Origin of the sequence: Streptococcus danieliae (genome assembly GCF_013415245.1) — a bacterium.
Taxonomy (GTDB): Bacteria; Bacillota; Bacilli; order Lactobacillales; family Streptococcaceae; genus Streptococcus; species Streptococcus danieliae_A.
Genome location: NZ_JACBXX010000181.1, coordinates 1 through 53,037 on the forward strand (window position 1 = coordinate 1; position 53,037 = coordinate 53,037).

56 protein-coding genes and 2 pseudogenes are annotated in these 53,037 nt (G+C 45.5%); 14 read left to right on the forward strand and 44 right to left on the reverse strand.

Annotated elements, in window-relative coordinates:
* Positions 1 to 242: 242 nt before the first annotated feature.
* Positions 243 to 926, reverse strand: a complete 684-nt coding sequence (locus tag HZY94_RS08490; RefSeq protein ID WP_179925791.1) for a Crp/Fnr family transcriptional regulator — start codon at positions 924 to 926, stop codon at positions 243 to 245.
* Between the two features lie 101 nt (positions 927 to 1,027).
* Here HZY94_RS08490 and HZY94_RS08495 point away from each other — a divergent pair, with 101 nt between their 5' ends.
* Complete coding sequence (locus HZY94_RS08495; protein WP_179925792.1) at positions 1,028 to 1,507, forward strand: arginine repressor; 480 nt, start codon at positions 1,028 to 1,030, stop codon at positions 1,505 to 1,507.
* Between the two features lie 127 nt (positions 1,508 to 1,634).
* On the opposite strand, the gene HZY94_RS08500 is transcribed toward HZY94_RS08495, so the two are convergent.
* From HZY94_RS08500 to HZY94_RS08515, 4 genes are all read right to left on the reverse strand, one after another.
* Positions 1,635 to 2,435, reverse strand: a complete 801-nt coding sequence (locus tag HZY94_RS08500; RefSeq protein ID WP_179925793.1) for an ABC transporter ATP-binding protein — start codon at positions 2,433 to 2,435, stop codon at positions 1,635 to 1,637.
* A 12-nt stretch (positions 2,436 to 2,447) separates the two neighbouring features.
* Complete coding sequence (locus tag HZY94_RS08505) at positions 2,448 to 3,344, reverse strand: ABC transporter permease (protein WP_179923845.1); 897 nt, start codon at positions 3,342 to 3,344, stop codon at positions 2,448 to 2,450.
* 63 nt (positions 3,345 to 3,407) lie between these two features.
* Positions 3,408 to 4,382, reverse strand: a complete 975-nt coding sequence (locus HZY94_RS08510; RefSeq protein WP_179925794.1) for an ABC transporter substrate-binding protein — start codon at positions 4,380 to 4,382, stop codon at positions 3,408 to 3,410.
* 11 nt (positions 4,383 to 4,393) lie between these two features.
* On the reverse strand, positions 4,394 to 5,353 hold the full coding sequence (locus tag HZY94_RS08515; RefSeq protein ID WP_179925795.1) for an ABC transporter substrate-binding protein: 960 nt from the start codon (positions 5,351 to 5,353) through the stop codon (positions 4,394 to 4,396).
* Between the two features lie 520 nt (positions 5,354 to 5,873).
* Between HZY94_RS08515 and HZY94_RS08520 the strand changes: the two genes are divergently transcribed.
* The 4 genes from HZY94_RS08520 to HZY94_RS08535 all read left to right on the forward strand — a co-directional run bounded on the left by HZY94_RS08520 (position 5,874) and on the right by HZY94_RS08535 (position 9,828).
* A complete protein-coding gene (locus HZY94_RS08520; protein WP_179925796.1) occupies positions 5,874 to 6,926 on the forward strand; it encodes an ATP-binding protein in 1,053 nt (350 codons plus the stop codon).
* Positions 6,927 to 7,052: 126 nt separating this feature from the next.
* Complete coding sequence (locus HZY94_RS08525; protein WP_179925797.1) at positions 7,053 to 7,694, forward strand: PepSY domain-containing protein; 642 nt, start codon at positions 7,053 to 7,055, stop codon at positions 7,692 to 7,694.
* Positions 7,695 to 7,805: 111 nt separating this feature from the next.
* Positions 7,806 to 8,474, forward strand: a complete 669-nt coding sequence (locus HZY94_RS08530; protein ID WP_179925798.1) for a response regulator transcription factor — start codon at positions 7,806 to 7,808, stop codon at positions 8,472 to 8,474.
* Positions 8,461 to 9,828 carry a sensor histidine kinase gene (locus HZY94_RS08535; RefSeq protein WP_179925799.1) on the forward strand — a complete coding sequence of 456 codons (1,368 nt, stop codon included), beginning with the start codon at positions 8,461 to 8,463 and terminating at the stop codon, positions 9,826 to 9,828. Before HZY94_RS08530 ends, HZY94_RS08535 begins: the two co-directional genes overlap by 14 nt.
* A 256-nt stretch (positions 9,829 to 10,084) precedes the next feature.
* On the opposite strand, the gene HZY94_RS08540 is transcribed toward HZY94_RS08535, so the two are convergent.
* The 15 genes from HZY94_RS08540 to dhaK all read right to left on the reverse strand — a co-directional run bounded on the left by HZY94_RS08540 (position 10,085) and on the right by dhaK (position 25,850).
* Entirely contained in the window at positions 10,085 to 11,461 is a 1,377-nt protein-coding gene (locus tag HZY94_RS08540) for a PTS sugar transporter subunit IIC (RefSeq protein WP_179925800.1), read from the reverse strand.
* Between the two features lie 12 nt (positions 11,462 to 11,473).
* Positions 11,474 to 11,911 carry a DUF3284 domain-containing protein gene (locus HZY94_RS08545; RefSeq protein WP_179925801.1) on the reverse strand — a complete coding sequence of 146 codons (438 nt, stop codon included), beginning with the start codon at positions 11,909 to 11,911 and terminating at the stop codon, positions 11,474 to 11,476.
* Between the two features lie 12 nt (positions 11,912 to 11,923).
* Positions 11,924 to 12,238 carry a PTS lactose/cellobiose transporter subunit IIA gene (locus tag HZY94_RS08550; protein WP_179925802.1) on the reverse strand — a complete coding sequence of 105 codons (315 nt, stop codon included), beginning with the start codon at positions 12,236 to 12,238 and terminating at the stop codon, positions 11,924 to 11,926.
* A gap of 1 nt (position 12,239) precedes the next feature.
* Positions 12,240 to 12,551 (reverse strand): PTS sugar transporter subunit IIB, encoded by a 312-nt coding sequence (locus HZY94_RS08555; protein ID WP_179925803.1) that lies wholly within the window; start codon positions 12,549 to 12,551, stop codon positions 12,240 to 12,242.
* 12 nt (positions 12,552 to 12,563) lie between these two features.
* Entirely contained in the window at positions 12,564 to 14,555 is a 1,992-nt protein-coding gene (locus HZY94_RS08560; protein ID WP_179925804.1) for a BglG family transcription antiterminator, read from the reverse strand.
* A 91-nt stretch (positions 14,556 to 14,646) separates the two neighbouring features.
* Positions 14,647 to 15,756, reverse strand: a complete 1,110-nt coding sequence (locus tag HZY94_RS08565) for a DUF871 domain-containing protein (protein WP_179925805.1) — start codon at positions 15,754 to 15,756, stop codon at positions 14,647 to 14,649.
* A gap of 1 nt (position 15,757) precedes the next feature.
* The gene (locus HZY94_RS08570) at positions 15,758 to 17,155 is read right to left on the reverse strand and encodes a glycoside hydrolase family 1 protein (protein ID WP_179925806.1); all 1,398 of its coding nucleotides are present in this window, start codon (positions 17,153 to 17,155) and stop codon (positions 15,758 to 15,760) included.
* A gap of 4 nt (positions 17,156 to 17,159) precedes the next feature.
* Positions 17,160 to 18,509 (reverse strand): 6-phospho-beta-glucosidase, encoded by a 1,350-nt coding sequence (locus HZY94_RS08575; RefSeq protein ID WP_179925807.1) that lies wholly within the window; start codon positions 18,507 to 18,509, stop codon positions 17,160 to 17,162.
* Between the two features lie 145 nt (positions 18,510 to 18,654).
* On the reverse strand, positions 18,655 to 19,698 hold the full coding sequence (locus HZY94_RS08580; RefSeq protein ID WP_179925808.1) for a glycerate kinase family protein: 1,044 nt from the start codon (positions 19,696 to 19,698) through the stop codon (positions 18,655 to 18,657).
* A 178-nt stretch (positions 19,699 to 19,876) separates the two neighbouring features.
* Entirely contained in the window at positions 19,877 to 20,167 is a 291-nt protein-coding gene (locus HZY94_RS08585) for a hypothetical protein (RefSeq protein ID WP_179925809.1), read from the reverse strand.
* A gap of 3 nt (positions 20,168 to 20,170) precedes the next feature.
* A complete protein-coding gene (locus tag HZY94_RS08590; RefSeq protein ID WP_179925810.1) occupies positions 20,171 to 21,646 on the reverse strand; it encodes an ATP-binding cassette domain-containing protein in 1,476 nt (491 codons plus the stop codon).
* Positions 21,643 to 23,433, reverse strand: a complete 1,791-nt coding sequence (locus HZY94_RS08595) for an ABC transporter ATP-binding protein (protein ID WP_218925745.1) — start codon at positions 23,431 to 23,433, stop codon at positions 21,643 to 21,645. The genes HZY94_RS08590 and HZY94_RS08595 overlap by 4 nt, the downstream gene beginning before the upstream one ends.
* A 467-nt stretch (positions 23,434 to 23,900) precedes the next feature.
* A complete protein-coding gene (dhaM, locus tag HZY94_RS08600; RefSeq protein WP_179925812.1) occupies positions 23,901 to 24,275 on the reverse strand; it encodes a dihydroxyacetone kinase phosphoryl donor subunit DhaM in 375 nt (124 codons plus the stop codon).
* Positions 24,263 to 24,850 carry a dihydroxyacetone kinase subunit DhaL gene (dhaL, locus tag HZY94_RS08605; protein WP_179925813.1) on the reverse strand — a complete coding sequence of 196 codons (588 nt, stop codon included), beginning with the start codon at positions 24,848 to 24,850 and terminating at the stop codon, positions 24,263 to 24,265. The genes dhaM and dhaL overlap by 13 nt, the downstream gene beginning before the upstream one ends.
* 10 nt (positions 24,851 to 24,860) lie before the next feature.
* Entirely contained in the window at positions 24,861 to 25,850 is a 990-nt protein-coding gene (dhaK, locus tag HZY94_RS08610; protein WP_179925814.1) for a dihydroxyacetone kinase subunit DhaK, read from the reverse strand.
* Between the two features lie 131 nt (positions 25,851 to 25,981).
* Here dhaK and dhaS point away from each other — a divergent pair, with 131 nt between their 5' ends.
* Both dhaS and dhaQ read left to right on the forward strand, forming a co-directional pair.
* Complete coding sequence (gene dhaS / locus HZY94_RS08615) at positions 25,982 to 26,527, forward strand: dihydroxyacetone kinase transcriptional activator DhaS (RefSeq protein ID WP_179925815.1); 546 nt, start codon at positions 25,982 to 25,984, stop codon at positions 26,525 to 26,527.
* A complete protein-coding gene (gene dhaQ, locus HZY94_RS08620) occupies positions 26,524 to 27,507 on the forward strand; it encodes a DhaKLM operon coactivator DhaQ (RefSeq protein ID WP_179925816.1) in 984 nt (327 codons plus the stop codon). The genes dhaS and dhaQ overlap by 4 nt, the downstream gene beginning before the upstream one ends.
* A gap of 278 nt (positions 27,508 to 27,785) precedes the next feature.
* On the opposite strand, the gene HZY94_RS08625 is transcribed toward dhaQ, so the two are convergent.
* Positions 27,786 to 27,989, reverse strand: coding sequence for a KTSC domain-containing protein (locus HZY94_RS08625; protein WP_179925817.1), 204 nt, complete (start codon positions 27,987 to 27,989; stop codon positions 27,786 to 27,788).
* A 14-nt stretch (positions 27,990 to 28,003) separates the two neighbouring features.
* On the reverse strand, positions 28,004 to 28,996 hold the full coding sequence (asnA, locus tag HZY94_RS08630) for an aspartate--ammonia ligase (protein ID WP_179925818.1): 993 nt from the start codon (positions 28,994 to 28,996) through the stop codon (positions 28,004 to 28,006).
* A gap of 86 nt (positions 28,997 to 29,082) precedes the next feature.
* Between asnA and HZY94_RS08635 the strand changes: the two genes are divergently transcribed.
* On the forward strand, positions 29,083 to 30,054 hold the full coding sequence (locus HZY94_RS08635) for an aromatic acid exporter family protein (protein WP_179925819.1): 972 nt from the start codon (positions 29,083 to 29,085) through the stop codon (positions 30,052 to 30,054).
* A gap of 184 nt (positions 30,055 to 30,238) precedes the next feature.
* On the opposite strand, the gene HZY94_RS08640 is transcribed toward HZY94_RS08635, so the two are convergent.
* From HZY94_RS08640 to HZY94_RS08670, 7 genes are all read right to left on the reverse strand, one after another.
* On the reverse strand, positions 30,239 to 30,724 hold the full coding sequence (locus HZY94_RS08640; protein WP_179925820.1) for a YkgJ family cysteine cluster protein: 486 nt from the start codon (positions 30,722 to 30,724) through the stop codon (positions 30,239 to 30,241).
* 33 nt (positions 30,725 to 30,757) lie between these two features.
* A complete protein-coding gene (locus HZY94_RS08645; RefSeq protein ID WP_179924253.1) occupies positions 30,758 to 31,978 on the reverse strand; it encodes an ATP-binding protein in 1,221 nt (406 codons plus the stop codon).
* Between the two features lie 86 nt (positions 31,979 to 32,064).
* Positions 32,065 to 32,529 carry a GNAT family N-acetyltransferase gene (locus tag HZY94_RS08650; protein ID WP_179925821.1) on the reverse strand — a complete coding sequence of 155 codons (465 nt, stop codon included), beginning with the start codon at positions 32,527 to 32,529 and terminating at the stop codon, positions 32,065 to 32,067.
* A gap of 288 nt (positions 32,530 to 32,817) precedes the next feature.
* Positions 32,818 to 32,934 (reverse strand): type II toxin-antitoxin system RelE/ParE family toxin, encoded by a 117-nt coding sequence (locus HZY94_RS10695; RefSeq protein ID WP_322783473.1) that lies wholly within the window; start codon positions 32,932 to 32,934, stop codon positions 32,818 to 32,820.
* A 145-nt stretch (positions 32,935 to 33,079) separates the two neighbouring features.
* Positions 33,080 to 33,385: a type II toxin-antitoxin system RelB/DinJ family antitoxin gene (locus tag HZY94_RS08660; protein ID WP_179925822.1), complete on the reverse strand. Its 306-nt coding sequence runs from the start codon at positions 33,383 to 33,385 to the stop codon at positions 33,080 to 33,082.
* A 124-nt stretch (positions 33,386 to 33,509) separates the two neighbouring features.
* Positions 33,510 to 34,256 carry an SDR family oxidoreductase gene (locus tag HZY94_RS08665; RefSeq protein ID WP_218925746.1) on the reverse strand — a complete coding sequence of 249 codons (747 nt, stop codon included), beginning with the start codon at positions 34,254 to 34,256 and terminating at the stop codon, positions 33,510 to 33,512.
* Positions 34,257 to 34,339: 83 nt separating this feature from the next.
* Entirely contained in the window at positions 34,340 to 34,777 is a 438-nt protein-coding gene (locus tag HZY94_RS08670; RefSeq protein ID WP_179924250.1) for a MerR family transcriptional regulator, read from the reverse strand.
* Between the two features lie 222 nt (positions 34,778 to 34,999).
* Between HZY94_RS08670 and HZY94_RS08675 the strand changes: the two genes are divergently transcribed.
* The 3 genes and pseudogenes from HZY94_RS08675 (at position 35,000) to HZY94_RS10700 (ending at position 36,401) form a co-directional block, all read left to right on the forward strand.
* Entirely contained in the window at positions 35,000 to 35,467 is a 468-nt protein-coding gene (locus HZY94_RS08675; RefSeq protein ID WP_179925824.1) for a DUF1643 domain-containing protein, read from the forward strand.
* A 309-nt stretch (positions 35,468 to 35,776) separates the two neighbouring features.
* Positions 35,777 to 35,998: an AbrB/MazE/SpoVT family DNA-binding domain-containing protein gene (locus HZY94_RS08680; protein ID WP_179924339.1), complete on the forward strand. Its 222-nt coding sequence runs from the start codon at positions 35,777 to 35,779 to the stop codon at positions 35,996 to 35,998.
* Positions 35,995 to 36,401: pseudogene (locus tag HZY94_RS10700) on the forward strand (type II toxin-antitoxin system death-on-curing family toxin). The gene HZY94_RS08680 and the pseudogene HZY94_RS10700 overlap by 4 nt, the downstream one beginning before the upstream one ends.
* A 106-nt stretch (positions 36,402 to 36,507) precedes the next feature.
* On the opposite strand, the gene rpsI reads toward HZY94_RS10700, so the two are convergent.
* From rpsI to pnp, 9 genes and pseudogenes are all read right to left on the reverse strand, one after another.
* The gene (gene rpsI / locus HZY94_RS08690; protein ID WP_179923724.1) at positions 36,508 to 36,900 is read right to left on the reverse strand and encodes a 30S ribosomal protein S9; all 393 of its coding nucleotides are present in this window, start codon (positions 36,898 to 36,900) and stop codon (positions 36,508 to 36,510) included.
* 20 nt (positions 36,901 to 36,920) lie between these two features.
* Entirely contained in the window at positions 36,921 to 37,367 is a 447-nt protein-coding gene (gene rplM, locus HZY94_RS08695) for a 50S ribosomal protein L13 (protein WP_135038122.1), read from the reverse strand.
* Between the two features lie 173 nt (positions 37,368 to 37,540).
* Positions 37,541 to 38,434: a DUF7916 family protein gene (locus HZY94_RS08700; RefSeq protein ID WP_179925825.1), complete on the reverse strand. Its 894-nt coding sequence runs from the start codon at positions 38,432 to 38,434 to the stop codon at positions 37,541 to 37,543.
* A gap of 2 nt (positions 38,435 to 38,436) precedes the next feature.
* Entirely contained in the window at positions 38,437 to 38,955 is a 519-nt protein-coding gene (locus HZY94_RS08705; protein WP_179925826.1) for an NYN domain-containing protein, read from the reverse strand.
* Positions 38,952 to 39,680 carry a 23S rRNA (guanosine(2251)-2'-O)-methyltransferase RlmB gene (gene rlmB, locus HZY94_RS08710; RefSeq protein WP_179925827.1) on the reverse strand — a complete coding sequence of 243 codons (729 nt, stop codon included), beginning with the start codon at positions 39,678 to 39,680 and terminating at the stop codon, positions 38,952 to 38,954. The genes HZY94_RS08705 and rlmB overlap by 4 nt, the downstream gene beginning before the upstream one ends.
* A gap of 50 nt (positions 39,681 to 39,730) precedes the next feature.
* On the reverse strand, positions 39,731 to 40,072 hold the full coding sequence (locus tag HZY94_RS08715) for a DUF6287 domain-containing protein (protein ID WP_179925828.1): 342 nt from the start codon (positions 40,070 to 40,072) through the stop codon (positions 39,731 to 39,733).
* Between the two features lie 13 nt (positions 40,073 to 40,085).
* Positions 40,086 to 40,478: a Mini-ribonuclease 3 gene (locus HZY94_RS08720; RefSeq protein ID WP_179925829.1), complete on the reverse strand. Its 393-nt coding sequence runs from the start codon at positions 40,476 to 40,478 to the stop codon at positions 40,086 to 40,088.
* Positions 40,471 to 41,814: a cysteine--tRNA ligase gene (cysS, locus tag HZY94_RS08725; RefSeq protein WP_179925830.1), complete on the reverse strand. Its 1,344-nt coding sequence runs from the start codon at positions 41,812 to 41,814 to the stop codon at positions 40,471 to 40,473. Before cysS ends, HZY94_RS08720 begins: the two co-directional genes overlap by 8 nt.
* Before the next feature lie 26 nt (positions 41,815 to 41,840).
* Positions 41,841 to 43,940: pseudogene (gene pnp, locus HZY94_RS08730) on the reverse strand (polyribonucleotide nucleotidyltransferase); the annotation flags it as partial.
* 154 nt (positions 43,941 to 44,094) lie between these two features.
* Here pnp and pepF point away from each other — a divergent pair.
* Positions 44,095 to 45,891, forward strand: coding sequence for an oligoendopeptidase F (gene pepF / locus HZY94_RS08735; RefSeq protein ID WP_179925832.1), 1,797 nt, complete (start codon positions 44,095 to 44,097; stop codon positions 45,889 to 45,891).
* Between the two features lie 71 nt (positions 45,892 to 45,962).
* Here pepF and rpsO read toward each other — a convergent pair whose 3' ends face one another.
* The 6 genes from rpsO to HZY94_RS08765 all read right to left on the reverse strand — a co-directional run bounded on the left by rpsO (position 45,963) and on the right by HZY94_RS08765 (position 51,850).
* Positions 45,963 to 46,232: a 30S ribosomal protein S15 gene (gene rpsO, locus HZY94_RS08740; RefSeq protein ID WP_135038137.1), complete on the reverse strand. Its 270-nt coding sequence runs from the start codon at positions 46,230 to 46,232 to the stop codon at positions 45,963 to 45,965.
* 132 nt (positions 46,233 to 46,364) lie between these two features.
* The gene (locus tag HZY94_RS08745; RefSeq protein WP_179925833.1) at positions 46,365 to 47,087 is read right to left on the reverse strand and encodes a pseudouridine synthase; all 723 of its coding nucleotides are present in this window, start codon (positions 47,085 to 47,087) and stop codon (positions 46,365 to 46,367) included.
* Between the two features lie 24 nt (positions 47,088 to 47,111).
* Positions 47,112 to 48,365, reverse strand: coding sequence for a hypothetical protein (locus tag HZY94_RS08750; protein WP_179925834.1), 1,254 nt, complete (start codon positions 48,363 to 48,365; stop codon positions 47,112 to 47,114).
* A gap of 2 nt (positions 48,366 to 48,367) precedes the next feature.
* On the reverse strand, positions 48,368 to 49,756 hold the full coding sequence (gene pelF, locus HZY94_RS08755; RefSeq protein ID WP_179925835.1) for a GT4 family glycosyltransferase PelF: 1,389 nt from the start codon (positions 49,754 to 49,756) through the stop codon (positions 48,368 to 48,370).
* Positions 49,744 to 51,552 carry a DUF2194 domain-containing protein gene (locus tag HZY94_RS08760; RefSeq protein ID WP_179925836.1) on the reverse strand — a complete coding sequence of 603 codons (1,809 nt, stop codon included), beginning with the start codon at positions 51,550 to 51,552 and terminating at the stop codon, positions 49,744 to 49,746. Before HZY94_RS08760 ends, pelF begins: the two co-directional genes overlap by 13 nt.
* Positions 51,503 to 51,850: a hypothetical protein gene (locus tag HZY94_RS08765; RefSeq protein ID WP_179925837.1), complete on the reverse strand. Its 348-nt coding sequence runs from the start codon at positions 51,848 to 51,850 to the stop codon at positions 51,503 to 51,505. Before HZY94_RS08765 ends, HZY94_RS08760 begins: the two co-directional genes overlap by 50 nt.
* 104 nt (positions 51,851 to 51,954) lie before the next feature.
* Between HZY94_RS08765 and HZY94_RS08770 the strand changes: the two genes are divergently transcribed.
* Positions 51,955 to 52,158 (forward strand): hypothetical protein, encoded by a 204-nt coding sequence (locus tag HZY94_RS08770; protein ID WP_179925838.1) that lies wholly within the window; start codon positions 51,955 to 51,957, stop codon positions 52,156 to 52,158.
* 59 nt (positions 52,159 to 52,217) lie between these two features.
* Positions 52,218 to 52,832, forward strand: coding sequence for a peptide deformylase (def, locus tag HZY94_RS08775; RefSeq protein WP_179925839.1), 615 nt, complete (start codon positions 52,218 to 52,220; stop codon positions 52,830 to 52,832).
* The last annotated feature ends 205 nt before the right edge of the window (positions 52,833 to 53,037 follow it).

The window sequence follows — 53,037 nt, forward strand, 5'->3', positions numbered from 1 at the left end:
GATGCGTCTATGATAAGTAGCGTAGTCTTTATTTCTAAGAGCTAATCTCAATTCAGTTTCTTGTTGTTTATCTAATTTCAATTTCATACAATCTATTATAATTCAAAATTCGATTTTTATTTAGTATAAAAAGTATATTCTTTCATCAGTGTCCAGAAAAGCTGTGTTTTTATACACTTAGGGCAAGGCAATGAATAGTTATAAATTCAGCCTATATTAAAAGGGGTGGCTCAGCCACCCCCTTATTTGGTATATTGGTAAAAATAGTCACGATCTAGAAAGGAAACATGTTTGCCTGAAATTTGAATCTTTTCTTCCTCCTTGAGTTCCTTCAGCACCCGACTAACTGTTTCCCGAGTCGTCCCACTCATATCTGCTAATTCATAGGTCGTCAACTTAAACGGTAGGGTACTCTCATCAGATTTCAACATCTCCCAGAAGAGAATTCCTAAAGATTGAATCACCCGATCTTTAGCATTGGAAGTAACCGTATTGCGAACCCGCAACTCATGCAGATTCAACAGACGCGAGACCTTACCAAACAGATGCTTCATCTGTTCTGGATTTTTCAGAGAATATTCCTCATAGAGTTGCACCGGTAGTTCATAATAAACCACATCGGTCATGGCCAGAGCAGAAAAATGATAGACGTCCTCTGTAAATAAATCACCATAAGGAAAAATTGTTCCATGTTGGATAAAATCCATGTAGTAAAAGGAACCGGACTGGTCTGCCATCTCAATTTTAAAATAGCCACTTTGGACCAAAAAGAGATTCTCACGCGCATCCCCAACAAAGAAAAGACGCTGCCCCTTCCCAGCTCGTCGTAATTTGGTTTTCCGAGCTAATTGGTCAAACTCATAGGCCGGAAAGAAACGGAAATCGTCTAAGGATCGTAAATAATCGTAATCATTCTTAGAAATCATAGGCCACCTCCTCAATAGTTATTATATCATAAAGGGTTTTCAGGAATTTGTTTCCGTTTTCAAATTTTTTGCTATACTTAGGGGGAAAGAAAGGAGATATGATGTACAAAAAATCACTGCGACAACACTTAATCCGGTCTCTCATCAGTCAAGAACGGATTCATACGCAAGATCAACTCCAAGACCGCCTCCGGGACAATGGCATCGAAGTCACCCAGGCTACTCTCTCCCGTGACATTAAAGATCTTAACCTGGTCAAGGTCAACAACAATGGGACGAGTTACTACCAAGCTGTCAGTCTACCCAATAACAATTTGGAACAGCGACTGCGCTTCTACATGGAGGACTCACTGCTGGCTATGCGCGTGGTTCAGAATCAAGTGATCCTCAAGAGCCTCCCTGGTCAAGCTCAAGCTTTTGGGGCTATCTTGGACAATATGGCCCTAAGCCAGATTGTGGCCACCATTTGCGGGGATGATGTCTGCCTCATCATCTGCGAAGATCAAAAGCAAGCTCAAACAACCTTTCAAATCCTCGGCCAATATACCCCACCCTTTTTCTTCGGTCAGGATAGCCCTTAAAAAGTTACAGCCGCTAGTGTGAATAACCGACTTCCTTCTCCCCTACACAGAAGGTTTTTTCCCGTGCTCATCTTCAATCCAAAAGCAAAGAAACCTGAATCGTCTAAGGGCGATTCAGGTTTCTGTCTTATAACATCATTTCATCGTCAACCAAGGCTTGGCCACTGTTTTTGTGGAAGAGGTCCAAGAGGTTTTGGACGGTAAGATTGGCTTTTTCTTCTCCTTTGACGTCCACCACAATGCGACCTTGATGGAGCATCACCAAGCGGTTTCCATACTCGATGGCATTTTCCATATTGTGGGTGATCATCAGAGCTGTTAGTTTGTCTTTTTCAACAATTTTTTTGGTCAAATCCATCACCATATCACTGGTTTTCGGATCCAAGGCAGCTGTGTGCTCATCTAGAAGCAGAACCTTTGGTTTTACCAAGGAAGCCATCAACAGCGTTAGCGCTTGGCGTTGGCCTCCGGATAGGAATTGGGTGTCCACTTTCATCCGGTTTTCCAAGCCCAAACCAAGTTCTTTCAAGGCTTCTTTGAAAATTTTCCGTTCAGAATCTTTAACTCCCCAACTGAGGCCCCGTTTTTGACCACGACGGTAGGCTACAGCCATATTTTCTTCAATTGTCAACCGCGAGGCTGTTCCCATTTTGGGATCTTGGAAAACACGACTGATGTCAACAGCCCGTTTCGCAGCAGGTACCGTCTTGATGGATTTCCCTTCTAGAAGGATGTCTCCTGAGTCAACCAACAAAGTTCCGGCTAGGGTATTCATCAACGTTGATTTTCCTGCCCCGTTCCCACCGATGATGGAGATGAAATCCCCTTCTTCAACCTCGAGGTTCATTCCCCGAAGCACATGGTTTTCATTGATGGTGCCAGCTTCGAAGGTTTTATGAATATCTTGAATGGATAAAATACTTGTCATCTTGCTTTCCTCCTATGCCGTTTTGTCTGTCACATTGATCTTACGCACACGCAACTTCTTTTGAATTTCTGGCACAAAAAGAACAACGGCCAAGAGAGTTGCTGAGAAGAGTTTCACAAGATCCGCATCCATACCTGGGATTTCCAAGATAGCCAAGATAATCAAGCGGTAGATCACTGATCCCAAGACAACTGAGAGCAGACGCCAACCAATACGCAAGTTGCGCAGAATAACTTCCGCAATAATCACAGAGGCCAAACCAATAACAATGGTCCCAGTCCCTGAGTTCAAATCCGCAAAGCCATTGTTCTGCGTTAGCAGAGCACCACTCAAGGCGATCAACCCATTGGACAACATGTAGCCATAAATTTTCATGCGGTTAACATTGATTCCATTAGCCTCACTCATCGGAATATTATCCCCCGTTGAGCGCAGCGCCAAACCAATTTGCGTATTCATCAACAAGGTTAACAAGAGAATCACAACAGCCACAAAGAGACTTCCGATAATGAGGACAGCTGTTGTTTTGCTCAAACCCAGACCCTGCAGTTGGGTAACCAGGGTCTCCTGACGAAGCAGGGCCACATTGGCCTTACCTAAAATCTTTAAGTTAATGGAATACAAACCAGTTAGGGTAACAATCCCTGTCAAAAGGGCTGGAATTTTCATCTTAGTATGAAGAAGTCCGGATACCAAACCTGCTCCCATCCCGGCTACAAAGGCCAATAAGGTTGCAAGTAGAGGATTCATCCCCCCAACAATTCCGGTAGCAGCTACAGCTGCACCGAGGGGATAAGCTCCCTCTGCTGTCAAATCGGCAATATCCAAAATACGATAGGTCACATAAACACCGATGGCCATAATCGACCACAAAAGCCCCTGTGACACACTTGATAAAATAAGATCCACGTTCTACTCCTTTTAGGAGATTAGAGAACAATGAGTCACTGTCTCTAATCCCAACAATTTCACCTAATCTTTTACAGTTAATTTACTTGTGTCAATTCCCAGTTTCTTAGCCATCTCTTCATTAACATGGAGGCTAACTGTTTCTGGGTATTCCACAGCCATCTCAGCTGGTTGTGCCCCTTCGAGGATTTTCAAAGCCATCTTGGCTGTCTGCCGTCCCAACGCTTCATAATTGGTTCCATAAGTTAGGAGACCACCCTCGTCCACCATGTCGGTAGAACCACCAATTACAGGAACCTTGTGGCTGACAGAAAGTTCACCAATCATGGTCATGGTTGAAGCAACCGTATTATCCGTTGGAATGAAGACAGCATCCACATCCTTCATCAAGCTGGTTACCGCATCTTGCACTCCATTGGTATTTGAAATTCCCTTCAAGACCACTTTATAGCCCGCTTTTTCAAGCAAGGGTTGAGCTGTTTCGACCTGGACTTCCGAATTTCGTTCACTCGTGTTGTAAAGAATTCCAACTGTTTTGGCATTCGGTACCGCTTGTCCCAACAATTGAACCTGTTTGTCAATCGGTGCCTGGTCACTGGTACCTGTCAAGAGACCGCCTGGCTTTTTGATGGACTCTACCAAATCAGCCGATAGGGGATCTGTAACTGCCGTGAAAAGAATCGGTGTATCTGTTGAAGCTGTTGCCAAACTTTGAGCCGCTGGAGTTGCAATCGCTAGAACCAAGTCATTGTTGCTAGCCAATTGCTCCGAAATCGTTTGGAGATTGGCTTGGTCTCCTTGGGCATTTTGGTAATCCAAGGTAAGCTTCTCACCCTCTTTATAACCATTGTCAGCTAACTCTGCTTTAAATCCTTCTCGAGCTGCTGTTAGGGAATCGTGCTCCATATACTGAAGAATCCCAACTTTGACACCGTTCGCATTTCCAGATTGGCTTTGAGTGCTCGAACAAGCCGCCAAACCAAGAGCTGCTAGACCGATTAATGAGGTTGTGAGTAAATATTTTCCGATTTTTTTCATAGTTTCTTCCTTTATTTCTCTAAGGCTTTAATGGTTTCTGGATCAATTTCCAGAACCTTAGCCATCTCTTCATTCACTGCAATACTTGCTTTTTCAGGTGCTTTAACTGCTAAATCAGCTGGTTTTTCTCCTTTAAGGATATCAACTGCCAATTCACCAGCCTGAACACCAATCGCATGGTAATCTACCCCGTAGGTAAAGAGTGCTGCGTCAATCACAGCGTTGTCTCCACCCATAGCAGGGACTTTCGCTTCTTTCAAAACATCACCGATAGTACCCGCTGTCGAAGCAACTGTTGTATCGATTGGGAAGTAGATTGCATCTACTTGTCCTGCCAATGACGTAACCGCTTGTTGAACATCATTGGTTGTTGTGACTGTTTTGATAACAACCTTGATTCCCTTGCCTTTCAAGATTTTCTCTGCTTCTTTGGCTTGGGACTCAGAGTTAACTTCACTGGAGTTGTAGAAGATCCCAACCGTTTTCGCATCCGGAACCACTTTCAACAACATGTCCAATTGTCCTTTGACATCCGCAGAATCCGTTGAACCTGTCATACTTCCACCAGGTTGTTCCAAAGAATCCACCAAACCAGCTGCAACAGGATCCGTAACAGCTGTAAAGACCGATGGTGTTTCAGCATCCACACTCAACAAAGACTGGGCTGCTGGTGTCGCAATGGCAAAGTTCACATCATTTTTGCCAGCCAACTGCTCGACCATGGTTTGAAGATTAGCCTGGTCCCCTTGAGCATTTTGAAGGTCAACCCTTAGATTCTCCCCTTCTTTGTATCCGGCTTTTTCAAGAGCTTCCATAAAGCCTTGACGCGTTGAAGTGAGGGCTTCATGCTCTGCGTATTGGATAATCCCAACCTTAGTCTCTCCATTCTGACCACTCGATGCTGAGCAGGCTGCTAAGGTTACAGCGGATAAAAAGGCTACCGAGCCTGTCAAAAACTTCTTAAATCGCATATTCATTTCTCCTCTTTGTCTTTTCCTTAAACGAGAACCTGGATACAAAAAATGGGACCGTTTCTGCTATCTAAACGGCCCCTTTTCAATTCAACTGTATGAAGAAACAGACTGATTTGACCTGCCACCTAGATATCCCATCTATGCAGGTACAGTCAAAACTACCACAGCTACATAGATACAAACGAAACGTTCTCGTGTTTGTATCCATGAAACCAGGCTACAAACACTATCTAAAAGTAGCTGTAGAAATATGTATGATTCACTGCTGTTGTTTGGCTAGTTCTCAACATACCGTAGTTTTTCCTTTCTCCATTTTTAAGGTTAAGGATATGGTAAACTATTTTGAAAAAGGTGTCAAGCCCTTTTCAGCTTTTTTTCCAAAAAATCTCTCCAGTAAGACAAATTATAAAAGAATATAAAAGATCGAATGAATTATAAAAGATTATAAAAATTGAACTTAATTATAAAAGATTATAAAATAGTTATAAACGATCAAAGAATAACTAAGGAGGTAAAAATGACAAATCCTTTTACACTTGGTTTTGGTAAAAAACCATTCACCTATATCGACCGCACCTCACAAACAACCATGATTTTAGAAGACATCACTTCTGTCAACCCTTCTTCACAAGCCTATATTCTAACAGGAGTCAGAGGAGTTGGTAAAACGGTTATGATGAATGAAATCGCTCGTCGCTTAAAAGAAAGACAAGACTGGATTACCATAAAACTAAACCCCAATCGCCCATTATTCGAAAGTTTAGCCGCAAAATTATACGAAGAGCCCGAGATCGGAATTCTCTTTCATCAGGCAAAGCTAAATCTGTCTCTTTTCGGTTTGGGAATCGACATCGAACAGGTCCCTCCTGTCGTAAACATCGAGACCGCACTGGAAAAAATGTTTTTGCAACTCCAGAAACATCAGAAAAAAGTTCTTATCGCTATTGATGAAGTTACAAAAACAGAGGACCTAAAAGCCTTTGTTTCTTCCTTTCAATTATGGATCAGTGATGACCTACCGGTATCTCTACTAATGACCGGTTTATACGAAAATATCTCTCTTCTTCAAAACGATTCAAGTTTGACATTTCTACACCGCTCTAAAAAAATCTATGTATCCCCTTTGAATTATCAATCCATTGCCAAATCCTACCAAGAGATTTTCCAGCTATCTGATATCGAAGCTGTGGAGATGAGCAAATTGACCAAAGGTTTCCCCTTCGCTTTCCAAGTACTAGGCTACCTCAAATGGACAGAACAAGAAAAAGAGCTTAGCCAGCTCTTAAATGCCTTCGATGACTACCTCCAAGAATATGTCTACAATAAAATTTGGTCAGAACTATCTGACCTTGACCGAGAAGTTCTAGAAGCCTTTCTAGACAGCCCCGACAAAGAGGTAGCCGTGAGCCAGCTCCGTGATACTATTGATTTCCCCGCCAATAAATTTTCTGTTTACCGAGAACGATTGATTCGAAAAGGCATTGTCCGAGCAAGCAAAAGAGGTTACTTGGCCTTAACACTCCCCAGATTTCATAATTTCTTGCAGCATATGGTCTTATACAATCGTTAGAACGAGCGGTTTCACCAATACGGTAAAAGATCACTACTTTTTTTAAAATCATTTCCTTTCTTCATTTTCCCTTCATTTTTCTCCTTTATACTAAAACCATACAAAATGAAAAGGGGAGATCTACTCATGAAATCAATTCTAAAACGTAAAGGACTTATTCTTATTTCTGTACTGGTACTAGGCGCTGCTGGTGTTGGATCTGCTGGTGTTTACGCCACTACTAATTCCTCATTCCAAGAAAGTCAGCAGGACTGGGATTGGGATGACCAGTTTGATTGGGACTGGGATGAGGAAGACGATTGGGATCAGAACCAAGCGCGAGACCAAATTATCAAACAGATCCGCGACGTAAACCCGCAACTTAATTTTGAAGCAGCGGCCAAGGCTGCCCTCAAGGAAGCAGGAGCCGCTACCATCACAGATATCAGCTTAGAACGCTACAACCAACAAGTCATTTATGATATCCAGCTTCAATCTAAGGATCGCGAAATCAAACTGGAACTCGATGCTACTAGCGGAAAAGTACTGCGTAAATCCGAAGAGCCTCTAGAAACGGATGACAAACTCAAGGCGCAACCGGAAAAATCAATCGCTGAAGTGGAAAAAGCATTGCTAAAGGAATATCCTACTGCAAAAATCTTGGACATTAGCCTGGAAAATACCAGCAAATCCGTCACCTATCAAGCAGAAATCTTAAACGGTGACAGCTTCCAAGAGATCCTCGTCAACGCAAAAGATCTTAGCCTGGCTGAAACCCCAAATTACTAATTCAAACAAATCCAAGTAACCCCCGAGCCTTCAAACTCGGGGGTTATCTCCTCACCCGCTCATTTTTAGGCTCGGATTTGCTATACTAAAGGAAGTAGAAAAGAGGTACAGATGAAACTGCTGATTGTGGAAGATGAATTAGATTTGAACCGTAGCCTGGTCAAACTGCTCAAGACCCAGGCCTATAGTGTTGATGCAGCCTTTGACGGAGAGGAGGCTTTGGATTATTTGGCAACGAGTGATTACGATGCCTTAATCGTGGATGTGATGATGCCGCGTATGGATGGCTTCACGCTGGTTCAGACCCTGCGGCAACAGAACCAGCAAACGCCGGTCCTCTTTTTAACCGCCAAGGATAGTCTGGAGGACAAGGTCCGGGGGCTAGATTTAGGGGCCGATGATTACCTGGTCAAGCCCTTTGAATTTCCAGAATTACTGGCCCGTCTGCGGGCCATTACCCGGCGGGAACAGCCTGCTGTTTCATCTTCGCAAATTCAGATTGGTGCCGTTCGTCTCGATTTGAGCAGTCAGCAGGTTTGGAAGGAGGAGCAGCTGATTCCGCTAACCACCAAAGAATATGAAATCCTAGCCTACCTAATGAGTCATCGGGGGCAGGTCCTGTCCCGCGACCAGATCCGGGAGCATGTCTGGGATTTCGACTACGATGGGGATTCCAATAATATTGAAGTGCTGATTAAGAATATCCGCCGTAAACTCCATGAATCCTCCAAAGATTCCTTAATTCAAACCAAAAGAGGACTCGGTTATGTCATTTTCTAAATTTCTGGGCAAAAGGGCCAATTCCTCTATTATTCGGCGGGTTAATGCCTGGTACTCCGGTTTTATTCTGCTGATTCTCCTGAGCTTTTTTGGAGTCGCCTTTCTCTTAAGCCATTCCCTAGCCAGTTCTGCCGATCAGACCTTCCTCCAAGAGGAAGCCATTGACACCGCCCAAGCCCTCGCTGAGGAGGAAGATGAGGAAGACCTAGAGGGCTTCGATGATGGGATCTATTATTCTATCTATGATGAAAACAACCAGGCCTTGCAACCCTTTTTCCCTAGCGATTTTAATACCCAGCTCCCCTTCTCCAAGGGACAAGTTCTAGAAACCTCTGGGAAAAATCAGGACTACTACTACGTTGACACCGCCATCCCTGGCAGCAAGCACTGGCTGCGGGCTGTTACCAGCCAAAACACCAGCAACCCAGAATTGCAATTCTTTATCCTCACCCTGGCCATGATCGCTCCCTTTTTGCTAGGAATTATCAGCTGGGGTGGCTATCGCATCTTAAAAACCGCCTTCCAGCCTGTTGAGGCCATTGGCCAAACAGCCGATCGCATTCGCCTCAGCCAGGATTTTTCCCAAAGAATTCCACAAGGAAATGAAAACAATGAGCTGACACAGTTGGCGGCAACCATCAACCACATGTTGGAAACGATTGAAAGCAGCTTCCAACGCGAACGCCAACTGACCAACGATGTCTCCCACGAGCTGCGCACACCACTTACCGTGATCCTCTCGGAAAGCCAATACGGACGTGACTACGCCCAGGAACTGGCAGAAGCCCAGGAATCCCATGGCATTATTCACCGCCAGGCCCAACAAATGAAGGCCCTGGTCGAGCAAATTCTAGAGCTGGCTCGTCTGGAGAAGGGGACTCCAACCGACCTCCAAATCCTCAACTTCTCCGAGCTGGTAACCGAAAAAGGCCTGGACTTCCGCAGATTACTGGAAACAGATGGCATTCAGGTTGACCTCGAAGTCCAAAAGGACATTCAAATATCCGGTCAGGCCCTCCAACTGCAACGCTTGCTAGACAACCTCCTGTCCAACGCCCGCAAATTCACCACGAACTGGATTCAGATCCAACTTGACATCCAGGCAGACCAAGCTATCCTAAGTATCTCAGACAACGGACCCGGCATTCCCACCGACCAAGTCGACCGTATCTGGGAAAAATTCTACCAGGTCGCCCAAGACCGCAACAAAAATCAGGGACAAGGAATCGGCCTCGGCCTCTCCCTCGTCCGCGAAATTGTCCACCAGCACCAGGGACAAATCCAGGTGCACTCCCAACCCAAACACGGCAGCAGCTTCATCGTAACCCTTCCCCTGGTAAAAAGCTCGACCTAACAGACATCAAAAAACCGCAATATTTGCGGTTTTTTGGCTTTTATTCACAATAACGACTAGAGTCTCCTCCACAGACAAAACACTTCCTTCATTTAGTGAGATGTTTTATTTTTGCCCCCTCTACTGAATATAAAACTCAGTAGAATAAGGACAAGTCCTGAGATAATCGTTAAATAAGGAGTCCCATTAAGGGGACTAATGGCAATCAGAAAAGTTCCGAGAGCCAGTAAAAAGGGATGGCGATTTTTAGATCCCATTACTGCTCACCTGCTTGAACCTTATTGGCTGCTATCACAAATGGAGTCCAGATTAGAAAGGCGACGAGTAGGTTAAAGAGGGAAACAACTGCTGCCATCACCGAACCTCCAGTTGCTAAATAAGCATAGAGACCTGGTTGTGTAATCCAAGGTACCGCCGCAAAGACTGGTGGAATCAGACCAGAAGCTGTTGCTAAGTAGGCAATCGCAGCACAGATTAGCGGTACGAGTAACCAAGGAATAATAAAGAGTGGATTCAAAACCATAGGAATTCCGAAAATCATCGGCTCATTGATATTGAAAACACCCATTGGGGCAGATAACTTGGCTACAACCTTGTATTCTTCCCGTTTCGAGAATAAGAAAATCGCAACAATTAGGGCTAGGGTCACGCCAGAGCCACCCATTTGCGCATAGGCATCAAAAGAACCGCGGGTCCAAAGCCAAGGTAGGTCAGCTGTACTTTGAGTCGCATTGTAGACTGCTGTATTTTCGTTCAAGGCAACACTGTAGATGCCTTCCATAACGGGTGCCAAGACATTGTGGCCATGTAGGCCAAAGAACCAGAAAAGTTGCACTAAGAAGGTTACCAAAATAACCGATCCCAGCCCTTGGGAAAGTCCAAGAAGAGGAATTTGAATATAAGTGGAAACCACATCACTCAAAGATTGACCTGTTAGAGCAAAAACTCCGTAAGCTAGAAGAGAAGAAACATAAATGGCAGCTGTCCCTGGAATGATGGCCGCAAAGGCCTTGTTCACCGCTGGTGGAACTGTATCCGGTAATTTAATCACAACATTGTGTTTAACCAGGGTCGCATAAATCCAAGTCGCTAGAAATCCAATCACCAAAGCGGAGAAGAGACCTGTAGCACCACCATATTTCAGAGCAATAGCTCCCCATTGACTGGTTTCAAGGCTGGTTAACCCGTCCGTAGTTGTTAGCGTTAGACCGATTTTTTCCAAACCAGCCAGCGCTGCCTTATCAATCCCTTCCAAAAGGGTGGAGATGCTGATGCTCTGTGGAATGGTCGCCACAAAAGAGGCAAAGGAAATCAGACCTCCGGCCAGAGGATTTACCTTATACATTTGTGATAAATGGTAACCAAAGCTAAAGGAGAAAATCAGAGCCATGATCCCAATGGTTCCAAAATAAACATAACCATTGATCTCAATGATGGGCTGAACGGCTTCGACAAAGCCTGTCCAGCCAAAATTGGTCGGTAGGTCGCGTAGGAAAACATTCAAAAGAACGGCTACGGCACCGGCCATGGTGATGGGCATGGTGGAAATAAAGAAATCCCGGATTGCAATCAGATGGCGTTGAGAACCTATCTTGCCGGCTATTTCCATGAACTTTTCTGTAAAGTTGGACATACAGTCAACCTCCTATTCTTCTTGTTCTTGGGCGTGGCGGATGAGGGCTTGGAGTTGGGCATCAAACTGTCGCTCTAAACTCTTGGTCAACAGTTTCGACATGAGGAAATGATTGGCCTTACCAAACCAATCTTTGGCGACAAAATCATAGGCATAGCTAACCTGAGTTTCCTCCTGGTTCAGAGCTTGGCATTCATAGGTGATAAATTCATCGCCACGATTGGATTGAAAGTGAACCCGGTACAAGCTCGGTTCCTGTAGTTCCAAGACCTTAACACCAACGCTATGCTGGTTCTTATCTCCAAACTGTTTGATATAGGTCAGGCCCGCTTGCAATTCTTGGAGCTCTAGTAGCTCCCCTGTATTTTCTTGGTAATCTGCCTGCAGGGATCTAAGAAGCGTCTCAAACAGACGAGCAATCGGTACTGTCCCAATTCTGGTCACCTTCATCTGCAACTCCTTCTACATCATGTGTTTATAAACATCCACAAATTCTTTAGCCAAATCAATAAAGACCAGGGCGGTCATCAAATGATCCTGCCCATGAACCATCAAAAGACTCACGTCCATTGGCTGTCCCCCTGCTTCTTTGGCCAAGAGGTCTGTTTGTGAATTATGGGCAATATTGAGTGATTTGGTTGCTTCAGCTAAAAGACGATCTGCTTCCTCAAAATGCTTCTGCTTGGCTGCTTGAATAGCTTGAACCGCGTACCCCTTGGCTTCTCCACCGTACATAATCAGCCCCATAATTGCCTGTAAGTCTTGATTCCGATCCATCCTAGTCCTCCATCATAACCAGTGCAGCATCCAAGACCTTTTCTCCATTCATTACTCCGTAATCCATCATATTGATGGCATCAACCTTGATTTGCGGTTCAAATTTGTCCTTAAAATCATTGAGCAAGAATTTCACTTGTGGACCTAATAAGATCGCATCAATAGCCTTAGCTCCCACCTCATTATCGGCTTCGGATACCGGGACTGCCCAGATATTCGCCTCTAAGCCCTGATCCTCAGCCGCTTTCTGCATTTTGGTAACCAACATACTTGTTGACATACCTGCATTACAAACTAACATAATATTTTTCATGGTTTACTCCTTCTACCCCTGTGCTTGTATAAGGGGAATCATAATTTCGACTAATTGTTCATAGTTTGGATTGGCCAGCAATTTTTCCTGTAGAACCGTATCCTGAACAAAACCCACCAAGGATGGCGATACATATTTAAAATAAGGATTGGAGCCTGTGGAAGGGGAAAGTAAAAAGACAAATGAAACGCTTTTTCCCGCCTCCCACTCTACCTTATCCTTAATCACAGCAACGGCCACCTGTTCCCGATAGCTAAGCGGCTTAGCTGGATGGGGAAAAGCCAAGGAGTCTCCAAAAACCACCGAACTGTAATTTTCCCTCAACTCCACCTGCTCCTTAAAGTCCTCAAGCTCTCTTTTTTTAAAGCCCTCATCTAAGCTAGCAATTAATTCCTCTAGGACAAAATTCCGATCAGCTGAATCAAAGACCAAGAAGCGCTCAGGTGAAAAAAGACTTTGAACAATAAAATCTGCCTGGGACAAACTCAGCCAACGATCTTTCTCAGAACCTTGATCAGGTAGACTCCCTCTTCTGAGATGACTTCGGATTTTCTGAATATCTTGATCCGACAAAAAGACACTAACCGTTAAAACCGGCGTTAGAAAAACCAAGTTTGACAGGCTAAGCGAAGAAATAATGAAATCAATTCCCGCCAAACGCTCTTCTGTCACCTCGTAGTAGGACAGAACATCGACAATTTCCAAATCCCCAGCAAACTCTTTTTCCAAGCGATTTTTCAACATCAGAGCAGAACCTACGCCTGTTGAACAGACAACCAGTACCCTAGCCTTGTCCTCCCGCTGATAACGCTCAATTGCTGCCAGAACATGTAAGGCCAGGTAAGCCCACTCATCATCAGAAACCTGAAAATCTTCCAATTCCGGCAAGGTCGAAAACGCCTCTTTCGTTAACTCTAAAACCTCTGGATAATCCTGACAAATTGGCTCCAATAGTGGATTCACCATCGACATTCCATTTTCTAAACGACTCAAGAGCGGCTGTAAATGAGCCAAAAGTCCCTTGACTAGTTGGCCATCTTGGACCAGATTTAAGCCCGATTTCTGGGATAAACTGTGAAGGGCCTGGCTCAGATGTTCCTCTAGGCTTTCTTGTCCAGGATGGAGCTGGTCGGGATCATCAGGTAACTTAACTTTCAAATGAAGGGTGATATAGTGAGCCTCTTCTGGAGCAAGGTTCACTCCAAATTGTTCCTCCACACGCCCCAAAATCTTTTGAGCAACATCTAGCTCTCGCGAAGCCTCTAACTGGGATGGCAAAGGAAATTCCCTAAGACTAGAGCCCTGCTTCACCCGTTGTAAGAGGAGAGCGATATGGAGCACCAGATTTTTCAAAACAAAGTCCGAAATTCGCAGTCCAGCTAAGCGACACTGGTCCATTACAATCGTCAGCAAAGCCGAAAAAGAAATCCCATCAAGCAATTCCGTTTCCAGCAAACCATAAGACAGATTCTGATTCTCCTGACCGAAGAAATAAGCCATCATGAAATTGCGACTAGCCAGCTCTGAACCCTCAACCTGCACGCGCCCCTTATGAACCACCAACTTGAGTTGATAGCTCTCTAATAGTTTTCGAACCTCCGCCAGTAGGGTCTGAAGGGTCGTCCGGGCAATAAAAAGCTCCTGTTGCAAATCCTCCAGAGCCAAAGCCCCCTCCTCAAAAAACAACCGATTGAGAAGATACTGCTTGCGGTCCTCAGCCTCTTCAAAATGATTCCCATCATACCCCTGCTTCTTGCGATTTCGTTCCTCTTGCCAAAATACCTGAAACTCAAACGGCTGATCAATAATCAATTGGTAACCTTTGCCCTGCTTGGACACCAATCTAGCCCCAGAATGCTCTAATGAGCCTGCCAAAGACTGCAGGTACTTCCTAGCAGTCCGATCACTGACCCCAAGGAGCAGAGACAAATCCTGACTGGAATAGTAATGATTCGGGTTCTCGGTAAAATGGTCTAAGAGGAAAATTTCTTTTCTAGAAAGCATGATTCCTCCTTTTTACATTCATAAATAGATATCTTATAAACAGATTATACCATTTGTGTCCGCTTTCAAAATCCCGCCTTTTTCCGTTGCCTTAATGAAATTCCTCGGCCTTCACCAATCTCAGACGAAAATCCTGCCAAGGCTGAATAAGATCAAGGATGGGCACATAGGCCTCGGAAATCCGACCGACCCGATTCACTTTAGGAGACGCCTCAAAGTCCTGTAAGACAAGCTGCAATTCTCCCTTATAGCGACCATAAAGGTCATTATCCATCAATACATCCCCACGCTGAACTGGATAAGCAGTTCGACTCCTCGGAGGCAAACTCTCCTGGGCAAAAACTAGACGGGGCTGGGTTGAGCGTAACAGGTAATCTGAAATATCCCCACGATAGACATGCGGAAAAGCGATAATTTCCTGCTCTACCGCTGATAAATCTGCCGCTGCCTCCACTTCCAGGGTCACCACCTCCGCAGTCACACTCCAACGTATGGCTTCGAGTTCCTCCCGACTGACAAACTGGTTAGCAATCAGGATATCATCAATCAGCCCCGTTGCCTTGAACCATTCAATTTGAGCCGCCAAGGGACGAAAGCGATGTTCCTCCAGAGTGGGTAAACCTTCCTCTAACGGCCAAGGGCCTTCCGAGGCCGTCTGGGCAGACACAAAAGCCGCCGTTCGAATCCCCTGCTTCTTGAAAAAAGCTGACATCTCTAAAAAGTGCTTTTGGGACAAACCCGTATAGGCATGCGGGTAAAAATTATGGCAGGCAATGAGGGCTTCTCTCTGAGCCGAGCTAGACAGAAGTTCCATCAAGAGCTGTTTATCTGTTGAAAGATTCAACTCAATCTTGATGCCATAGGGATTATGGGTCATGGCTACAATTTCTTCCAGTGGTAGGGCCTCATCCAATCGAATCCCATAAAGACCCAAGTCAGCTGCTCGCTCCATGACTTGTCCCTGCCAACCATTAGCCTCCACAAAGCCAGGACTGACATCCGCAACCACCTGAAAACCTAAATCCGAGGCGATACTGATTAACTGGCGGTAGTGCTCTAATGCTCCGGTACTAGCCCCCTCTAACTGAAGCAAGCTCATAAATAGACGACTGGCCCCATAGGACTTGAGTAACTCCATATAAGCCCGACTCTCATCCAAACCATAATTTTCCGGATACAAGGAAAAACCAAATCCAATCATGTTACTCCTCCTCTAGAAAACCATTCCTGCGGCTCACGTCCTTAAACCAAAGGCCCGATTTCTTAAGCCTCCGCTCCTGACTTTCATAATCTAATTCCACAAATCCATAGCGATTCTTATAAGCATTGAGCCAAGACCAGCAATCAATGAAAGTCCACATCATATAGCCCTTACAATTCGAACCGGCCTCAATTCCCCGATGCAATTCTTTTAAATGGCCTTTGATAAAGTCGATACGATAGTCATCCTGAATCCGGCCTTGGTCCCTGAAAGTCTCCTCCCCCTCAACTCCCATGCCGTTCTCCGTTACCAGCCATTCCGGATTCCCATAGTTGTCCCGCAGGTTAAGAGCAATATCATATAAGCCTTGTTCGTAAATTTCCCAACCACGATGAGGGTTAATCTTTTTACCCGGCAGATCGTAAGGCGCAAAGAAATGATCTGGTAACAGCTGGTCCCCCTCCTGATAGGTCAAACTAGGAGCCTGCACCCGCAGAGGCTGGTAATAATTCACCCCTAGGAAATCAACGGTATTTCGCGCAATAACCTCAAGCTCCTCGTCTGTCACTTGAGGCTGCAGACCATACTCCTCAAGCAAATCCAGCAACTCGTCTGGATAACTTCCCTGCAAAGACGGATCCAAGAAAGACCTCGTCTGAAACAGTTCTGCTATCCGGGCCGCCTTCTGATCCGCTGGATCCTGACTCTTGGCATAAGCTGGCGTCAAGTTTAAAACAATGGCAATCTTTTTGTCAGGATTGTGCGCATGACAGGCCTGAACGGCAAGAGCAGACGCTAATTGTGTATGATAGGCCACAGCGACAGCTGCCTTGGCATCGACTTTTGCAGGGTAATGACAAGTCCCTAAATAACCACATTCGACAGGCACAATCGGCTCATTAAACGTAATCCAACGGTCTACTAAATCATCAAACAATTGAAAACACGTCCGCGCATAGGCCTCATAAGCCCAAACAATCTCCTTGGACTCCCAGCCCCCTTCTTCTTGCAAGGCATAGGGGAGATCAAAATGGTAGAGGTTGACATAAAGCTGAATCCCCCGCTCACGAATGGCTTGAAAAACCTGACGGTAGAAGTTCACCGCTGGTTGATTAATCTCCCCACGCCCCTGAGGGATCAGTCGAGACCACTGGATCGAAGTCCGAAAAACCGTATGGCCCGTTTCAACAAGCAAGTCAACATCCTGGGCAAAGTTCTTGTAAAAGGTTGACGTCTGCTCAGGACCAATTTGCCCGTGGAATCGTTCAGGTTCGATACTATACCAATAATCCCAATTACTCATTCCCTTACCATCACCAGCCTCAATCCCCTCACTCTGGGGACCAGAAGTCGAAGATCCCCACAGAAAACCTGCTGGAAAACGATAGTCTTTAATCATTTTGTTACCTCTTTTCTTTAATCCTTGCAATCGCCGGCGCAAATTGAGGCAGATAGGCCTCATGTGCCAGCAGTAAATCCTGAAGCAAGCTCTCAGCCCTCGGCCCATTGGCAATTAAGGGATTAAGACTAAAGGCCTCCAAGGCTCGCTCATAATCTCCTGTGAGCGCTGCTTCAATCGTCGCCAACTCCATTTCTTTCATCAATTTTAAAGAACCTGTAACCAGTCTCCCAGTCGCTGGACAGGCTAAGGGAATCGCTCCCTGAGCCGTGATCAGGCAAGACACCTCCACCACACAGTCTTCTGGCAAATAGGGAATAACACCCCTATTGACCGTGGATACTGTCAGCTCCTCACGACTATCCTGATAAATGGCTTGGATAATCTGACAGGCTACGTCACTGTAATAAGCGCCACCTCGCTCCTCCAATTGCTGGGGTTTCTCTGCTAGATTTGGATCCTGATAAAGTTGGAAAAGTTCTTCCTCCACATCCTGAACAACCTGGGCCCGAATCCGCCCTTGTCGATACCGGTCTAGGGCATCGGCTAACATCTCTTGCTCTAGAAAATAATAGCGATGATAGTCACACGGAAGTTGACCAATGGTTCGTAAGAGCTCAATTGGAAATTCTAAATTACTAATATTTTTCACCGCTTCTGCCACTTGCGGCTGGGCTTCCCCATACAACTTTTCTAAAACCTCAGCCGTTCGATTCTGACCCTGCTGATCCCAGACTTCATGGAAATGAAAGTGGTTGAGACCCACATGCCGGGTCATCAGAAAGCTTTCCTCAACCCCTAAAACCTCAGCCGCCTTTTTCTTCTGACCAACTGGAATATTACAAAGGCCAATCACCTTTTCCCAACCCAAATAATTCCGAATGGCCTCCGTAACCATCCCTGCTGGATTGGTAAAATTAATGAGCCAGGCCTGCGGACACAGCTCCTTCATATCGGCAATAATCCCTTTATAGGCTTCAATCGTTCGAAAGGCTTTGAAAATTCCACCTGCACCATTGGTCTCCTGACCAATCATGCCATAGGATAAAGGCAGGGTCTCATCCAAGTAGCGAGCCGCCAACTGCCCAACCCGAAACTGAGAGGTCACAAAATCCGCATCAACAAGAGCTGCCCGCCGGTCTAAGGTCGACTGAATCCGCCAATCCAAACCCGCCTTAGCCACCATCCGACGGGCCAAACCAACCACGATCTCCTGCTTCCAAGCCCCCTCTTCCACATCGACAAACCACCACTCACCAATCGGAAGCTCCGCTGCCCGCTGAATCATCCCTTCCACCAACTCAGGGGTGTAAGAAGATCCACCTCCTAAGGTCACTAATTTTAAAGCCTTCATCACTCGCTCCTCTTTCTATCCTGTTGAGCTGATTATAGACCTTTACCCCACGGATGTAAACGAATCCAAGAACCGAGATTTTCCGCAGGCAAACGGAAAAAAGAGGGTAGAAAAAAGCCCGCGAAAATTCGCGGGCTTTTGGCTTTTATTCACCATAACGGCTAGCGATAATGTTTTGGACTAGGGTCTGAACATTGGCCAGGGTCGTCTCTGTTTCCAGGGCTTGAGACAAAGGAAGTACCTGTCTTTGAATCGAAAAAGTAGCTAAGAAGAACTCCTTGAACTCGGCTACCTCTTCTACACTGCCACCTAGAGCGATAACCGGAATAGCAGCTGCTCTGGCCGTTTGCGCAACTCCGACCGGCACCTTTCCTTGCAGACTCTGCCGGTCCAGACGCCCCTCACCGGTAAAGACCAAGTCTGCTCCTTGCACCGCTTGGGTCAAGCCCAGCTTCTCCGCCATGAAAGGATAACCAGCTTCCAGAGCTCCACCCAGAATCACCACGGCAGCTCCCAAACCACCGGCCGCACCTGTTCCAGGAATCGCCTGTAGATCTAAGCCCATTTCCTGCTTAATCTCAAGTACCTGATCTTGTGCAAGTTGATCCATGGCTGCCACCTGCTCTGGAGTCGCCCCCTTCTGGGGACCAAAAACAGCCGCATAGCCCTGGGGACCTGCATAGGAATTGGTCACATCGGTCAGTCCCCGTAACCGTACTTGGGCCAGTCGCTCCCGATCTTGCGCACCAAGTCCCTCCAGCAAGCCACGACCACCATCGGAAGTTCCACTCCCACCTAGTGTCAAAACCAACTCCTGACAACCACGATTCAGGGCATCGCGGAATAAAGCTGCCAAACCGAAGCTTGTCGCTCGCTCAACTGTCTCAGGAGACGGATCAATCTTATCAATCCCCACAACACGCGCCGACTCAATATAGGCTGTCTGACCACTAACAAAATAGGAAACCCGAAGAGGACGTTCGATCAAGTCCACCGTCTCCACCTCAACCCAAGTGCCATCCAAAGCATAAGCCAGTGCCTCTAGAGTTCCCTCGCCCCCGTCCGCAATTGGAACGGTTACCACTTCCGCATCTGGTAGAGCTTCTAAAATCCCCGCTTTAGCCGCCTGATTCAGCTGTACCGATGTAGCTGAACCCTTAAAGGAATCAATCGCAACTAGAAATTTCATCCACACACCTCCTCCTTATTAGCTATTATACTTTAGAGCTTTAAACAGTAGATGGACAAACTTAGATTTAGGATAAAATACCCTCCAATGCTCTAATCTAGAATGCTCTAATCTAGCTTGGCTATTTTCGAATGCTTATTCAAGTCTTCCCTTTTTAGCCAATATCAAACAAATATTGCTAATCATACCATTTAGCTTGAGAGTTCCACATGGTAAAGTATTTCCCTTTCTTTGCCAAAAGTTCCTCGTGACTACCAATCTCCACAATTTCTCCCTGGTCCAATACAACTATACGACTGGCTAAACGCACTGACCCTAGGCGATGACTCACTAAAATCGATGTTTTTTCTGCTACTATCTGTTCAAACATCTGATACAATCGATACTCCTCCTTAGGGTCAATCGCTGCTGTCGGCTCATCCATTATGATAAAGTCATGTTCTCGATACAAGCCCCTTGCGATTGCCAAGCGTTACCACTGTCCACCTGAAAGGTTGATTCCTCCAAATTCTGGTGCTAAAATCATATCCTTATCTATCGATTTTAAATGTCCACCGACCACTTCCAATAATTGATCGATAACGGATTCCTCAACATTTTTAGACCAATCACTAATGCAAATATTATCCAGCAGTGATAGTTTGTAGCGTTGAAACTGTTGGAAAACGCCCGAAGTCCTTCGGAATAGACTTCTTTGATGAGTCGTTTGCGTCCCTAAATCTCCAATCCATACTTGACCAGAAGTAGGTGTATATAACCCCAGTAGAAGACGGATCAGAGTCGTTTTTCCAGATCCATTTGCTCCGACCAAAGCGATACTTTCACCTTTTTGTAGAGCTAGATTCAGCTCCTTTAAGATCAACTGACTTGATTCTCCGTAACTAAAAGAAACTTGCTCGGCTACTAATCCTTTAGAAAAATCAATTTCTCCCATATTCCCACCTCTTTCAGGAAAGTCCATTAACTGGTAGAAATTTACCACCTGAGAAAGAGAATCTCCAATTCCACTAATATGATCTGAAACAAGCTCATCTACCAAGGAAAAAAATTGAGATAAGAGAATAAATATAGAAGAGAAAGCTCCAATAGATATTCTACCTTGTGTCAATTCAATAAAAAGCAAGTAAAGAACGAACCCAAATCCTAAATAAGAAAAAAGATTCAAACCTAATTTAATCCACATCATCTTCAGACTAGCTCTTTCCTCTTTTCGAACCACCGAATACAAGGTACTTAAAAAGTGATGATAGAAGTACCCAAAGCCACCTAATAGCCTTGTTTCTTTAAAAAACTGGGGTCCAACCAAACTTTCAATATAATAGCGATTCTGACGACGCAAAGAATAGGTTTCCTCTTCTAATTGGCGAGCTTGGCGATAATGAAGCAAATACCCTAGAACCAAAGGAATAAAGGACAACACAATGATAATGGGAATAAGCGGAGAAAATTGGAAAAGATAAAATCCGACCAGGAGTAAAAGGACAGTGTAATAGCTGACAAACTGTAAGGTAATGGAAGCCAAATGCCCTAACTCCTCATACTCTAAACAGTCCTTGGCTCGTTCAATTTGATCTAAAAATTCTTCCCTTTCAAAATGAACAGGATCAATTCTACCTAATTTTCGCTGAAAGTCTCCCATCAATTTCCCCATGTTACTGTAAGAGACTTGGCTCATCAAATACTGGCTATACCCATTTAAAAGTTGATTTATAATCAAAATAACAGACAACAATAATAAGTAGCTTATAAATTCAAGAATACTAATCTGAGCTTGCGTAAACCGATAAACCCGATCAAACATCTCCTGCATAGCCCATAAACTCATCACGAAACAAACCGCCCGAAGAGTTGATACAACTTGCTCCAGAACTCCCCACCAAGTTGATTTCTTAAAATAGTCAATAGTATTTCGAACAGTGATGATTTCAAATGAATACTTTTGTTTCATTGGTACCACTCTTTCTGGAGGCTATACATTTCAGAAAAAAAGCCGTCAAGATTGAGTAAACTCTCAAACATTCCTTGCTCCACAATTCTTCCACCATCTAAAACAATAATTTGATCTGCAAGCTTCGTCGAACCTAGACGATGACTAATAAACAAAGTTGTCTTATCTTGCATTAAGCGGCCAAACTCTTGGTAGAGGCTATCTTCTGCAATCGGATCCAGAGCAGCTGTCGGCTCATCTAGAATTTTAATTGGAGCCGCATGTAACAAAGAGCGTGCAAAAGTAATTTTTTGCCACTGTCCTCCTGATAGCTCCCTCGCTCCTGTCTGAAGCTTTCCTAAAGCAGTATCTAGTCCCAATGGTAAAGAATCATATAACTCCGTTAATCCTGACTGCTGCAAAGCTTTTAGGTAGTCCTTTTCCTCCACTTCACGAGTCATCCCCAATTGTAAATTATCCTTCAGAGGAACTTGATAATGAGAAAAATCCTGAAATACCGTTGAGATCAAAGCTTTAATAGCCGACAATGGGTAAGTCCGTAACTCCTTACCATTTATCAAGATCTCCCCCTCATACTCTCTATAGAGGCCTGTAAGCAATTTTACGATTGTCGATTTCCCCGAACCATTGGGTCCCACCAGGGCGTAGTCTTTTCCTTTCTCTAAAACAAATGATAGATTCTGCAAGACATAACGATCTGTACCAGGGTAGCTAAAAGAAACTCCTTTAAACTCAATTTGCTCTAAATCAATAGGCATTTGATCAGGTAAGTCCATCGCACCTGGTGTTGTTTCTAAAGCCATCAAAAGGCGAAAATCCGCCATATATTCCCCACATTCTGCAAGACTCTTAGATGAATCCTGTAAATCCCCACCTAAAATCTCCGCAAGATTAAAAAGAACCGTCAAGATCCCAATAAAATTCCCTGGACTTATCTCTCCATCCCTCAAGGGATAGAGGAGACAAATAGAAGTCAGTATCGTCAGTAAAATCAAGACAATCTGCATGCCTCTTGTCGCTAGTCGTGTTTTTAACAAAACCAACAATTGGATCGAACTTGCTTTTTGAAAGTCTTGTTCATAGCGACCTGTCATATCATCCACATAGCCAAATAGCATCCGCTCTTCTAAAGCTTCCTTACCAACCAACACTTGATCGGAATAATAACTATAGCGACGTTCATATTTTTTAGCATCTACTTTCGCCGCATAATTTTTCTTTCCTAGATAAAAAGATAGAGAAAACAAAGGAATACTACATAAAAAAATTAGAATCCCAGACCACCAAAGAAGGTTCGTTAATAAAAAGAAAACCGAAATCACTGCCACAATTCCTTGAAGAATTGCCGCATAAGCTTGTATTCCCTCTAAAAAGACCTCTACAATATCTTCAACTAAGAGGCTAAACAATTCTTGCTTGGACTTATCTTCCAACCATTGATACTCTAAATTGACCTGTTGTTGCACAATAAGAGGGAGGATAGATAGTTCAATAGCAGCTTTAAGACGAATTTCAAAAAATTTCGGTACTTCCTCAAGGATACGCATACAAACCATGGTAGAAAGTAACAAAAATAAGGGGAGAAGGATCCCCTGAGAGAAGGATCCGCTTCCTGCCATAGATAATACACTATCAATAAAATAGGAAGTCACCATAGCCAGAATGACTGTTGGAAAAAGTGAATTAATAATAGCCAGAGTTAGATAAATCACTGTTAACCAAGGAAATTCTTTAAAAGCTAGTCTAAGGACTTCCAAAACTGAAGAAGAAATTATCTTACTTTTCAAAGTTTCACTCCTCTATTTAGTGTTGATATTCGCCCATGAATAACTCCTCGTACGTTGTTAGTTTGTCAGCATAGCCAAATTTCTTTCCAAATTCAAATAATCTAGGACTGACTGAAATAAGAGGTGTATTCATATTTTGAAAATCTCCCGTAATAATAGTTTACACCACCTTTGTCTCTAGACCAAGTTTCGTCAAATCAACATAATAAACATGGCCATTGACCGCTTCACTAACTTTTTTTGCCGTATCTAATAAAACCTGTAAGGTACTATCTGCTTCAATGAAAGAATCCAAAATCGTAGTCCTCCGATCTGTAGCTCCAAGAATATCTTTATTTACCTAAATAAATCAATGATAACATATATATTAATCAATAAAAAACCAAAATACTCTTTTATTCCTCAACATTTTTATAATCAAACAACACTAGCCAAAAATGGTTCCCCAAAATGGAAACCATTCTTAACTATTTTCGAATCCTTAACTCTGCTAACTGAGCCTGAATTTCTTCTTGGCTGGCTCCTACTTGGAGCAGGGCTGCTGCGGTGTAGGTTCCTTCAACAACAGGGACAGACTGGATATGGACTTCCTTGTCGGTCATTTCCGCGACCAGCTCAAGATTCATGCGGGCTGAACCCAAGTCATAGAAAGCTAACAGTTTTTGAGCGGGGTTTGCTTCAACTGCTTCCAAAACCGTTTCAAAACTGGTTCCAATCTCTCCGTCAGCTGTTCCACCGACATAGGTCAAAGGAATCTCTGAGGCCACTTGCACGATTAACTCGACCAATCCACTAGCCAGTTTATGAGAATGGGAGACTAATAAGATTCCTACTTCTGACATGGGACAACCTCCGCTTCAAGCATGGCTTCAAATAAGAGACCCGAGGAGGCTGAGCCTGGATCCACATGGCCGACAGAACGTTCACCGACATAGGAAGCTCGACCTTTTTTAGCCTGTAAATCTTTGGTAGCTTCGACATAGTCTGCGATTTGTTGAGCTGTCAAAGAGCCTGCTTGTAAGGTTGCTAGCACTGGGACCCAGACATCAACCATCGTCTTGTCTCCTAGTTGAGCCTGACCGCGTTTTTGAATGGCAGTTAAGGCCGCTGTCAGAGCTTGTTCCAGTCCGTGCCCCTCAATGTTTTGACTCAGGCCTAGGAAAGCCGATCCATAAAGAGGACCTGAGGCGCCTCCAACTTTGGACAGGAGTTGCATGGCAACCATTTTGAAGAGGTCCGCCGCTGAGTCAAAGTCCTGCCTTTCCAACTCCGCAACTACCGCCTGCATACCTCTAGCCATATTGCCCCCGTGATCGCCATCACCAATGGGCGTGTCCAAATCACTGAGAAAAGCCTGCTGGGCTTGAATTTTTTCATGAAATAAAGTCATCCATTTCTTTGCTTCTGCTATTTGCATTGCTCCCTCCTTACCAGGCAATGGTATCAACTGGACTCATTAAGGCCACTAAATCCTGTTCATCTGTGATTCGCATGAGGGTTAGAGATAAACCAGCCATGTCCAAGGAAGTCATATAATTTCCTAACTTGCGAAAGACCACAGAGATTCCTCGTTCTTCTAACAATTTTGCAACATCATTGGCAAAAATATACTGCTCCATTAAAGGCGTGGAGCCTAGGCCATTAATCAAAAGGGCAAACTCTTGACCTGCTTGAGCCTGAAAATCTTCCAAGAGCTTCGCCACCAATTCTTGTGCCAAGTCCGCCGATGGTTTCAAGGTTTCCTTCCGATAACCTGGTTCCCCATGAATACCAACTCCATACTCAAATTCATCATCGGCTAAGACGAAACCTGGTTTCCCAACTTCTGGTAGGGTTGCTCCTGAGAGGGCTAAACCGATTGTTTTAATCTGGGGAACAATCCGATTTGCCAGCTCCTTGATTGCTTCCAAACTCTGCCCCTCACGCGCTGCATGGCCTAAAATCTTGTGCACCAAAATCGTCCCTGCGACCCCTCTACGGCCTTGGGTGTAGAGACTATTTTCGACTGCAATATCATCATCGACAACCACACTGGCAACTTGGATTCCTTCCATTTCGGCTAACTCTTGAGCCATTTCAAAATTCATAATGTCGCCAGAATAGTTTTTAATCACCATGAAGACACCTGCTCCTTCATCAGCAGCCTTGATTGCTGCGAGAATTTGGTCCGGTGTTGGAGATGTGAAAACAGCTCCACAAACTGCCGCAGACAACATTCCTTGACCAACAAAGCCTGCATGAGAGGGTTCATGCCCAGATCCGCCTCCTGAAATGAGACCAACGCGCCCTGCCTGATCTGTATTCCGCACCAAGACCTGATAGTCCTCCTGCCGATGGAGAATCTCCGGATGCATGGCCACCAAGCCTTGGAGCATCTCTTCAACTACTGCCCGTGGATCATTGATAATTTTTTTCATCAGTTATAAACCTCCTTTTATCTTCTTTTATTTTAATTTTAAAATGCAAAAAAGATAAGGGACAAAATAAGAAAAATGTCCCTGTACGAAAGCGCTATTTGTTAAAATAATAGTAAGAAACGAGGTATCCTATGGCGTCATCCCTCATTACCAAAAAACGCATCGCAAAAGCATTTAAGGAGCTCTTCCTGGAAAAGGACTTTGAAAAAATCTCGATTGTGACCATCATGGACCGGGCAGGAATCCGGAGGCAAACCTTCTACAATCATTTTCTGGATAAGTACCAACTCCTTGATTGGATTTTCCAAAATGATTTAAAAGAGCAAATTACAGACAATTTAGACTTCATCTCCGGCAAACACCTGCTCCAGGAACTCTTCCACTATCTGGAAGAAGAACAACCTTTTTACCAAAAAGCTTTTGAAATTCACGGGCAAAATAATTTTTTCTCCTACTTTATTGACTATTGTCAACTCATTGTGGAAAAAATCCTCACCGACTATCCTGGGCAGAGCGATTTCCCCCAAGATAGCACCTTCCTAGCCTTTCACAAGAACTACCAGACCCTCGCTTTAGCAGAAACTCTCAAACAAGTTGTCCAAGGCCAAATCCCCAGACCCAACCCAGACTACATCCTAGCCGAAATCACCGGTACAAATCTCAGGAGAACCCTATGACTTCCATCCAAAATCCCAACAACCAAAGCATCTCAGCCTACATCCAGGCTAGCCTTGCCTTAAATCCCCACTTAGCTAAACACCCCAACTTACCCCTGCTTTATCTAAAAGAGCGAAACCCTCAGCTCATTCCCATCTTATCTGGTGGAGGCTCCGGCCATGAACCAGCCCACATGGGTTATATCGGTGACGGGATGTTGACAGGCGCCCTCTATGGCCCATTTTTTACGCCTCCCAAACAGGCTGACATCCTAGAAGCCATCCGCTTCTTGGACCAGGGCCAGGGAGTCTTCATCATCATTAAAAATTTCCCAGCCGATCTCCTCGAATTTCGGGGAGCTATCCAGGCAGCACGAAAGGAAGGCCACCAGGTGGCCTATGTCTTATCCCATGATGACATTTCCATTGAAAACAAACAAAAATACCAAATTAGAGGTCGAGGACTAGCGGGAACCATCCTCCTTCATAAAATTCTAGGACATGCTGCTCAGACAGGAGCCAGCTTAGAAGACTTAGAAAAACTCGGTTTACAGATATCCAGTCAGATTGCAACAATTGGGTTCGCCTCCAAAACCAGCACCCTCTTTGAAAAAAAACGACCAACCTTCACCATCCCCGACAATCACATTTCCTATGGTATCGGTATCCACGGTGAAGAAGGTTACCGCATGGAAGCTTTTACGAGCTCCGAACAACTGGCCAATGAAATTCTCAACAAACTCCGCCTCCACTTCCATTGGAAAAGTGGAGACTCCTACATCCTACTCATCAACAATCTCGGAACCACCAGTGAACTCGAAATGGGCATTTTCACCCATGACCTCCTCCAACTCCTAGACATCCAAGGCATCCAGCCCACTTTGGTGAAAAGCGGCCGCTTTATGACCAGCCTTGATATGGCCGGTATCTCCGTTACCCTCTGCCCAGCTCAAAACTATCTTGAAGCCTTACAGGCTCCTACCAATGCCTTCGCCTGGTAAAGGTCCTATGGTTTTATTTATTACCTTAGCGCGTCTTGCCCAGGCTCTATGAAACTTCCTTTGGAACTTTTATCAGACAGCTCAACCCAAAAAAAGCCTTTGAGCTGCCTGCGTCTCACCCCTTCATTTAAATTCAAAATAATTTGAAAAGGCCGAGCTGCTTGAACTCGACCTGTTCTATTTCGAGGCTCGGGGGAAGACCTCGTTTTCGATTTTTTTGACTCGGGTTGAAAAGGTCACATCTGGACCTTTTGAAGTCCCCGAACCTACCTCGCGCCTCAATCCACTCGTGTAAAGGAATGGCTTTTGCCGATTAGGCGGACTTTTTTATCTGTATTGCCTGTACCGGCTCGGATAAATTGGTCCTCAGTGACGTCATGGTAGCGGTGGATGAGGCCGGTTTTATACTCTACCTCCATGACACAGTCTTCCCAGCCCATGGAGTGGATCATGCGGCTGCCTTGAACTAGATGTCGTTTCATGTACTCTCCTTCGTTTAGAGAATGTTGTCAAAATCGTTGTAGACTTCCTGGGGCCAGACGCTGGATTGGACTTCACCAATATGTTTTTTCCGCAGGAGGAACATGGCTAGCCGGGATTGGCCGATTCCACCCCCAATAGAGAGGGGGAAGAGGCCTCGGAGCAGGGTTTTGTGCCAGTCAAATTCCAAACGATCCTCATCACCCGTTAGTGCCACTTGGCGCTTGAGGGCATCTTCATCCACCCGGATTCCCATGGAGGAGAGCTCAAAGGCCGCTCCTAATTGGTCATTCCAGACCAGAATATCCCCATTCAAGCCCTTATAACCATTCTCCGTCTCGCTAGTCCAATCATCGTAGTCCGGCGCCCGACCGTCATGCGGCTGCCCGTCGGCCAAGACACCCCCAATCCCAATCAGAAAGACCGCCTCATGCTCCTTAGCAATCGCATTTTCGCGTTCTTTTGGACTTAGATCTGGATAAAGTTCAACCAGCTCCTCTGTATGAACGAAGCGAATCTGCTTGGGCAAAACGGCTTCGATATCATACCGAGCCTCAACGGCCAATTCTGTTAGACGGATAGCCTTGTAAATCTTCTCCACAGTCTCCTTCAGGTAAGCCAAATTCCGCTGACCATTCGGAATCACCTTCTCCCAGTCCCACTGATCCACATAGACCGAGTGGGTCGGGTCCAGCGAATCCTCATCTGGACGCAAGGCCTTCATGTGGACAAACAGACCCTCTCCCTCATTAAAGCCAAAGCGAGCCAGGGTATGCCGTTTCCACTTAGCCAAGGAATGCACCACTTCATAGGTCGCTTCTGGAATCAATTTGACATGAACCTCAACTGGATGTTCAATCCCAGACAAGTTGTCTTGCATCCCGTCTCCGACCCGAGACAGGATCGGTCCTTGGACCTCAACAATCTCCAACTTATCTTGGAGATATTGGGTAAAGGTGTTTTTGACAAAGGAAATTTCTTCCTGTTGGTGGATAAAGTCTTTTTTCATGGATTCTCCTTATTCTTAAGTCCTCAGAACCGCCACTAAACTTAGCTATATGATACACTAAAATTAGAAATTTTCAAGGAGGTCCCATGTCCGTCTTTCAAAAAAGTATCAAAGTTATCTTGGTCACTTGGATAGCAGTGCAAATCGCCACCTTTTTTGGGCTCAATTATCCCTCTTCAGCGGGAATCATTGGCTTACTGAGCTTGTTGGACACCCGGCGTTCCACCCTGCTGACTGCCAAACGCCGTGTTTTAAGCATGACGTCAGCCATGTTAGCAGCCATCCTCTGCTTCGGCCTGTTTGGTCTGAACATCTGGGCCTTTGGCCTCAGCATGGCCATCTACATCCCCCTGGCCTACAAGTATGAATGGGACATCGGCCTGTCTGTTTCAACCGTCGGTGTCTTCCACCTCCTCGACACAGGAAGCTTGGCCCTACCCGTCATTTTAAACGAAATCGGCCTTTTTGCCATCGGGGTTAGCCTGGCTCTCTTGGCCAATGTCTATATGCCTTCCCACCAAAAGGAAATTATCGCCGCCCGCGACCGCGTCGAGTTCCTCCTCAAAGGTCTGGTCCTCCGCTTCCACCACATCCTGGCAACTGGGCAAAGCAGTGATGAAGTCCACCGCATCCAACAGTTGGAAAAGGAGATTCAGGCGGCCCTCGAGCTGGTCTATCGGGACCAATCCAACCAGCTCTTCCAGCGAACCGACTACGAAGTTCACTACTTCGAGATGCGGCTGGAGCAATCCCATTACCTGCTACAAATGGTTGAGGACATCCAACACTGCCACTTCTCTGCCGAAGAGAGCCTGATTCTGGCCCAACTTTTTAAGGATACAGCCCAGCAACTGGAGGATAAATCAACTCCGATCCACCTCATTGACCGCATCGATCACTACCTCCAAGTCTTTCGCGAACGCCCCCTCCCCAAGAGCCGCGAAGAGTTCGAATCCCGGTCCTATCTCTTGCAAATCTTCCGCGATTTGGAACGCTTTATTCATTTAAAAGTTCAATTTCACCAACGTTATCCCCAGGATCAGCTAGGTGAGGATTAAAAAATGAACTATAAGTTTCGTTTAAGGAAAGCAGGTTATACTAGTTCCATAGTTGAGGAAGACCTCAACGACTCCTAAAACTTTTCTTTTTCATAATAATCTCCGATAAGGGTCTCAGACATTCTGGGACCTTTTCTTGTGCCCTGCAAAGGAAAAAGCCTCCAGGAATTGGAAGCTTTCAAGATTATTTCAAGCGCTCTTGTAACCGTTCAACAAAAAGATAGGCGGCTGGGCAGATAAGTGTATTCTGGATGGTCAAATGGTTGATTTGGTAAATCTTTTTCCGATCTGTATGGGGAAATTCCCGGCAGGCCTTGGGACGAATATCATAAATGGAACAAAGATTGTCCTCCCCGATAAAAGGACAGGGCATGGATTGGAAAACCTTGTCCCCATCCTCATCCACGCGCAGAAAAGCCTCTTCAAAAGCAGCCAACTTCATCCGGAAAGCCTTGGAAATACGCGTGATGTCGGCCTCTGTCAAAAGGGGACCCAGATGGCGGCAACAGTTGGCACACTGGATACAGTCAATCTCCTCAAAAACCTCCGCATGGATCTCCTGACTGAGTTTATCCAAGTTTTTCGGTGGTTTTTTCTTGAGCCCCGCCAAAAACTTCCGATGCTCTTTTTGCTTCTGCAGAGCCAACTGATGGTAACGTTCTAAGTCCATTTTTCATTTCCCCCAGTAATTGCTTTATAAAAATTATAGCATAGTCTCCGACTCCAGCAATAACCAATCGATAAGGGATTTCTTTTGAATACCCTCATAATTAGCTTCTGGTTGAATCTGATCCAGTGTTAAGAGAAATTTCGGATACTGGTCCGCAATCGCTCGTAAGGGCCGCAGTTCCCTCTCTAAGGTCTGCGGATCAAATGTTGACAGGCTTACCTGAAAATACTGATAGGCCCCCGTATCCGTCACAGCAATAAAATCGACCTCATATTTCCCAATATTTCCGACATATACTTTAGAAAAACGCCGTCTTAATTCCAGGTAAACAATGGTTTCAATCATATGCCCCAAATCTTCTTGATGATCTGGCAACAGTAACTGGCGAAAACCAAGGTCAACACAGTAATATTTTTCCATTCTCTGCAAAAGGTTACGTCCCTTTACATCGAACCGGGGAACAGCATAAAACAAGAGGGAATCCAGCAAAGCATCCAAATAGCCTTCGAGACTTGTATTCGAAACCCGAACCCCTTGGCTAAGCAGAGTATTTCGAATCTTATTGGTCGAAATTGGACTCCCCAAACTACTCAGCAAGGTACGCACGATCCGTTCCAGCAAAGACGGACTTGCAGCACCAGCTCTAGGCAGCACATCATTCAACAGAATCGTCGAATACAAGCCCTGTAAATATTCAATCCGCTCACGGTAACCTTCTGTCTGCAATAAATAAGGAAAGCCGCTAAATAGATAGTCATTAAATAGTTGCGGAAGCGATAGCCCCTCTGATTCCCGACCGCTCACATATTCTGAAAACGATAGGGGGAGCACCTCTAGCTGCACATAGCGCCCCGTTAGATTTGTGGCCAAATCGCTACTCATAAAACGAGCATTTGACCCTGTCAAATACAGATCCACATTGGGTTTGATAAACAAACTATCCGCCACCAACTCAAACTGCTCGACATGTTGTATTTCATCTAAAAAAATATAGTAAGTTTCCTGGCTCAGTAACCGGCTCTCCAAATACTGATTCAAGGCCTGGAAATCCCTCAACTCGTAATAACGCAAGTCTTCAAAATTAATCACCAAGATCTGGCTCTCTGGAACCCCCGACTCAATCAACTCCTTTTGAAACAGCTCAAACAGCACCGATTTCCCCGACCGCCGAACACCACTAACAACCTTCATCACCTGCCGATCACGATGCCGACGTAAAAAAGCCATATAAGCTGGTCTATCTATCCATTTCATTGAATCACCTCTCTCTCAGTATAACAAAAAGAGTTATTATTTCCAATCATTTGGAAATAATAACTCTTTTTGAAGAGTATTTCCAATCATTTGGAAATAAATGGAGATTCGTCCGCTAATTTCATATACAACAGTGGATAAGGATTTCCCTGTTCATCCAGTTCTGTCCGTTTATAAACGCGAAAGCCCAGTGCTTCATAAAAACCTTGGGCACTCGGATTCTGTTCATTTACTGCCAGCTGACGAACACCGTAGTTGGCAATTCCATAGGCCAGTAGCTCCTTCCCATACCCTTTTCCTCTTTCTTCATTGGAAATAAAGAGCATTTCCAAATGATTTCCTGCAATTCCCATAAAACCAAGGGGAACTTGCTGCTCATTTTCAAGAATCAGCAAATGTGGAATCTCTTGCAAAGCCTGCGGAACATAGGCTTTAATCTGCTGAATTTCTTTTTCTGAAAGAAAAAGGTGGGTTGCTCGGACCGAGCTTTCCCAAACCTCCAATAACCGGTCCAATAATGGCTCTCTCACTTTTACTTCAGTAATTTTCAAATGTTAAACCTCCATTTCTCATCTCTAGTTATTATAGCATTTCTATCCCCTAAAACTTCAAAAGAAAAGGATCCAGCTCTGTCTACTACAGGTCTAAATCCTTCTCGATTATTCTTACCAAGCTTGGGTCGTTGGTCCCATGGTAAATTCATTGATGGTCGTGTCTTCTGGTGCATCAATGGCTCATACAAATGAGACAAAAGTCATTTATCGTTAAATTTGAATCGACTATAAAACCTAGCCCTTGTTTTTATCATCAATCTCCGTTAATAGTCTATCCAAGCTACTTTATTGATGTAAAATCCTTAAAATAGTAACTGTCTCTCCGTCAAAACGGTAAAAGACTGCATAATTCTTTACGAATAAGCGTCTAACTTTGATACCCAAGGTAAGCAGTTCCTCCACAATAGCACAAAAGTCTGTATCGCCTTAGCGATAGAATTAAACTGACCCATTGCTACTTGTGGTGACTGAAGTTCTTCTGCAATATAGGAATAGATCGCTTCCATATCTTGTTCAGCCTGCTTTAAGAGCTCAATCGTCACTTTGATTATATGCGACTTCCCTTAAATTCTTTAAAGAATTCATTGGCAGGTCGACCTTGACCATCTTCTGCCTCACGATAAAGTTTGACCATCATCTGAGCAAATTCATCTGCAGTTATTTTCTCAGCACTAACCGATGCTGGAGCTTCTGGTAAAGTAATATCAAAAGGGACACTCTTAGTTAATGAAATTTGTTTCAATAATAGAGTGATTAAGGTCGACATTGGCATTCCAAGCTGTTTTAAAACTTGTTCTGCTGACTTCTTATCCAACTCATCAACACGAACATTGATTGTAGCCGTTTTTCCCATAGGAATCACCTCCTTCACTTTGTACTGCTATTGTATATCATTTTACCACTTCCTCAAGTATTGCCAAAACGTAAAAAAGGATCTAGCTCTCTCTATTACAGAACTAAATCCTTCTCCATTAGTCTTACCAAGCTTGGGTGGTTGATCCCATGGTAAATTCATTGATGGTCGTATCTTCTGGTGCATCGATGGCAAAAGCGACGATATCCGCTACACGGGTAGCTGGGATTTCATGGGCATCATAGAGAGCCCGCGAACCTGCGCGTGAAGCTTCGTTGGTGATTGAATCAACCAGTTCTGACTGAATCGCTGCTGGATAAATCGTTGCGGTCCGAATGTTAGTCCCTTCCATCGCAGACTCCATCCGAAGAGCCTCCATCATCGCCTTAACAGCCCATTTTGTACCACAGTAAACACCGACTCCAGGATAAACCTTCTGACCAGCTACAGAGGAGGTTGCAATAATTTGTCCAGATTTTTGCGCTGTAAATTCCGGTAAGACAGCCGCAATCCCATTAGTAACTCCCTTGATGTTGACATCAATCATCCGATCCCAGTTATCCTGTTCCAATGCAGAAAAAGAAGAATTGGGCATCAAACCAGCATTTAGAAAAATGACATCCACACGACCAAAGGCGGTTTTGGCCAACTCCACCAAGGCCACATTGTCCTCACGTTTGACAACATCAGTCGCACGGTAAACAGCCTCTCCACCCGCGGCAATGATCTTGTCCGCAATCGCTTGAAGACGATCCTCACGGCGAGCTCCAAGAACTAACTTCGCACCTTTTTCAGCTAGTTTATAGGCTGTTGCTTCTCCAATCCCTGATGAAGCACCTGTAATAATCACAACTTTATTTTCAATTGACATCAAACTTTCTCCTTTTTAATTACTAACGATAAGAGGTGAGTACTTCTATCCCGTAACACCCCGAACAAAATTCCAAACAATTTTCAGCGCAAGTCATCCGGAATCTGGTCCAATTCCATGGTTGCCCGCTTACTCGAAAACTCGGCCACTACAGCTTCCGTACCTGCTTCCATGGCCCTGGCATAGTACCATTCCTTAAATTCAATCTCTTGAAGATAATATTCCAATTCAGCAATTTGCTTTAAAATGTGGGCCTTTTGCTCCTGAATCAACTCCGAACGAGCCTGCAAACTCGTATCCCCGTCTTGAACCAAGTCAATATAGGACTTGATCTTTTTGATTGGCATCCCCGTATTTTTAAGGCAATGAAGCACCCGTAACCATTGAAAATCCTCCGCCTCAAACTGACGAACCCCATTTTGGCGAGACAAATTAGGCAACAGTCCCTGTTGATCATAGTAACGTAGCGTAGAGGGAGTAACACCCATCATCTCTGCAACTTGACTGATTGTATAGGCCATGTGTCATCTCCTTATCGTTGATAGTTATAGCATAGCACTTAAAGTATACTTTAAGTCAAGACTTTTTTGAAAAATTTGTGGTATTTAGATGGAGTTGCAAAAAGAGGGACTAACCAAACCACACTGTGATGATTCCACTCCAGATTTGCCACTGCTGTAGGTCACTATTTTTATGATTTTAATAGTTGTGTTATAATGTGCAACAGAAAAAGGAGATCCACTATGAAAAAAGATGCTGTACTATCTGAAAATAGAAAATATCGTTACTTACTTTCCCGTACTTGGGATGATACCAAACCTACAGTTCTATTTATTGGACTCAACCCTTCCACAGCTGATGAAAAAGAAAATGATCCAACAATTAGCAAGTGTGTCAATTACGCTAAAAGCTGGGGGTATGGACAAGTTCTGATGGCAAATCTTTTTGCTTTTAGAAGTACTGATCCGAGTAGACTTAAATATGAGAATGATCCAATTGGTTCAGAAAATGACTGGTATCTCCAAAAATCTGCATCAGCAGCTGATTTAATTATTGCATGCTGGGGAAATCTAGGTAAACTACTGAATCGAGACAAGGAAATTATTTCCCTAATCCCAAACTTATACTGCTTAAAACAAAATAAAAATGGAAGTCCACATCATCCTCTTTATTTATCCAAAGAAACAAAGCCATTACCCTATATACAGTAAACTCCCAGAAATTCAAAACTCTCCCTACCATTTCTTGGTAATTTCCGTAAGGATTATTCAGAATGACCACATCTCCAAGGTTTAAGAAAGGCGATTTGTATCACTGAGAAAGGTGATCAAACAACTAGAGTTGAATACTATTTCATACTGAGTACAGAGGTGTTTTCTTATACCCTGAATAAAATTTCAATCAATCGTTTTCATGAATTTCAAAATCATAGCCAAGCTTAAACACTTTATAAAACAATGTAAATACTTTACTTTTTCGTATATTCATTTTAAATTGTATATACGAAAAGAGGTGAAATAATGAATGTTCTATTAAGAAAAACAGGAAATAGTACTGTTATTACAATTCCGAATAAGATTAAAGAGACACTTGGGGCAGAAATTGGAGAAGAGATTGAATTTATTACCTCAGGAAATGATGTCATCATCCGAAAAGCTAAACCACAATTTGATTTTGATAAGGAGCTGGAAAAAGCTATGCATCAATACGACGATCTATTGAAAGAATTGGTGGATAAATGAAATATCTAACTATTGAAGATATTATCAAAATCAATATCATGGTCATTGGCAAATATGCTCCTGAAAAACCAATTGGTATCGCTGATCTAGATAATCTTCAAATGATTGTTGAACAGCCAAAACAATAAATCTTTAAAAATCTCCTCTATCCTGATATCTACAGTAAAGCTGCTACTATTTGGATTAACCTAATTAAAAAACATCCTTTTTACAATGCCAATAAACGAATCGCGGTTCTAGCCTTACATATGTTTTTAGCTTTAAATGGTTATAAATCTAATCTTTCATTACTTGATGGACTTGAAAAACAATTGAAATTGCTACTTTTCAAGGGGATTTTGAAAATTTAAAGCAAACAATTACCGATTTTCTCAAACAGGATGGGAATATCATAAAATTATGATTAAAAGTGGTTCTCAATCATCAATTGAAAACCACTTTTAATTTTTTAAAAAAACACCCAAGAGTTTCCTCTTGAGTGCCTTGAAACGTTGATATATCGCTGATAATTAACGTTTTGAGAATTGTGAAGCTTTACGAGCTTTCTTAAGACCTGGTTTCTTACGCTCAACCATACGTGCGTCACGAGTCAAGAGACCTGCACGTTTCAAGCTTGGACGGAAGTCTGGGTCTACTTCAAGAAGCGCACGAGCGATACCATGACGGATAGCTCCAGCTTGTCCAGCGTAACCACCACCGTTAACGTTTACGAATACGTCATAAGAACCAGCAGTTGAAGTCACTGCAAATGGTTGGTTGATAACCAAACGAAGGTCAGCGTGTGGGATGTACTCTTCTACATCTTTTTTGTTAACTGTGATTTTACCAGTACCTGGAACCAAACGTACACGCGCTACAGCGTTTTTACGACGACCAGTACCTGCATATTGTGCTTGTGCCATAGTTTAATCTGCTCCTTTCCTTAGATAAGTCCTGAGATGTCAAGAACTTCTGGTTGTTGAGCAGCATGAGTGTGTTCGCTACCAACAAATACTTTCAATTTCATACCTTGAGCACGTCCAAGTGTGTTGTGTGGAAGCATGCCTTTAACGGATTTTTCAATCAAGCGAACAGCGTTTTTAGAACGCAACTCACCAGCAGAGATAGATTTCAATCCACCTGGGTACAATGAGTGAGTGTAGTAGATCTTGTCTGTTGCTTTTTTACCAGTCAATTTCACTTTTTCAGCGTTGATAACGATAACGAAGTCACCTGTATCTGTGTGAGGTGTGAAAGTTGGTTTGTTCTTACCACGAAGAACACTTGCAACCACTGCAGAAAGACGTCCAAGTGGGACATCAGTTGCGTCAACAACGTACCATTTGCGTTCAACTTCACCTGGCTTAGCCATGTATGTAGTTTTGTTCATGATTTCTCCTATATTCAATCTCGTTTTTGTTTACATGTGGATGTTCCGGTCCACGGGGTATTTGGAAGGTTCCGGGGCCTTTCAAATGGGGTAAACAATACCGTATTCCATACTATCAAATCTAATGAGGGTCGTCAAGATATTTTCCTTACTTTTTGAAAAATTAGAAGGACTTATCTTCTAACAGATTGGCCCATTTTAAAATAGGTGTGTCTTTTTCCCCGGACCGCTAGGGAAAGGGCCAGAATATTTTCAGGATCTGGCATGCGACCGTAGGATCCATCGCCGATATGGTGGATGTCTGCCCCGACCCGCTTGTTGCTTAGAGCCAGGTCCCGGATGGTTTGGCTATCCGCACTTTCCTGGCTGGTGCCAATGGTCGATATGACTAAAGCTCCCTGGGCCTTGATTTGGCTCACCAGGGGAGCCAGAAGCTCTTCGCGGACACCTGGGACTGTGCCGACGGCTGGAACCAGAATTCCATCTGCCCCTTGCTGGATAAACTCCAGTAGGGCTGGACCATCCACGACAGCCTCTCCTAGCCCTGCCCCGTGCATCTTACCTGCAAAGACCAGTCCTGAAAAATGCTGCTTGGCCAAAGCGATGGCTTCTGAAATAGCGGCCAGTGAGACGCCGGTTGCGGGGTTACCTGTTAGCACGATAAAGTCAACCCCCAACTTCTGAGCCTGTTCTAGGCTTTGAGGACTGACCTGCCGGCCTGATGCTAGCTCAACTCGATTTTCCAATAGCTGCTGAGAGGTGTCTACCGGTTCAAGATTGATGCCAATCGGCCGGCCTGTTAGGTATTTGAGTTCTGCGATTGGATTGGCACATTCGTAGAAACCAACAATTTCTGGGGCAAAGACATCCAGCTCGTTTAAGAGTAACAGGTCACAACTAAAGGCGGCCATCATCTCTGCATTGCTGACTCCATCAATCAAAGGTGCTGCAGTCACAACCGTTTCGCCCAGCACCGTCCGGCCTTCACTGGCCTTGATTGCTTGTTTAAACTCCGCTGGACTCATGGCTGCTAAATCACTGGCATAGGTTGATAACAAGCGTTTCATCACTAATTCTCCACTTCTCCCAAAAGCTCCTGTAAAGCCTGCATATTTTGTTCAGACCAAGGTGTTAAACGAGGTGTTTGAATATCGACCTGGTCCACAAATTTATCCAAGTCCTTCTTGACTACCGCTGTTCGTTTTTCCAACTCCCGCGCTGATACTCGCAGGGCTCCCTGAGCAAAAATCGTCCACTGCTCATTTAAGTCACTGGTTGCGACCGAGACCTGATTGCGGCCCGTATTAAGCTGGGCTGCTAGCCGTTCAATGTAGGAGTCTGCTGTCTCATCTTCCTCGGTAAAAATCACCACAACCTGAAATTCATCGTAGCGTTGGCGGATGCCAGGCACATGTTGGGCATCAAAGACACAGGTAATTTCCAGGCCTTCAAAACTTGCATAGTTACTGAGGCGGTTGAGCAAGAGATTTCGTGCAGCATCTAGCTGATTGCGTTTGAAATAGCCTTTTGTACTTTCCCAAGAAGCAATCATATTGTAGCCATCGACTAATAAAATCTGTTTTTTCATAGGCGTTTCCGGTACACTTCGTACATAAGAATCGCGGCAGCGACACTGGCATTCAGACTCTGGACATGGCCGTCCATCGGAATCGTAATCATCTCATCGACCTGCTTCTTGATATTGGGAGAAATCCCCTTGCCTTCATTACCAATAATCAAAGCCAGCTTACCAGTTGTATTCCACTGGTGCGAAGGGGTCCCATCCATGTCAGTGCCAAAAATCCAAAAACCTGCTTCTTTGAGCTTGGTCAAGGCCTGACTGAGATTGGTCACCCGCGCTACCGGTACATGCTCCAGAGCTCCGGTTGCGATTTTGGCAACAACCGGGGTGATTCCAACCGCCCGATGCTTGGGAATCACCACTCCTGCAACTCCAAGTGCATCTGCCGAACGTAGGATCGATCCCAAGTTATGGGGATCTGTCAGGCTATCCAGGATTAAGATCAAAGGATTCTCCTGACTCTCGGCCTTAGCCAACACGTCCTCTAAGGTCTGGTAGGCATAGGCAGAAACCCGTAAAACTAGCCCTTGGTGCACCCCTTTTTGGGTCATTTCATCTAGCTTTTTCTTACTAGTCCAAGAAATCGGCACCTTCTGGTCTCGGGCCACCTCTTTGATTGCATCGACCTTCTTGCCCCGCAAGTCTTCCTGAACATACAGTTTATTGCCCGTCCCCGCCTCCAAGGCCTCCATCACTGCATGGTGGCCATAAATGATGTCTGTTTGATTCATCTTCTCTTTCCTTTACAGAGTAAGGAGGGGCAAGCCCCTCCTTACTTTATTTAATCTACTTTATAATAAAATTCACGTGCAAAAGCCAGGTCACCGTTACTTTGACTAAGCCAAATGCGATCCTTAAAATGTTTGGAGCGGTCTTGTGTATCTGGGTTAGAGGCATCAATCCCACTTGGAATAAAGCGGATCAAGGCACCACCAACCAAGGCACGGATCGGCTCAAACTGGGTACTCAGAAAACCTCCTTCAACCAAAGCCGTTGTCAAGGTTACATGATAAGTCTCTGAAACCAGACCTTTGTCGTCAAAAACCAGGCGGTCTTCATAATCATTTTCCCAAGTTCCTGCGATACTTGAGAAATCGCCAGCGAGAATTTCTTCAATATTCATAGGTTTTCTCCTTTTACGGATTTGCTTCAACGGTTTGAATACACCACTGGATCAGCTCTTCCAGGCGGTCGATCTGACCGGTTAGGTGCAGGTAACCCAGTAGGGCTTCAAAACCCGTCGACATGCGATAAGAGACCACATCTGTATTTTTAGCTTTGGTATGACTGTTGGCATTCCGGCCTCGTTTGTAGATGCCTACCTCTTCTTCGGTCAGTAAGTTCTGATCTAACAGCGCTTGGACCAGTTGCGCCTGTGCCTTGGCTGACACATAGTGGGTCGCCACATGATGCAAGCGGTTGGGCTTGGTCATGCCTTGAAGAATCAAGTGTTGGCGTACATAGACCGAATAGATGGCATCGCCATCAAAAGCTAGGGCAATCCCATTAATCAGACGCACATCAGTCACGTTGCCACCTCACTCCCTCCTTGGTATCCAGAAGGCGAATGCCTTGCTGGGCAAGAATATCCCGAATCCGATCGGCTTCTTGGAAATTTTTGGCTGCACGCGCCTCTTGGCGTTGAGCAATCAGATTTTCAATTTCCTCATCCAAAATCTCTTCTTGGAAAACCAAACCAAAAATCTCTAGGAATTGACCAAAGGTCTCTTTGACAGCCTGGGTATAGTGGCCAGAGTTGATCCACTTGGCCAAGTCAAAGAGCACAGTCAGGGCATTGGCTGTATTAAAGTCGTCATCCATGGCTGTCTCAAAGGCTTGAACAAAGTCCTGCAGGCGGCTCGTGTCCACATCTTCCTGCAGCGGAGCCAGGTAGGTGTTTTTCAGGTACTTGATATTGACCTCGGCATCATACAATGCCTTGTCACTAAAGTTAATCGGGCGCCGGTAGTGCTGGCTATTGAGGAAGAGCCGCAGAACGGAACCATCAATGGTCTGCAAGAGGTCATGTACCGTCCGGAAATTGCCTAGTGACTTGGACATCTTCTCATCGTCAATGGTGATAAAGGCATTGTGCATCCAGTAGTTGACAAAAGTCTGGCCTGTCTTAGCCTCAGATTGGGCAATCTCGTTGGTATGGTGGGGGAACTCGAGGTCACTACCACCTCCGTGGATATCCAAGGTCGCTCCCAACAATTCCGTTGACATGACTGAACACTCAATATGCCAACCTGGACGGCCTGCCCCCCAAGGGCTCTCCCAAGAAATCTCGCCATCCTTGGCAGCCTTCCACAAGGCAAAATCCAACGGATCTTCCTTACGTTCGGCTTCTGAGCCAATCCGACCACTAGCTCCCTGGGCTAAATCCTCCAAGGACTTATTGGCCAAACGCCCATAACCAGCCGACTTGCGAACGCGGAAATAGACATCCCCTTGGCTTTCATAGGCCATGTCCTTGGCAATCAGGTCCTCGATAAAGGCAATAATTTCCGGGATGTAATCCATAACCCGCGGATTTTTAGTTGCCGGCAGGATCCCCAAGGCTTGGGTATCCTCCAGATAAGCCGCAATGTACTTGTCCGCAACTTCTTCGGGGCTAATGCCCTCCTCAAGCGCCCGCTTGATAATTTTGTCATCAACGTCCGTGAAATTGGAGATGTAGGTTACCTCATACCCACGATAGGTTAGGTAGCGACGAATGGTGTCAAAAGCTACGACTGGACGCGCATTTCCGATATGAATGTAGTTATAAACCGTTGGACCACAGACATACATGGACACCTGTCCCTCAACCTGGGGCCGAAACTCTTCCAATTTCCGACTAAGGGTGTTATAGATTTTGATCATAGCGATTCTTCCTATTCAACTCCTTGGGGTTTCGGGAACAAAACCTTCATCGAGGCATTGACCCGACCCTTCTCATCAATCTTGATGACCTTAACATCCACTTCATCGCCCACTTCGAGAATATCTTCGACGCGATTGACACGGCTCCATGCCATTTCGGAAATATGAACAAGGGCGTCCGTCTTATCAAAGAGGTTGACAAAAGCTCCAAATTTCTCAATGCGGGTAACCTTAACGCCAGTAAAGACCTCATCCACCTTGGCTTCACGCACCAAACCAGCGATAATCTCCTTGGTCCGGTTGATAGCCGCTTGGTCTGGAGAGAAAATCGACACCAAACCATCTTCGTCAATATCAATCTTGACACCGGTTTCTGCAATAATCTTGTCGATGGTTTCCCCACCCTTACCAATCACAACCTTGATCTTATCAACATCGATTTGAATGGTATCAATCTTAGGTGCAGTCGGCGCCAACTCTGGACGAACCTCAGGAATCGCTGCCTGGATCACATCCAAAATTTCAAAACGGGCCTTCTTGGCTTGCGCCAAGGCCTCCTCCAAAATCTCAGGAGTAATTCCGGAAATCTTGATATCCATTTGCAGAGCCGTGATTCCCTCACGTGTTCCCGCCACCTTAAAGTCCATGTCGCCAAAGTGGTCTTCCAAGCCTTGAATATCCGTCAAGACCGTGTAGTTGGTTCCATCGGAAATCAAGCCCATAGCAATTCCCGCAACTGGAGCCTTAATCGGTACCCCACCTGCCATCAAGGCCAAGGTGCCAGCAGTAATGGAAGCTTGGGAACTGGAACCATTAGATTCCAAGACTTCTGCCACCAAACGAATGGCATAAGGGAATTCTTCCACACTTGGTAAGACCTGCTCCAAGGCCCGCTCCCCCAAGGCCCCGTGTCCGATTTCACGCCGTCCTGGCGCTCCGTAACGACCTGTTTCTCCTACAGAGTATTGTGGGAAATTGTAATGGTGCAGGAAGCGTTTCTTGTATTCCGGATCTAGGCCATCAACAATCTGAGTCTCCCCCATTGGCGCCAAGGTCAACACAGACAAGGCCTGGGTTTGCCCCCGTGTAAAGAGACCAGATCCATGAACCCGTGGCAGATAGTCCACTTCCGCAGCCAATAGGCGAATTTCGTCAACTTTCCGACCATCTGGACGAACCTTGTCTTCCGTAATCAAACGACGAACTTCAGCATGCTCCATCAATTCCAAAATTTCTGCCACATCCCGCATGATTCGGTCAAACTCCTCATGATCGGCGTAACGCTCCTCATAAACAGCCTTGACTTCTTCCCGCACAGCAGTGGTCGCCGCCTCCCGTGCCAATTTTTCCTCGACCTGAACAGCCGCTTGCAAGGGCTTGGTGTAGGCTGCTTCAATCTCTGCCTGCAAGGCTGGATCCACTTGCAACAACTCCACTTGCGCCTTGTCCTTACCAATCGCCGCAATAATTTCCTCTTGGAAAGCAATCAACTCTTGAATCGCCGCATGCCCCTTGAGTAGGGCCTCCAACATAATCTCCTCAGATAGCTCTTTGGCCCCTGATTCCACCATGTTGATGGCTTCTTTGGTTCCTGCTACGGTTAAATCCAAAGTGGATGCTTCCAACTCCTCCTGGCTAGGATTGATGACAAAAGCGCCATTCACATAACCCACCTGAACACCGGCAATCGGCCCATCAAAAGGAATATCTGAAATCCCCAAGGCAAGCGAAGAACCAAACATGGCAGCCATTGGAGCAGAAGCATTCTCATCATAGGAGAGAACCGTGTTAATCACCTGCACCTCATTGCGGAAACCCTCCGCAAACATCGGCCGAATCGGACGGTCAATCAAACGAGCCGTCAAGGTTGCATCAGTCGATGGACGACCTTCCCGCTTGTTAAAGCCTCCTGGGAATTTCCCAGCAGCATACATTTTTTCTTCATAATTCACTTGCAGTGGGAAAAAATCCCCTGTCGCCATCTTTTTAGACATCACGGCTGCTGTCAAGACGGTGCTTTCCCCATAACGAACCACAACAGAACCATTAGCTTGACGCGCCACCTGGCCTGCTTCCACAATCAATTCGCGACCCGCAAAGGTCGTCTTAAATACCTGTTTGGTCATCTACAACTCCTAAATTTTAATTGGGGATTTTCTACAAAAATCAATCTAGCAAGACCTGCTCGATTCATCTTTGCACAAAAGTCCCCGACCCCTTTATTTTACCACAATCACGGGAAAAATTGCTATACTAAGGGAAAGACGAAAGGAGACATTTATGGAACAAAAACACCGCTCAGAATTCCCGGAATACCAACTCTGGGACTTAAGCGCCCTCTACCAAGATCGGGAGGATTTCTTACGGGCTATCGAAAAAGCCAGTCAGGACATCGACGAATTCCAACGCAACTATCAAGACAAGCTAAAAACCTTTGAAGACTTCCAAGAAGTCTTCCAGGTCCTGGAACAGATTCAAATCCAGATCAGCCACATTCTCACCTATTCCTTTATGCCCCAAACCACCGATTTTGGCAATGACGACTTCGCCCAAATCGCCCAAGCTGGGACAGACTTTGGGACCCAAGCCCAAGTCGGTTTGGCCTTCTTTGACGCGGCCCTCCTCGAAGCCGATCCAGCCATTTTGGATCAGCTGGAAGCCCTCCCTGGACTGAGCCAGCCCCTTCGCTTGGCCAAAATTAAAAAAGCCCACTATCTAGGCAAAGAGGCGGAAAAAACGCTGGCCAACCTCAGCGAAATGTTCCAGGCCCCCCATGACATCTACAGCAAAATGCGGGCTGGGGATTACGCCATGGAAGATTTTGTTGTTGCTGGCAAAACCTATAAAAACTCCTTCATCAGCTACGAAAACTACTACCAAAACCACGAAGATGCGGCTGTCCGCGAAGCCTCCTTCCGCTCCTTCTCCAAGGGACTTCGCCAGCACCAAGAAACGGCTGCAGCCGCTTACTTGGCGCAAGTTCGCTCCGAAAAAATTATGGCCGATATGAAGGGCTACGACTCCGTCTTTGACTACCTCCTAGCCGAACAGGAAGTAGACCGCAGCCTCTTCGACCGGCAAATTGATCTGATCATGAACGAATTTGCCCCTATCGCTCGAACCTTTGTCAAACACGTGGCCAAGATCAACGGTCTAGAAAAAATGACCTTCGCCGACTGGAAACTCGACTTGGATCCACAACTCAACCCAGAAGTCTCAATCGAAGAAGCCTATGACCTCGTCATGCGCTCCGTTGACGCCTTGGGGCCAGAATATGTCGATCAAGTCAAACGCTACCAAGAAGAACGCTGGGTCGACTTCGCAGCCAACACCGGCAAAGACTCCGGTGGCTATGCCGCAGACCCCTACAAAGTTCACCCTTATGTCCTTATGAGCTGGACTGGACGTATGAGCGATGTCTACACCCTGATCCACGAAATCGGACACTCTGGTCAATTTATCTTCTCTGACAACCACCAAAGCATCTTCAACACCAGCATGTCTACCTACTCCGTTGAAGCACCTTCTACTTTTAATGAATTGTTGTTGAGTGACCTACTCGAGCAAGAGCTAGAAGACCCACGTCAAAAACGGTTTGCCTTAGCCCACCGCCTCACAGACACCTATTTCCACAACTTTATCACCCACCTCTTGGAAGCTGCCTTCCAACGCCAAGTCTATACCTTGATCGAACAAGGCCAGGTCTTTGGAGCTGAAAAACTCAATGCCATCATGAAGGACGTCCTCACCCAATTTTGGGGTGACGCCATCGAAATCGATGACGATGCCGCCCTTACCTGGATGCGCCAAAGCCACTATTACATGGGCCTCTATAGCTATACCTACTCCGCTGGTCTGGTCCTCTCCACCGTCGGCTTCCTCCGCCTCAAAGAAAGCCAAGATCCCGAATTTTGGTTAGACTTCCTCAAACTGGGCGGAAGCCTGCCACCTTTGGAAGCCGCTAAAGTCCTCGGAGCAGACCTCAGCACTGAAAAACCCCTCCGTGACACCATCCAATTCCTGGATGACACCGTCCAACAAATCATCCACTACAGCCAAGAACTTGGCCAAGCCTAAGACCCAACACCTGGATTCATATCCAGGTGTTTTTAGCATCAAAAAAAACCGCCCGCAGGCAGTTTTTTTGATTAACGACGTAGTCCCAATGAATGAATCAATTCACGGTAACGGTTAACATCTGTACGGCGAAGGTAAGCCAAAAGGTTACGACGACGTCCGATTTTTTTCATCAAACCACGGTAAGTAGCATGGTCTTTTTTGTGCACTTTGATGTGCTCATTCAAGTGGTTGATTTCCCAAGTCAAAACTGCAACTTGAACTTCAACAGAACCTGTGTCACCTTCATGACGCGCATATTGTGCAATGATTTCATTTTTTTTCTCTTTTGAGATTGCCATTTTTCTCTCCTTTTTTCTTCCCCATCTGAGTGCGAGGGACTGGCAAGCCCACCACCAAGAAGGGGTCTCTATCCTTACGGACATTCCCATTCTATCAAGGTCCTTTTTGTTTGTCAACTAAAATCATTTAGCCTACGAAGGTAAACCTAGATCTGCAAAAAGGGCCAACTCCGCTGCTGTCAGGGGCCGGTAAGTTCCTCTTGCCAAATCTGGATCCAATTGCAAGGGTCCCATGGACAATCGCTCCAAATAGGTAACCTCCTTGCCACAGGCTGCTACCATCCGCTTAACCTGATGGAATTTCCCCTCCTGAATCCGAATCAGAACTTCCGACCGTCCCTCACCAACCTCGAGAATTTCCAACTCAGCAGGTTGACTGGTGAAATCCTTGAAGGCGATTCCCTCTGCAAAACGCTGCTGGTCCTCGACCGTCATTTCCCCGGCTACTAAAGCCCGATACAATTTGCTTACATGCCGTTTGGGAGATAAGAGAGCATGAGCCAAGGGACCATTATTGGTTAAAAGCAAGAGTCCTTCTGTATCCTTGTCCAGACGTCCCACTGGAAATAAATCCTTACGCCAATCTTCTGGAGCCAATAAATCTAGCACAGTCTTGCCAGAATTATCTTGTGTAGCTGAAAGAACTCCGGCAGGCTTGTTGAGCATCCAGTAATAAAAGGCTTGGTAAGTCAACTCCTGATCCTGATAGTGAACCTGGTCTTCCCCTTCCCGGATCTGCGCCTTGGCACTTTTTTCAACCTGACCATTGACCTTGATCAGCCCTTTTTTAACCACTTGTTTAACCTCTGAACGAGAACCGAGGCCAACTTCTACTAAATAACGATCCAAGCGCATAATGTCCCTCCTTCTCAAATTATATCACGCCTCCTCATAATAGGAAACAATAGCGTAGAGCCACTGACCTCTGAGCCCCTCATACTGACGATAAGCCAAAGCTATTGCCAGCGCTGCCCCCAGCAAAAAACCAAGGCCAAAATAGAAAATCCCTAGCCAAATGGACAAGCCCGCAAAAAGTCCGTTAATCCCACAAAAACAGGCTACCAGCCGCCAAACCAAGGAAAATTGAAGGAGATCCTGAAAAAGGGACTGGAAAGCTTGCAACAACTGCAGCAGGCTGTAGGCCGGTACCAATAAAGCTAGATAATAGCTAACCCAATTTAAGGGCTGGGATGTCATATACAGAAAGACCCCTACCAGCACTAGGAAAAACTCTCCCACCCACAAGCAAAGATAACCATCCATCCATCTCTGACACAAACGTTCAGAAGCTTCCAAAGACTGAGCCGAGGCGCTGCCATTCAAGCCCCCAACAAGGTCCTGCCAAGTTGGAGACAGATAAACCTCCTTAAAACCTAACCACTGGGCACTAAAAAAGAGATAAAACAACAAGGCAACCAATACAGCCTGATCATAAGCCGGGGCTAGACGCAAGCCAGGAGCAAATTCCTGCCCCAGCGGTGACCAATAAATCACAACCAAGGGCAACAAAATCGCCCCAAAGAAACAAAGTCCCAGCCAAGTCTGTCTAGCCGGCACCGCTACCAGAGCAGAAGACTTCTCCAATTGTCCCCATAGCAATAGGGAATCTAACAGGAACAGGAGGACCAAGCCCAGGGGCAAAGAAGAAACAAACCCCAAGAGGCTCATCAGAAGTGAAAACAGCAAAAGCAAGCCGAAAATCCCCAAGAGCTGACGACTATACCGTTCTCCATCCAGCCTCGTCCCCAGCCGTTCACGTAAAAGTTGAGAGGATAGGGCTGCTGCCAGAAGCAATAGGGCAAGAGTAGTCCCAAGATTCAACCGATCATAATAGAACAGATAGACCCCTAAAACAACCGACTGAAGGCCAACCAGGCCCAGCAAACTCCCCCAAAACCAAGCCAAGCGCACACGCCTAATCCAAGGTCGCATTAGGCTCTGCCCCAGAAAGACACCCAGAAAACCATAACTCAAAAGGGGTAAGAACAAAGGAAAGGTTCCTCCTTGTCCGAGACCTAACCAAGTCCGTAACTGATTGAAGGAGACCAAAAACACAGGAAACAGGAGAAAACTCCCATAAAGAGCCAGCAGAAGCTGCACAGAACGCAGTCCCTGACTACAAATCTTCCACATACTTATTCCACCTCATAGATGTTTTGATAGGCCGCTAAAACCTGCTCCTGTTGGTAGCAGGCTTGCACCCGACGTCGACCTGCCTGCCCCATCTGGATTCCCAATTCAGGATTATCCAAAATCTGCCTCAAGGCTGCAATAAAACCAGCCCGATCCCCTGGTCGGATGCAAAATCCTGCAGCTTCCGCCCCCTCCAACTCTTGGCCAAGCAACTGGCGACAGGAACCAACATCACTGACCACACAAGGAAGGCCGGCAGCCATTGCTTCAAGGACTGCCAAGGGTTGTCCCTCTGACAATGATGGCAGAACCAGACAGGTCCAATCTGGCAGATGCTCCTGGACGGAACAATGACCTAGAATTTCGACATTTGGAATTTTCCAGCGCTGAATCGCTCTCTGGCAAACTTCCCAGTAAGTCGCATCTTCAACCGCCCCTAAAACGACCAAAGTTACTGGATAGCCCTGTCGACACAAGGCAGCATGGATAAACAGTAACTCCAAAACATTTTTTAGGGGTGTCCAGCGAAGAATCGCCCCTATTCGTGGGTTCTGACTAGTCCCTCTTATCTGGAACTGCCGCCAGTCCTCCCAGTTTAAGCCATTAGGAATCACCTGACACTTATGAGCAGCGCAGCCCAATTGGACTTGGTGCTTTTGCACCCCCTTAAACAGACTGGTCACGGTTCTAGCTTGACTATAGCTGATTCTAGTCATTTCCCCAAAGAACCAACGAATGCAGTCCTTTTGGGCTGTTACTAGTTGAGGAGAACGACTCAGCACCTCTTCTTTTTCCAAAAGATAAAGGCCATGCTCAGACAGGACTAAAGGACAGGCCAGCCTCCTGGACAAGTAAGCAGCCACATAACCCGCATAACCTGTCGATAAGGCGTGAATGCAACAGGCTTCTGCTGGTAGCTTCACTTGTGCCAACAAGCCCAGCAGATTGCCAAAAAGGGACCGAATTTGACGGTAAAGAGGTAAAAAGGGAGCCTGGGGATAATTGTATTTAATCCACTGAAAGAGCTGGCTAAAAAGCTGCGGTGTTTGCAGAGCCCAACGGCTACTAGCCACATCCCAAACATCAGCATCCAGGATTTCCGTCAGCCACTGACTGGGATCAGATCCCAGTGCCCATTGTGGTGAAAGCTCCTCTAGATTTTCTCCCTCCAAAATCAGCTCCTGCAAACCGACAACATTTGAAGGTAGATCATAGACAAAAGTCCCGCAAGTTTCCCGTCTATCCACAATCGTGACCAAGTAAAATTGATAGGTCTCCATCCCCCTCATAAAATCCTGAATCCAATTCGACAACCCACCCTTCCGATAGGGATAGGCCCCCTCCACCACTAAAACAATCACTGAATTTGCCTGCTTCTCTAAGAATCCCATTCAACCCTCACCTTCTCTGCATCTGTTTCCAACAAATAAAGCTGCTTGGCTACTTGTTTAATTCGGCCACCCGTCACGCGCAGATTTCGCCCCTTATTTTGACGCAAAAGAAAGGAGCGAGTCCCTTCTACATGACCTAAGGTCACATCCAAAAAATCTCTTCCCTCATCCACCTGTAAGGTCAAGGATAAGAATCCCCCAACCTTGTTCGCAAACCGACTAGCTTCCACAAAATCGAGATCTGGCACAGCTTGCTGCAAGGCTTGCATCGAGCTACGGTAAGCTCCCAAAAGCTCATCCCAGTTCTTACCGTGACTACGGGTCTGATCCAAAATATCATCGGGATGGATAAACTGGCTGTGGACAAAATGGGTATTTAACTCCGAAAAAACCGCCAATCTGTCAAAGTCATCCCAGTCCATCCCCGAAACTAGGCGTGGTAGGTTCAATAAACCGTCTGACCCCAGATCAAATTCCTGGGCATAGGCCCCCTCCCCCGGAAAATAGGTCGAAGCAATCCCCCTTAAATCCGGTAAAGTCGAGGCTAAAACGCTACGCCCCTCTGGACTCAAAATGTTCGATGGCGGAACATAGACACTTGGCTTCTGCCCACCATAATAAGTTGTAACCAACTGCTCCAAACTACGTAAGGAATCTCGGATGGCTCGTTCCTGGGGCCAGGAAACATAAGCCTCTGGCATCACTTGCTCCCAAGCCTGCACTTGTAAAGGTTGATGGTTATAACCATGGTAGGCCAACTCTCCACCCTGTTCTACAAGCATTTGCCCCAACTCCAAAGTCTCCAAATCAGGCAAAATGAGGGAAAAAGGGGGATGAACCTGCTTGTTATAACTAGCCACCAAAGCACCCGTATAAACAAGCTGCAACTCCTTTCCGAGAGCCTGCATGGCGGGCCACCAGGTCCTGGACACAAACTGATCAAAGGGTTCTTGGCGCTGCTTTGAAATCCGAATCTTTTCAGATTCACTAATGGGAGCTGGAAAATCATCCAAATAAACCACCCCAGCATCAATAACTGGATAAAGATAAACCGAATCCATCAAAGATAAGCCCAGACTGTAAATCCCTCGGTAAACCTTGTCGTAGATTCCCAGATTCATCACCACCAGTTGGCCCTCCCCTGCCTCCTTCTGCCACAGCAAGGGAAGCTCTGTCTCCGTATCCCAAGCAGGAACCCGGCAACTGGCATCCAGCTGTACTCCCCAAGCTGAATCAAAGGGATGGGCAATCGCAAAGGGACCAGCACCCCCAAGCATCAGATCCTTCTCCAAACTAATTGAAGAAACTACCTGATTCTCTTTCATTCCAGACTCAACCCCCAACCAGTTTTGAAAGCTGGATGCCTCTTCACTGGCCTGGGGCATACCAATATACAGATGACCACCAGCCTCAACCCAGCTCTTCAAAGACGCTTGCAAGCCCTCCTGTTGCAGTAAGTCCTCTCCCAAATAATAGATGGTTCGGTAGCCCTGTAAGTCGTCTGGCAAAAATTCATGGGACAAATCGACTGTCCGATTGGACTTGCGAAAATCCTTGAGCAGTTGCTCCAGTTCCAGCTGGGCTTCCACACTACTAGGACGTTTGGAGTAGTACAAGACCAAACCTTCAACTGCTCCCTGTTGCAGACTTCGCCTATCCTTAAGCAGTTCTGAATCAACCAAATGTTTCACAGGACTGGGCGGGGGCTGATAGGACTGGGCACGGCCAATAAAAAAGAGACCCATGCTAGCTAGAACTAGAAAGAGCAGTTGCATGGCCCATCGCAGTTTCTTCATCCGGCTCCTCCATTCCTGTCAAAAATCCTGATAATCTATAAAAATCCATCAATTCTTGGTAGGCCGAGCTGTCTCTTTTACCCGCTTCTTCCAAGTGCAGCAACTCCAACTCCAGTTGGTAATGCATACTGGCTAGAAAAATGGCCAACTCTTGGCCCAAATCAGCCGGTAATTCATCCCATTGCTCGCGTAGATAGCTGACATAAACTCTTGCCTCCTGCGTGGACGTCTGCTTCAGAAGGAGACTCCGCTCCTTCCCTGTCGCCTGCTCCCAAGCAAGCCAGTCTTTCTGCTCCATCTGCACCTCCTTCTACTTATCCATTCGATTTTTATTTTAAAATGAAACAAGTTTTTATTAGCTTTTTAAAAGCAAAAAAGATAGACTAGGAACAAGGAGGAAATATGATGAAAAAAATCGGACCAGTCTATTTTATGCTTATACGAATGCTGATTTACAGCACTCTTTTCCTGAGTCATTGGGGGCTGATTCCAGATTTTCAAGCGATTCTCTACCTGCTAGCTAGCCTCTGCCTGCTCTTCGATATCTGGGAAAGTTATCAAGCCTGGCGGAACCGGGGCAAACACAGCACCAAAAAAGCTAGTTGATTTTTTCAAAAAAGCAGGCCAATTATGATATAGTAGAACGTAAAGAAAAGGAGAAACGCATGTCTGTAATAAAACGATTAACACGGTCATCACACCTGATTGATATGGATGATATTATCCGTGACGGCCATCCCACCCTCCGTCTGAAAGCGGAAGAAGTAACCTTCCCTCTCAGTGATGAAGAAATCATTCTGGGTGAAAAAATGCTCGGATTTCTAAGAAATTCCCAGGACCCAGTTATGGCTGAAAAAATGGGATTGCGAGGGGGCGTTGGTCTAGCTGCTCCTCAAGTAAACGTCAGCAAACGTATCATTGCTGTTCTCGTCCCTAATCCAGAAAGCCCAGACGGAGAGCCTCCTAAGGAAGCCTACAGCTTGCAAGAAGTTCTCTACAACCCTAAAATTGTCTCTCACTCCGTCCAACGAGCAGCCCTCAAAGATGGGGAAGGCTGCCTATCTGTGGATGAAGACAAACCGGGCTACGTTCTTCGCAACTCGCGGATTACGGTAGAATACTTCGATAAACACGGGGAAAAACACCGGATTAAACTGAAAGGTTACAACTCAATTGTCGTCCAACATGAAATCGACCATATTAACGGTGTCATGTTCTATGATCGCATCAACATCCAAGAACCCTTTAAGGTGGAAGACGGACTTATCCTTTTGGACTAATCAATCTCTTCCTCCATTAAGGCCCAAAATAATAGAGCCAAACAAAAAACGGAATTTCTTTCAGATTTTTGAAAGGAATGTAAGCGCGCTATAACCAAGTATAATCGAGTAGAGGCTAATTTCTAGTCCCTCTCACACCACCGTGCGTGCCGTTCGGCACACGGCGGTTCAACTAACTTTTAACGCATGTCGTTTAAGATAGAAA

Excerpts from the sequence above, each read along its gene's own strand:
- HZY94_RS08490 (WP_179925791.1), bottom strand. The coding sequence starts at position 926 with ATGATTTCTAAGAATGATTACGATTATTTACGATCCTTAGACGATTTC.
- HZY94_RS08495 (WP_179925792.1), top strand. The coding sequence starts at position 1,028 with ATGTACAAAAAATCACTGCGACAACACTTAATCCGGTCTCTCATCAGT.
- HZY94_RS08500 (WP_179925793.1), bottom strand. The coding sequence starts at position 2,435 with ATGACAAGTATTTTATCCATTCAAGATATTCATAAAACCTTCGAAGCT.
- HZY94_RS08510 (WP_179925794.1), bottom strand. The coding sequence starts at position 4,382 with ATGAAAAAAATCGGAAAATATTTACTCACAACCTCATTAATCGGTCTA.
- HZY94_RS08515 (WP_179925795.1), bottom strand. The coding sequence starts at position 5,353 with ATGCGATTTAAGAAGTTTTTGACAGGCTCGGTAGCCTTTTTATCCGCT.
- HZY94_RS08520 (WP_179925796.1), top strand. The coding sequence starts at position 5,874 with ATGACAAATCCTTTTACACTTGGTTTTGGTAAAAAACCATTCACCTAT.
- HZY94_RS08525 (WP_179925797.1), top strand. The coding sequence starts at position 7,053 with ATGAAATCAATTCTAAAACGTAAAGGACTTATTCTTATTTCTGTACTG.
- HZY94_RS08530 (WP_179925798.1), top strand. The coding sequence starts at position 7,806 with ATGAAACTGCTGATTGTGGAAGATGAATTAGATTTGAACCGTAGCCTG.
- HZY94_RS08535 (WP_179925799.1), top strand. The coding sequence starts at position 8,461 with ATGTCATTTTCTAAATTTCTGGGCAAAAGGGCCAATTCCTCTATTATT.
- HZY94_RS08540 (WP_179925800.1), bottom strand. The coding sequence starts at position 11,461 with ATGTCCAACTTTACAGAAAAGTTCATGGAAATAGCCGGCAAGATAGGT.
- HZY94_RS08545 (WP_179925801.1), bottom strand. The coding sequence starts at position 11,911 with ATGAAGGTGACCAGAATTGGGACAGTACCGATTGCTCGTCTGTTTGAG.
- HZY94_RS08550 (WP_179925802.1), bottom strand. The coding sequence starts at position 12,238 with ATGGATCGGAATCAAGACTTACAGGCAATTATGGGGCTGATTATGTAC.
- HZY94_RS08555 (WP_179925803.1), bottom strand. The coding sequence starts at position 12,551 with ATGAAAAATATTATGTTAGTTTGTAATGCAGGTATGTCAACAAGTATG.
- HZY94_RS08560 (WP_179925804.1), bottom strand. The coding sequence starts at position 14,555 with ATGCTTTCTAGAAAAGAAATTTTCCTCTTAGACCATTTTACCGAGAAC.
- HZY94_RS08565 (WP_179925805.1), bottom strand. The coding sequence starts at position 15,756 with ATGATTGGATTTGGTTTTTCCTTGTATCCGGAAAATTATGGTTTGGAT.
- HZY94_RS08570 (WP_179925806.1), bottom strand. The coding sequence starts at position 17,155 with ATGATTAAAGACTATCGTTTTCCAGCAGGTTTTCTGTGGGGATCTTCG.
- HZY94_RS08575 (WP_179925807.1), bottom strand. The coding sequence starts at position 18,509 with ATGAAGGCTTTAAAATTAGTGACCTTAGGAGGTGGATCTTCTTACACC.
- HZY94_RS08580 (WP_179925808.1), bottom strand. The coding sequence starts at position 19,698 with ATGAAATTTCTAGTTGCGATTGATTCCTTTAAGGGTTCAGCTACATCG.
- HZY94_RS08590 (WP_179925810.1), bottom strand. The coding sequence starts at position 21,646 with ATGAAACAAAAGTATTCATTTGAAATCATCACTGTTCGAAATACTATT.
- dhaM (WP_179925812.1), bottom strand. The coding sequence starts at position 24,275 with ATGTCAGAAGTAGGAATCTTATTAGTCTCCCATTCTCATAAACTGGCT.
- dhaL (WP_179925813.1), bottom strand. The coding sequence starts at position 24,850 with ATGCAAATAGCAGAAGCAAAGAAATGGATGACTTTATTTCATGAAAAA.
- dhaK (WP_179925814.1), bottom strand. The coding sequence starts at position 25,850 with ATGAAAAAAATTATCAATGATCCACGGGCAGTAGTTGAAGAGATGCTC.
- dhaS (WP_179925815.1), top strand. The coding sequence starts at position 25,982 with ATGGCGTCATCCCTCATTACCAAAAAACGCATCGCAAAAGCATTTAAG.
- dhaQ (WP_179925816.1), top strand. The coding sequence starts at position 26,524 with ATGACTTCCATCCAAAATCCCAACAACCAAAGCATCTCAGCCTACATC.
- HZY94_RS08625 (WP_179925817.1), bottom strand. The coding sequence starts at position 27,989 with ATGAAACGACATCTAGTTCAAGGCAGCCGCATGATCCACTCCATGGGC.
- asnA (WP_179925818.1), bottom strand. The coding sequence starts at position 28,996 with ATGAAAAAAGACTTTATCCACCAACAGGAAGAAATTTCCTTTGTCAAA.
- HZY94_RS08635 (WP_179925819.1), top strand. The coding sequence starts at position 29,083 with ATGTCCGTCTTTCAAAAAAGTATCAAAGTTATCTTGGTCACTTGGATA.
- HZY94_RS08640 (WP_179925820.1), bottom strand. The coding sequence starts at position 30,724 with ATGGACTTAGAACGTTACCATCAGTTGGCTCTGCAGAAGCAAAAAGAG.
- HZY94_RS08645 (WP_179924253.1), bottom strand. The coding sequence starts at position 31,978 with ATGAAATGGATAGATAGACCAGCTTATATGGCTTTTTTACGTCGGCAT.
- HZY94_RS08660 (WP_179925822.1), bottom strand. The coding sequence starts at position 33,385 with ATGGGAAAAACGGCTACAATCAATGTTCGTGTTGATGAGTTGGATAAG.
- HZY94_RS08665 (WP_218925746.1), bottom strand. The coding sequence starts at position 34,256 with ATGTCAATTGAAAATAAAGTTGTGATTATTACAGGTGCTTCATCAGGG.
- HZY94_RS08670 (WP_179924250.1), bottom strand. The coding sequence starts at position 34,777 with ATGGCCTATACAATCAGTCAAGTTGCAGAGATGATGGGTGTTACTCCC.
- HZY94_RS08675 (WP_179925824.1), top strand. The coding sequence starts at position 35,000 with ATGAAAAAAGATGCTGTACTATCTGAAAATAGAAAATATCGTTACTTA.
- HZY94_RS08680 (WP_179924339.1), top strand. The coding sequence starts at position 35,777 with ATGAATGTTCTATTAAGAAAAACAGGAAATAGTACTGTTATTACAATT.
- rpsI (WP_179923724.1), bottom strand. The coding sequence starts at position 36,900 with ATGGCACAAGCACAATATGCAGGTACTGGTCGTCGTAAAAACGCTGTA.
- rplM (WP_135038122.1), bottom strand. The coding sequence starts at position 37,367 with ATGAACAAAACTACATACATGGCTAAGCCAGGTGAAGTTGAACGCAAA.
- HZY94_RS08700 (WP_179925825.1), bottom strand. The coding sequence starts at position 38,434 with ATGAAACGCTTGTTATCAACCTATGCCAGTGATTTAGCAGCCATGAGT.
- HZY94_RS08705 (WP_179925826.1), bottom strand. The coding sequence starts at position 38,955 with ATGAAAAAACAGATTTTATTAGTCGATGGCTACAATATGATTGCTTCT.
- rlmB (WP_179925827.1), bottom strand. The coding sequence starts at position 39,680 with ATGAATCAAACAGACATCATTTATGGCCACCATGCAGTGATGGAGGCC.
- HZY94_RS08715 (WP_179925828.1), bottom strand. The coding sequence starts at position 40,072 with ATGAATATTGAAGAAATTCTCGCTGGCGATTTCTCAAGTATCGCAGGA.
- cysS (WP_179925830.1), bottom strand. The coding sequence starts at position 41,814 with ATGATCAAAATCTATAACACCCTTAGTCGGAAATTGGAAGAGTTTCGG.
- pepF (WP_179925832.1), top strand. The coding sequence starts at position 44,095 with ATGGAACAAAAACACCGCTCAGAATTCCCGGAATACCAACTCTGGGAC.
- rpsO (WP_135038137.1), bottom strand. The coding sequence starts at position 46,232 with ATGGCAATCTCAAAAGAGAAAAAAAATGAAATCATTGCACAATATGCG.
- HZY94_RS08745 (WP_179925833.1), bottom strand. The coding sequence starts at position 47,087 with ATGCGCTTGGATCGTTATTTAGTAGAAGTTGGCCTCGGTTCTCGTTCA.
- HZY94_RS08750 (WP_179925834.1), bottom strand. The coding sequence starts at position 48,365 with ATGTGGAAGATTTGTAGTCAGGGACTGCGTTCTGTGCAGCTTCTGCTG.
- pelF (WP_179925835.1), bottom strand. The coding sequence starts at position 49,756 with ATGGGATTCTTAGAGAAGCAGGCAAATTCAGTGATTGTTTTAGTGGTG.
- HZY94_RS08760 (WP_179925836.1), bottom strand. The coding sequence starts at position 51,552 with ATGAAGAAACTGCGATGGGCCATGCAACTGCTCTTTCTAGTTCTAGCT.
- HZY94_RS08765 (WP_179925837.1), bottom strand. The coding sequence starts at position 51,850 with ATGGAGCAGAAAGACTGGCTTGCTTGGGAGCAGGCGACAGGGAAGGAG.
- HZY94_RS08770 (WP_179925838.1), top strand. The coding sequence starts at position 51,955 with ATGATGAAAAAAATCGGACCAGTCTATTTTATGCTTATACGAATGCTG.
- def (WP_179925839.1), top strand. The coding sequence starts at position 52,218 with ATGTCTGTAATAAAACGATTAACACGGTCATCACACCTGATTGATATG.